The sequence below is a fragment of the Extensimonas perlucida genome (assembly GCF_007655255.1).
Lineage (GTDB): Bacteria > Pseudomonadota > Gammaproteobacteria > Burkholderiales > Burkholderiaceae_C > Extensimonas > Extensimonas perlucida.
Map to the genome: position 1 here is coordinate 1 of NZ_VMYE01000021.1, position 55148 is coordinate 55148.

General features: G+C 63.1%; 53 protein-coding genes, 1 tRNA gene and 1 pseudogene. 19 read left to right on the forward strand and 36 right to left on the reverse strand.

What is annotated here, in order from left to right:
• The first annotated feature begins 181 nt into the window (after positions 1–181).
• The 3 genes from FK527_RS14085 (at position 182) to map (ending at position 2145) form a co-directional block, all read left to right on the forward strand.
• Positions 182–724, forward strand: a complete 543-nt coding sequence (locus tag FK527_RS14085; protein WP_020649376.1) for an AAA family ATPase — start codon at positions 182–184, stop codon at positions 722–724.
• Between the two features lie 444 nt (positions 725–1168).
• Entirely contained in the window at positions 1169–1381 is a 213-nt protein-coding gene (locus FK527_RS14090; RefSeq protein WP_144735131.1) for a ParD-like family protein, read from the forward strand.
• Positions 1378–2145, forward strand: a complete 768-nt coding sequence (gene map, locus FK527_RS14095) for a type I methionyl aminopeptidase (RefSeq protein ID WP_020649374.1) — start codon at positions 1378–1380, stop codon at positions 2143–2145. The genes FK527_RS14090 and map overlap by 4 nt, the downstream gene beginning before the upstream one ends.
• A 46-nt stretch (positions 2146–2191) precedes the next feature.
• Here the strand turns inward: map and FK527_RS14100 are convergent.
• Positions 2192–2451 (reverse strand): annotated as a pseudogene (locus FK527_RS14100) (DUF2958 domain-containing protein); the annotation flags it as partial.
• A gap of 188 nt (positions 2452–2639) precedes the next feature.
• On the opposite strand from FK527_RS14100, the gene FK527_RS14105 reads away from it, so the two are divergent.
• Genes FK527_RS14105 through FK527_RS14125 form a run of 5 tightly spaced genes read left to right on the forward strand, consistent with a single transcriptional unit; the run spans position 2640 to position 7317 of the window.
• Complete coding sequence (locus FK527_RS14105; protein ID WP_144735133.1) at positions 2640–3077, forward strand: TIGR03757 family integrating conjugative element protein; 438 nt, start codon at positions 2640–2642, stop codon at positions 3075–3077.
• Positions 3074–4024 (forward strand): TIGR03756 family integrating conjugative element protein, encoded by a 951-nt coding sequence (locus tag FK527_RS14110; RefSeq protein WP_144735135.1) that lies wholly within the window; start codon positions 3074–3076, stop codon positions 4022–4024. The genes FK527_RS14105 and FK527_RS14110 overlap by 4 nt, the downstream gene beginning before the upstream one ends.
• 11 nt (positions 4025–4035) lie before the next feature.
• A complete protein-coding gene (locus tag FK527_RS14115; RefSeq protein ID WP_144735137.1) occupies positions 4036–5433 on the forward strand; it encodes an integrating conjugative element protein in 1398 nt (465 codons plus the stop codon).
• Positions 5430–5780 (forward strand): hypothetical protein, encoded by a 351-nt coding sequence (locus tag FK527_RS14120; protein WP_009463266.1) that lies wholly within the window; start codon positions 5430–5432, stop codon positions 5778–5780. Before FK527_RS14115 ends, FK527_RS14120 begins: the two co-directional genes overlap by 4 nt.
• Positions 5781–5793: 13 nt before the next feature.
• Positions 5794–7317, forward strand: a complete 1524-nt coding sequence (locus FK527_RS14125; protein ID WP_144735139.1) for a conjugal transfer protein TraG N-terminal domain-containing protein — start codon at positions 5794–5796, stop codon at positions 7315–7317.
• A gap of 14 nt (positions 7318–7331) precedes the next feature.
• Here FK527_RS14125 and FK527_RS14130 read toward each other — a convergent pair whose 3' ends face one another.
• The 3 genes from FK527_RS14130 to FK527_RS14140 are packed head-to-tail and all read right to left on the reverse strand — an operon-like array spanning position 7332 to position 8391.
• Positions 7332–7703, reverse strand: coding sequence for a DUF3742 family protein (locus FK527_RS14130; RefSeq protein WP_024889561.1), 372 nt, complete (start codon positions 7701–7703; stop codon positions 7332–7334).
• 56 nt (positions 7704–7759) lie between these two features.
• Positions 7760–8173, reverse strand: a complete 414-nt coding sequence (locus tag FK527_RS14135; RefSeq protein WP_020649368.1) for a putative toxin-antitoxin system toxin component, PIN family — start codon at positions 8171–8173, stop codon at positions 7760–7762.
• The gene (locus FK527_RS14140; protein ID WP_020649367.1) at positions 8173–8391 is read right to left on the reverse strand and encodes an AbrB/MazE/SpoVT family DNA-binding domain-containing protein; all 219 of its coding nucleotides are present in this window, start codon (positions 8389–8391) and stop codon (positions 8173–8175) included. The genes FK527_RS14135 and FK527_RS14140 overlap by 1 nt, the downstream gene beginning before the upstream one ends.
• A 331-nt stretch (positions 8392–8722) precedes the next feature.
• On the opposite strand from FK527_RS14140, the gene mobH reads away from it, so the two are divergent.
• Complete coding sequence (gene mobH / locus FK527_RS14145; protein ID WP_020649366.1) at positions 8723–10519, forward strand: MobH family relaxase; 1797 nt, start codon at positions 8723–8725, stop codon at positions 10517–10519.
• A gap of 24 nt (positions 10520–10543) precedes the next feature.
• Here mobH and pdxR read toward each other — a convergent pair whose 3' ends face one another.
• A complete protein-coding gene (gene pdxR / locus FK527_RS14150) occupies positions 10544–12067 on the reverse strand; it encodes a MocR-like pyridoxine biosynthesis transcription factor PdxR (RefSeq protein ID WP_026353010.1) in 1524 nt (507 codons plus the stop codon).
• A gap of 102 nt (positions 12068–12169) precedes the next feature.
• Here pdxR and FK527_RS14155 point away from each other — a divergent pair, with 102 nt between their 5' ends.
• The 3 genes from FK527_RS14155 to glyA all read left to right on the forward strand — a co-directional run bounded on the left by FK527_RS14155 (position 12170) and on the right by glyA (position 16023).
• Complete coding sequence (locus FK527_RS14155) at positions 12170–13411, forward strand: benzoate/H(+) symporter BenE family transporter (protein WP_121411148.1); 1242 nt, start codon at positions 12170–12172, stop codon at positions 13409–13411.
• A gap of 65 nt (positions 13412–13476) precedes the next feature.
• On the forward strand, positions 13477–14709 hold the full coding sequence (locus FK527_RS14160; RefSeq protein WP_039748486.1) for an aspartate aminotransferase family protein: 1233 nt from the start codon (positions 13477–13479) through the stop codon (positions 14707–14709).
• 42 nt (positions 14710–14751) lie between these two features.
• Positions 14752–16023, forward strand: a complete 1272-nt coding sequence (gene glyA, locus FK527_RS14165) for a serine hydroxymethyltransferase (RefSeq protein ID WP_144735141.1) — start codon at positions 14752–14754, stop codon at positions 16021–16023.
• 66 nt (positions 16024–16089) lie between these two features.
• On the opposite strand, the gene FK527_RS14170 is transcribed toward glyA, so the two are convergent.
• Positions 16090–16389 (reverse strand): helix-turn-helix domain-containing protein, encoded by a 300-nt coding sequence (locus tag FK527_RS14170; protein ID WP_024889555.1) that lies wholly within the window; start codon positions 16387–16389, stop codon positions 16090–16092.
• A 104-nt stretch (positions 16390–16493) separates the two neighbouring features.
• Between FK527_RS14170 and FK527_RS14175 the strand changes: the two genes are divergently transcribed.
• A complete protein-coding gene (locus tag FK527_RS14175; RefSeq protein ID WP_124175312.1) occupies positions 16494–17117 on the forward strand; it encodes a LysR family substrate-binding domain-containing protein in 624 nt (207 codons plus the stop codon).
• Between the two features lie 27 nt (positions 17118–17144).
• Here the strand turns inward: FK527_RS14175 and FK527_RS14180 are convergent, their stop codons facing one another.
• Both FK527_RS14180 and FK527_RS14185 read right to left on the reverse strand, forming a co-directional pair.
• Positions 17145–19070 (reverse strand): tyrosine-type recombinase/integrase, encoded by a 1926-nt coding sequence (locus FK527_RS14180; protein WP_144735143.1) that lies wholly within the window; start codon positions 19068–19070, stop codon positions 17145–17147.
• A gap of 239 nt (positions 19071–19309) precedes the next feature.
• A tRNA-Gly gene (locus FK527_RS14185) sits at positions 19310–19383 on the reverse strand.
• Positions 19384–19599: 216 nt separating this feature from the next.
• Between FK527_RS14185 and FK527_RS14190 the strand changes: the two genes are divergently transcribed.
• Positions 19600–20361 carry a 3-hydroxyacyl-CoA dehydrogenase gene (locus tag FK527_RS14190; protein WP_144735145.1) on the forward strand — a complete coding sequence of 254 codons (762 nt, stop codon included), beginning with the start codon at positions 19600–19602 and terminating at the stop codon, positions 20359–20361.
• 75 nt (positions 20362–20436) lie between these two features.
• On the opposite strand, the gene moaD is transcribed toward FK527_RS14190, so the two are convergent.
• The 8 genes from moaD to FK527_RS14230 all read right to left on the reverse strand — a co-directional run bounded on the left by moaD (position 20437) and on the right by FK527_RS14230 (position 27617).
• A complete protein-coding gene (gene moaD / locus FK527_RS14195; RefSeq protein ID WP_144735147.1) occupies positions 20437–20736 on the reverse strand; it encodes a molybdopterin converting factor subunit 1 in 300 nt (99 codons plus the stop codon).
• Positions 20733–22064, reverse strand: coding sequence for a molybdopterin molybdotransferase MoeA (locus FK527_RS14200; protein WP_425460450.1), 1332 nt, complete (start codon positions 22062–22064; stop codon positions 20733–20735). The genes moaD and FK527_RS14200 overlap by 4 nt, the downstream gene beginning before the upstream one ends.
• A complete protein-coding gene (mobB, locus tag FK527_RS14205) occupies positions 22061–22624 on the reverse strand; it encodes a molybdopterin-guanine dinucleotide biosynthesis protein B (protein WP_144735149.1) in 564 nt (187 codons plus the stop codon). Before mobB ends, FK527_RS14200 begins: the two co-directional genes overlap by 4 nt.
• A 74-nt stretch (positions 22625–22698) precedes the next feature.
• Positions 22699–24129: a threonine synthase gene (gene thrC, locus FK527_RS14210; protein ID WP_144735151.1), complete on the reverse strand. Its 1431-nt coding sequence runs from the start codon at positions 24127–24129 to the stop codon at positions 22699–22701.
• Positions 24130–24157: 28 nt separating this feature from the next.
• Positions 24158–24583, reverse strand: a complete 426-nt coding sequence (locus FK527_RS14215; protein ID WP_144735153.1) for a PIN domain-containing protein — start codon at positions 24581–24583, stop codon at positions 24158–24160.
• A gap of 12 nt (positions 24584–24595) precedes the next feature.
• The gene (locus tag FK527_RS14220) at positions 24596–24868 is read right to left on the reverse strand and encodes a type II toxin-antitoxin system Phd/YefM family antitoxin (RefSeq protein ID WP_144735155.1); all 273 of its coding nucleotides are present in this window, start codon (positions 24866–24868) and stop codon (positions 24596–24598) included.
• A gap of 82 nt (positions 24869–24950) precedes the next feature.
• Complete coding sequence (locus FK527_RS14225; protein WP_144735157.1) at positions 24951–26309, reverse strand: homoserine dehydrogenase; 1359 nt, start codon at positions 26307–26309, stop codon at positions 24951–24953.
• A gap of 69 nt (positions 26310–26378) precedes the next feature.
• A complete protein-coding gene (locus FK527_RS14230) occupies positions 26379–27617 on the reverse strand; it encodes a pyridoxal phosphate-dependent aminotransferase (protein WP_144735158.1) in 1239 nt (412 codons plus the stop codon).
• 187 nt (positions 27618–27804) lie between these two features.
• On the opposite strand from FK527_RS14230, the gene FK527_RS14235 reads away from it, so the two are divergent.
• A complete protein-coding gene (locus FK527_RS14235; protein WP_144735207.1) occupies positions 27805–28221 on the forward strand; it encodes an Mth938-like domain-containing protein in 417 nt (138 codons plus the stop codon).
• Positions 28222–28567: 346 nt separating this feature from the next.
• Entirely contained in the window at positions 28568–29386 is an 819-nt protein-coding gene (locus tag FK527_RS14240) for a sulfite exporter TauE/SafE family protein (protein WP_144735160.1), read from the forward strand.
• A 210-nt stretch (positions 29387–29596) separates the two neighbouring features.
• Here the strand turns inward: FK527_RS14240 and FK527_RS14245 are convergent, their stop codons facing one another.
• The 4 genes from FK527_RS14245 to hemN form a co-directional block, all read right to left on the reverse strand.
• Entirely contained in the window at positions 29597–31669 is a 2073-nt protein-coding gene (locus FK527_RS14245; protein WP_144735162.1) for a putative bifunctional diguanylate cyclase/phosphodiesterase, read from the reverse strand.
• Positions 31666–32982 (reverse strand): cyclic di-GMP phosphodiesterase, encoded by a 1317-nt coding sequence (locus FK527_RS14250; RefSeq protein WP_246072825.1) that lies wholly within the window; start codon positions 32980–32982, stop codon positions 31666–31668. Before FK527_RS14250 ends, FK527_RS14245 begins: the two co-directional genes overlap by 4 nt.
• Before the next feature lie 323 nt (positions 32983–33305).
• Positions 33306–34049 (reverse strand): sulfite exporter TauE/SafE family protein, encoded by a 744-nt coding sequence (locus tag FK527_RS14255; RefSeq protein WP_144735166.1) that lies wholly within the window; start codon positions 34047–34049, stop codon positions 33306–33308.
• A gap of 32 nt (positions 34050–34081) precedes the next feature.
• Positions 34082–35461 carry an oxygen-independent coproporphyrinogen III oxidase gene (hemN, locus tag FK527_RS14260; RefSeq protein WP_144735209.1) on the reverse strand — a complete coding sequence of 460 codons (1380 nt, stop codon included), beginning with the start codon at positions 35459–35461 and terminating at the stop codon, positions 34082–34084.
• A 133-nt stretch (positions 35462–35594) separates the two neighbouring features.
• Between hemN and fnr the strand changes: the two genes are divergently transcribed.
• On the forward strand, positions 35595–36317 hold the full coding sequence (gene fnr / locus FK527_RS14265) for a fumarate/nitrate reduction transcriptional regulator Fnr (protein ID WP_144735168.1): 723 nt from the start codon (positions 35595–35597) through the stop codon (positions 36315–36317).
• 61 nt (positions 36318–36378) lie between these two features.
• On the opposite strand, the gene FK527_RS14270 is transcribed toward fnr, so the two are convergent.
• The 9 genes from FK527_RS14270 to FK527_RS14310 all read right to left on the reverse strand — a co-directional run bounded on the left by FK527_RS14270 (position 36379) and on the right by FK527_RS14310 (position 44380).
• Positions 36379–36666: a hypothetical protein gene (locus FK527_RS14270; RefSeq protein WP_144735170.1), complete on the reverse strand. Its 288-nt coding sequence runs from the start codon at positions 36664–36666 to the stop codon at positions 36379–36381.
• A gap of 35 nt (positions 36667–36701) precedes the next feature.
• Complete coding sequence (locus tag FK527_RS14275) at positions 36702–36974, reverse strand: FixH family protein (protein ID WP_144735172.1); 273 nt, start codon at positions 36972–36974, stop codon at positions 36702–36704.
• 32 nt (positions 36975–37006) lie between these two features.
• Positions 37007–38452 (reverse strand): cytochrome c oxidase accessory protein CcoG, encoded by a 1446-nt coding sequence (gene ccoG, locus FK527_RS14280; RefSeq protein ID WP_144735174.1) that lies wholly within the window; start codon positions 38450–38452, stop codon positions 37007–37009.
• A 107-nt stretch (positions 38453–38559) separates the two neighbouring features.
• Positions 38560–39477 carry a cytochrome-c oxidase, cbb3-type subunit III gene (gene ccoP, locus FK527_RS14285; protein WP_144735176.1) on the reverse strand — a complete coding sequence of 306 codons (918 nt, stop codon included), beginning with the start codon at positions 39475–39477 and terminating at the stop codon, positions 38560–38562.
• Between the two features lie 24 nt (positions 39478–39501).
• Positions 39502–39639: a cbb3-type cytochrome oxidase subunit 3 gene (locus FK527_RS14290; RefSeq protein WP_144735178.1), complete on the reverse strand. Its 138-nt coding sequence runs from the start codon at positions 39637–39639 to the stop codon at positions 39502–39504.
• 9 nt (positions 39640–39648) lie between these two features.
• Complete coding sequence (gene ccoO / locus FK527_RS14295; RefSeq protein ID WP_144735180.1) at positions 39649–40275, reverse strand: cytochrome-c oxidase, cbb3-type subunit II; 627 nt, start codon at positions 40273–40275, stop codon at positions 39649–39651.
• A 20-nt stretch (positions 40276–40295) separates the two neighbouring features.
• A complete protein-coding gene (gene ccoN, locus FK527_RS14300) occupies positions 40296–41738 on the reverse strand; it encodes a cytochrome-c oxidase, cbb3-type subunit I (protein WP_144735182.1) in 1443 nt (480 codons plus the stop codon).
• Between the two features lie 66 nt (positions 41739–41804).
• The gene (gene ccoS, locus FK527_RS14305) at positions 41805–41942 is read right to left on the reverse strand and encodes a cbb3-type cytochrome oxidase assembly protein CcoS (RefSeq protein WP_144735185.1); all 138 of its coding nucleotides are present in this window, start codon (positions 41940–41942) and stop codon (positions 41805–41807) included.
• Positions 41942–44380 (reverse strand): heavy metal translocating P-type ATPase, encoded by a 2439-nt coding sequence (locus FK527_RS14310; RefSeq protein WP_144735187.1) that lies wholly within the window; start codon positions 44378–44380, stop codon positions 41942–41944. The genes ccoS and FK527_RS14310 overlap by 1 nt, the downstream gene beginning before the upstream one ends.
• Before the next feature lie 108 nt (positions 44381–44488).
• Between FK527_RS14310 and FK527_RS14315 the strand changes: the two genes are divergently transcribed.
• Positions 44489–44932 carry a universal stress protein gene (locus FK527_RS14315; RefSeq protein ID WP_144735189.1) on the forward strand — a complete coding sequence of 148 codons (444 nt, stop codon included), beginning with the start codon at positions 44489–44491 and terminating at the stop codon, positions 44930–44932.
• 103 nt (positions 44933–45035) lie between these two features.
• Here FK527_RS14315 and FK527_RS14320 read toward each other — a convergent pair whose 3' ends face one another.
• From FK527_RS14320 to FK527_RS14345, 6 genes are all read right to left on the reverse strand, one after another.
• Complete coding sequence (locus FK527_RS14320; RefSeq protein ID WP_144735191.1) at positions 45036–46604, reverse strand: malonate--CoA ligase; 1569 nt, start codon at positions 46602–46604, stop codon at positions 45036–45038.
• A 137-nt stretch (positions 46605–46741) separates the two neighbouring features.
• Positions 46742–47734 (reverse strand): Bug family tripartite tricarboxylate transporter substrate binding protein, encoded by a 993-nt coding sequence (locus FK527_RS14325; RefSeq protein ID WP_246072828.1) that lies wholly within the window; start codon positions 47732–47734, stop codon positions 46742–46744.
• Positions 47735–47751: 17 nt separating this feature from the next.
• Positions 47752–49176, reverse strand: a complete 1425-nt coding sequence (locus tag FK527_RS14330; protein ID WP_144735193.1) for a malonyl-CoA decarboxylase — start codon at positions 49174–49176, stop codon at positions 47752–47754.
• A 10-nt stretch (positions 49177–49186) separates the two neighbouring features.
• Positions 49187–50020 carry a prolipoprotein diacylglyceryl transferase gene (gene lgt, locus FK527_RS14335; RefSeq protein ID WP_144735195.1) on the reverse strand — a complete coding sequence of 278 codons (834 nt, stop codon included), beginning with the start codon at positions 50018–50020 and terminating at the stop codon, positions 49187–49189.
• A gap of 56 nt (positions 50021–50076) precedes the next feature.
• Positions 50077–51909, reverse strand: a complete 1833-nt coding sequence (gene ilvD / locus FK527_RS14340; protein WP_144735197.1) for a dihydroxy-acid dehydratase — start codon at positions 51907–51909, stop codon at positions 50077–50079.
• A 94-nt stretch (positions 51910–52003) separates the two neighbouring features.
• The gene (locus FK527_RS14345; RefSeq protein ID WP_144735199.1) at positions 52004–52246 is read right to left on the reverse strand and encodes a TIGR04438 family Trp-rich protein; all 243 of its coding nucleotides are present in this window, start codon (positions 52244–52246) and stop codon (positions 52004–52006) included.
• Between the two features lie 114 nt (positions 52247–52360).
• On the opposite strand from FK527_RS14345, the gene FK527_RS14350 reads away from it, so the two are divergent.
• Entirely contained in the window at positions 52361–52672 is a 312-nt protein-coding gene (locus tag FK527_RS14350) for a c-type cytochrome (RefSeq protein ID WP_144735201.1), read from the forward strand.
• A 273-nt stretch (positions 52673–52945) separates the two neighbouring features.
• Here the strand turns inward: FK527_RS14350 and acs are convergent, their stop codons facing one another.
• On the reverse strand, positions 52946–54940 hold the full coding sequence (acs, locus tag FK527_RS14355; RefSeq protein ID WP_144735203.1) for an acetate--CoA ligase: 1995 nt from the start codon (positions 54938–54940) through the stop codon (positions 52946–52948).
• Positions 54941–55148 lie beyond the last annotated feature (208 nt).

Below are 55148 nucleotides of genomic sequence, written 5' to 3' on the forward strand. Positions count from 1 at the left end.
CTATATGCCCAAGCCCGTCTGAACCCTTCGGGCATTGCGCCCACGACCACAAAAACGTCCACTCCTCGCCATGGCCAGCGTCAGGTCAGGCCCCGGCTCGTCTGGGCACTGGTGTCTTTCACGTTAACCAATGATGACAAGTGAATTGACAAACCGTCTGCTGGTCGAAGCAAACCCTGACATGACGCCGATGCCATCTCAGGTGGTCATTTCGGGGTGCTCCGGCGGCGGCAAGTCGACCTTGCTCGGGGAGCTGCGGCGGCGTGGTCATGCGACCGTCGCCGAACCCGGGCGGAGGATCATCGCCGAGCAGATTCGACAGGGCGGCAACGCCTTGCCATGGACCGACATGGCGGCCTTTCTGCGGGAGGCGCTGCGCGTCGCCGCCATGGATCTCGAAGGCGCGGCACGGGACGCTGGTCCGGTCTTCTTCGACCGAGGGTTGATCGACGCCGCTGCAGCGCTTCAACGACTCTACGGGGTACCGTTGGCGCAAAGTCTGGGCGAATCCCGCCCTTATGGGCGGCTCGTGTTCCTCGCACCGCCCTGGCCGGACATCTATTGCGCAGACGAGGCGCGGCGGCACGGTTTTCCCGAGGCTGAGGCGGAATACGCCCACCTGGATGCAACCTACCGGGCACTCGGCTACGAAGTCAGGTTGCTTCCGCGCGCCAGTGTGGCCGAGCGGGCCGACTTCGTTCTCGAAGCGATTCATCGCTGCTGAAGGCGAGACCAACTTGCGGCGGTTGCCCTGGATGCTGATCCGAACGCGGCCCTGCAGCATGCGTACTCACGTGCACCGTTGTCGATGAGCACGCGACGACACGGGCGCGGGCTACTGTCGTCGACAGGTGATAGGTCGGAGAAAACTGCTGGACATGGCAACGGCCGCCCTGTCTGCCAAACCGCACGCAAGCGGAGCGTAGGGCAGAAACAGGAAGCGGGGCCGAAGGTGCTAGCCGAGCGAAGCGAGGGAACGATGGAAGCCCGACAGGGGCGAAGCCCCGAAGGGGGTTCGATGCAAAGCACGACAGCGCGACCGGTCATCTTCCTTGGCCGGGGAGGCCCAGACATCAATGCCCCCGTCTTTAGTCACGTCATCAGCTCACTTGCACCATTGGCTAGCCAGACTATATGATTCATATATGTTTCATATAGATCAAAGCACATGGGTATCGTGAACATCGACGAGGATCTGCATGACCAACTGCGCAAGGCCAGCGCGGTATCGTGCCGGTCAATCAATGCGCAGGCGGCCTTCTGGATCAGGATCGGCATGCTGTGCGAAATGAACCCGACACTGAGCTTCAACGACATCGTCACCCGTGAGCTGCGGGCCGCAGGCGTTGTGGCGCAACCCATCAAGATGGGGTCGGCATGACCAAGCGCCCAGAAGAAATCGCGCTGATGGCCGAGTCAGGCCAGCTTTTGGCGCAGGTGTTCAGCCATCTTGATCGGCTGAACCTGATCGGCATGTCCACGATGCAGGTCAACGATCTAGTCGATGACTTCATCGTCTATGAACTCAAAGCGCGCCCGGCCAGCAAAGGGCAATACGGGTACGCCTACGCGCTCAACGCCTCCCGCAACCATGTGGTCTGCCACGGCGTTCCTTCCGCCAAGGACATTCTGCAGGACGGGGACATCGTCAATTTCGACATCACGCTGGAGAAGAACGGCTACATCGCCGATTCCAGCAAGACCTATCTGGTCGGCGAGGTGTCACACCAGGCGAAGCGGCTCGTGCAAGTGGCTTATGAAGCGATGTGGAAAGGCATCCAGGCCGTCCGCCCAGGCGCCACGCTCGGCGACGTGGGCCACGCTATCGAGCGGCATGCCCGCAGGAATGGCTATTCGATCGTTAGGGAATACTGTGGCCACGGCATCGGCCGTGAAATGCACGAGGAGCCGCAAGTGCTGCACTGGGGTAAACCGCGAACGGGTCTGGCGCTTCGGGAAGGGATGGTGTTTACCATCGAGCCGATGGTAAACAAGGGGCGGTCCGCCGTCCGAACAGAGGTCGATGGGTGGACGGTCGTCACGCGTGACGGGCAATTGTCGGCTCAGTTCGAGCATACCGTGGCCGTCACTGCGAGCGGTGTGCGCGTCTTGACGCTGCGCCCGGGCGAAAAGGCGTTGCACTGATTCAACGTAGTGGACAGGAACGCCTTGCGACGATCCAATGGCCGCGTCAAACAACGATCCGCCCGGCCAGCCGCTCATCGCGCGCACAGGCGCTCAATCGCTCCTCGGCACGGAACCACGGGTCGCGTTCGATCGGCAGGCCCAGCCGGCCGAGCACCGTCGCCAGTTCGCCCAGACTGACCCAGCCGATTTCCGGCGTCCCAGGCCCAGATCGCAAAGACCAAATGCGTGGTCATTGTCATCGCCGAGATCAATCTCGGTCAGCAGTCAAGCCACGTCGGCGTCCGGTGTGAACAGCTTGGCCACGAGACCGGATTGGCCCATACCCATCCACTGCACACAGTCAGCTTTTGGCAAGCGCGCAGGTCCGATCAGCGAGTCGGGGCGGACAGGGATGGTGAAAACGGGGCAAGGTGGTCTCCGCTTTGTTTGTCGCGTCGAGGCCTGGTTTCGGTTCGACTGTCACCGGATTGGCTTCCCTCCGGTGTTGTCTCATGGACCCTCGCGCTGTTCCTCATGCCGCTCGCGCTCGCTCAGCATGGTTTGCTTCGGGCATTGCCATCCTGGCATTGGCCACCCGCGCCGCCGCGGCGGAAGTATGGGTCGTTACCGACTCGCATCATCCGGTCCATGGCCAGGCTGACCGACACGTCATCCTGGACGCTGCCGCGGTGCTTGAAGCTGACCTGGCCGCCAACCTACCCTCCGATTCAGAGCGCGCCAGCGCCATCGTCCAGCAGCGCCTGAAGCAGGGCGGTACGGACCTGCAGCGCAGGATCGGCACCGCCTACCAGGGCATTGCCGACGCCTGGAGCCTTGGCGTCACCAAGGTTCCGGCCATCTTGGTGGATCGCCGATACGTGGTCTATGGCGAGACGGACGTGGCCCGTGCGGTTGCCCGCATCGACCAATACCGGAGGACGCAGCCATGACGAGGCGTCCGTTCGCGCCATCCCGGCGCCAGCGGTTGGCCGTCGCAGCGCTGCTGCTGGGGTGTTCCGCATCGTCCTTCGCACTGAACACCGCCACCATCGTGGCCTCCACCCTGTCGCCGGATTGCATGGAATACCGCGTCACCGGCATCTGCTACTGGCTCTATTGCACCTGGACGGGATGCACCGTGCGCACCTCGGTCAAGGTGCGCCACTACATCCCGGATGCCGTGGTGTCGAGCTACTCGAACACCGGCGAGAACCCTTGGATCGAGGTGCGGGCGATGAGCCTGCCGAACCCGACCGCGAAGGCCGGCGGCGACGGCACCACCAACGAGGATCACGAGAACAACCTGGCGAAGTTCAAGAACGCCGACGTCATCGGCCATCCCGGTGGCCATGTGTTCAGCCAGTTCGCCAGCGCGTCCGGCTACACCTGCGAGGGCGCAGGCACCGCCTTCATGCCCTATCTGCTGAGCACGCTCGACACGCTGGCATGGCGCTACAACATCCCCGAGGCGCTGTATCCGGAAGCACTGATTCCCGGCCGGCGCGAGATCGGCACGCGCACGGCCATGAATCTCTGGGGCAACGTCTATCCGCGTGGCGGCTTCCTGCACCAGGTGGATGACCACAAGGCCGCAGCCGTGGTCGCCCAGCGCGCGGGTGACATCGTGACGCGCCGCAACCAGATCCACGTCTACCAACCGCTGCTCGCCAGTTCGCGCGATGGCTACTGGCCGGCCGGCGCCCTGATGGAAACCGATGCCGCCACGGGCAAGTGGCAGGAGCTGACCCCCACGCTGTCCAGCAGTTGCGCGGTATTCCCCCACGGCAATGCCAAGGTGCAGGCCCGGCGAGGCGACTACGCCTGGGCATTGTGGCGTCCTTATAGCTGCTGCCAGCGCCGCGGCCAGGTGTTCCTCGGCAGCGTCGATTTCCTGTGAGACCCGATGCCATGACGACTTCATTTCCGAGCGCCCGTCGATTTCTGTACGTCGCATTGGCCGTTGTCGCAGCGTTGTGCTACTCCAGCGCCGGCGCGCAGACCAGCGTCAACGAGTACGGCGTCCAGCATCAAGGCAGCGTGATCGGCGACGACGTGCTCTACAGCATTGGGGGCGGCCGCGCGGTGTCCATGAGCGGTGCGGCCAACATGCACTCCATCGGCGTTGGCGTCGGCTGGAACAGCAACCTGATCTGTGGCGACATGAGCATCACCACCACGCTGCAGAACCAATTGAACGGCATCACCAATGGCTTCCAGGCCATCATGTCCTCGGTGATCCAGAACGCCACCGCTGCCGTGGCGTCGCTGCCCGCCTTGATCATCCAGCGCGCCGATCCAGGGCTGTACAACCTGTTGACCAACGGGGTACTGCAAGCCAGGCTGGATTTCGATCGCAGCAAGCTGACCTGCCGTGCCATCGCCAATCGCATGGCCGACATGGCGGGTGGGCAGCTCGGCTGGGACCAGCTCGCCGAAGGCATGGCGCTGAAGCAGGCCGTCGCGAGCACCGATGCGGTCTCGGCGATCGACGACGCCGAGGCGAACCGTGGCAACAATGGCGTGCCGTGGGTCGGCGGAGACAACGCTGGCGGCGCGGGCCAACGTCCGGTGCGTGTGGTCGGCGACGTGACCCGCGCCGGCTACAACCTGCTCAATGGCCGTGGCGTCGGCGATGCCAGTTCGATTCCGCAAGCCAGTTGCAGCGGCAACCTGGCATGCCAGACCTGGAGTTCGCCCGATGCCGCCGCAGCCTGGGCCATTCGCGTGCTGGGCGAGCAGGAGCAGCGCACCTGCGATGCATGCACCAAGACCGTCACCACGCCGGGCGTTGGCCTGACCCCGCTGATTCAGGAGGAATACGAGGACAAGCTGCAGGCCCTGCAGGAGCTGGTCGCCGGCAGCCGTCCGACCACGGCGCAGAACCTGCAGGCTGCGAGTAGCGCGTCGCTGCCCATCACCCGTGGCGTGATCGAGGCGCTGCGCGACGAGACGGACCAGGACATCCTGGCTCGGCGCCTGGCCTCGGAGGTTGCGCTGTCCAGCGTGCTGGAGAAGGCGCTGCTGCTGCAACGCACGCTGCTGACCGGGCGCAAGGAGCCCAACGTGGCCGCCAACGAACTGGCCCAGAAGGCCGTCACCCACGAAAGCGACATCCTCGATCGTGAGATTCACAACCTGAAGGCAGAGCTGGAACTGCGCCGCGAACTGGCCAGCAACTCGCCGATGGCGATCATCCAGCGCCACAGCACCCGCGCCGCCGGTGCGCGTGGCATCTACGAGGGTGACCCGGTGCGCAATCGGGTCGATGAACTGCAGCGGCCGCCGTCTGGCGGAAGCCATCCATGAATACCGTGGGGCGGTGCCTGCGCTGGCTGTCCAGCCGGCGTGCCATCCTGGTGCTGGTGTGGGCGGTGTCGCTGCTGATCGCCGCGACCGCCGTCAATGTGGTCGGCATCCGCATTGCGGGCGGCATCGAGGGCTGGCAGCGCTGGATGGCGGCGCAATCCGGGGCCTTCCTGGCCTGGCGGCTATTGCTGTACGCCGCCACCGCCTGGGGTTGGCTCTGGATGCGCCGTCGCCTGCGCGCGCGGGAACCGGAGGGCGCCGCCGGGCAGCGGCTGCTGCGCGCGGAGGTTGCGGCCATCGTCGCCGTGATCGTGCTGGAAGCCAGCCTGCTGACGCAGGCACGGTAGCGCGAGGTTCGCCATGACGCTGTACACCACCGACTACCTGGAGTACTACCTGACACTGGTGTCCTGGGTAGTCCACAACGGCATCTGGTCGGTGCTGGTCGCCAGCGGCATGTTCGCCGTCCCGTTCCTGGCGATCGTCATCCAGGAATGGTTGAAGGCCCGCGCGGAAGGCGCGGACGAAGGCAACAAGGGCGTGCTGTCCTCGGCTCGCATCGAGAACCGCGTCTTCGTCGCCATCGTGGTGATCATGTTCGCGGGCATCCCCTTCATCGACGTCGATCTCAACACCATCCGCTACGACCGGTCGCGTTCGACCCAATGTCAGGTAAGCGTCCCGGAGCCGACCGATACCGGCTGGTCGCAATCGTTCAGCACGATCAACAACCAGTCGGCGAAGGTGCCGGTGTGGTGGTTCGCCATGCACGCGATCTCGCGCGCTATCACCGGCGCCTCGGTCGCGGCCATTCCCTGCGGCACCGACCTGCGGCAGATCCGCATGGACATCGACGCGACCCGCATCGACGATCCGGTGCTGGCCCAGGAGGTCAGCGACTTTACCCGCGACTGCTATGGCCCCGCCCGCGCCAAGCTGTTCATGACCCGGCCCAGCCTGAGCGAGGAGCAGATGCACGACGTCACCTGGATCGGCTCCAGCTACTTCGTCGGCACCGCCGGCTTCTACGACAGCTACCGCTCCAGGACACCGCGCGATGCTTGGCCGTTCGACGCCACGCGCGACGCTGGGCTGGCCCAGGTGCCCGGCGGGGGCGGCTACCCGACCTGCCGGCAGTGGTGGTCCGACGGCGGCCATGGCCTGCGGGCACGACTGCTGGCCCAGGTCGATCCCAACCTGCTGACGCGATTGGCGGGCTGGGCAGGCTTCCTGAGCCAGGCCGAGGTCAACGACTCGGTGATCCGCGCTATCGCAAGCCCTCGCCAGCAGAAGCTCAACCAGGGGGCGGTCTACACGGACTACGGTGGCCAGATCGACATGACGCTGCCCAACATCGTCACTCGTGCCGCCAGCGACGTGGGGCTGACCGTCGGATCACTGGGCTATTTCCCGGCGATGGACGTGGTGCGGCAGGCGCTGCCGATGGTGCTGTCCCTGCTCAAGATGGCGCTGGTCATCTGCATCCCGCTGGTGCTGCTGATCGGCACCTATGACCTCAAGACCATGGTCACGGTGAGCGTGGTGCAGTTCGCGCTGTTCTTCACCGAATTCTGGTTTCAGCTCGCCCGCTGGATCGACTCGACGATCCTGGATGCGCTCTACGGCTGGGGGTGGGGCTGGAACCGGCCGCACACGAACTTCGATCCGCTGGTGGGCCTCAACAACACCTTCGGAGACATGCTGTTGAACTTCGTGATGGCCACGATGTTCTTGATCTTGCCCACGTTCTGGGTGGCGGCATTGGCCTGGGCTGGTATCCGTGCAGGCAACGTGCTTCAAGGATTGAGTACTGGCACGCGGGATGCCGGACAAGCCGGTGGCAGGGGCGGCGGCTTGATGATCGGTGCGGCCAAGCAGAAATAGCTCCAACCGCCGGTTCAATCGTCTTCGAATCGTGGATCTGGGTCATCGCTGTAGTTGATGGGGTCGTAGGCAAGGCTTTCGCGATGATCCAGCTCTTCGGCCTTGCGTCCGAGGAAATCATCGTCACCTTGCGGCGCTTGCTCCGCCATCCTGGCTGCCACAGCGAGAGCGACCAGCAACAGCGCCGCCCAGACCGAGACATACAGCAACACGCCGAGGGTCGCCAGCTTGACTCCCCAGATCAGCACCGCTGCACCGCCCGCCGGCAGTCCTTGCGCCATCAGCCATTGATGCACCCGACGCTCCGCGCGCAGGCAACCGCCCCATACACCGCCCAGCCAGCGGCCGAGTCGCGCTGCGGTGGTCATGCGTGCGGTGTGCTTCATGGTTGGCTACCTCATGGTCGTTCCACGGTCGTTGGGCAAGGCCGTGCCGGTTTCCTTCATGCCTGCCGCGCCGCGAATGCTTCGGCGGTCATGATCAAGCCGGGAAAGTCCTCTCGCATGGCGAGAATGTCCGCATCCCCCGTGATCAACGCATCCGCCTTGCCGACATGCGCGAGCACCAGGAACACTTGGTCCTTCTTGTCGCGGCAGACCGGCAGGTCTGGCCATGGCGCAGGCAGTTCCACCACATCGGCGTAGGGCAGAAAGTCCGCCAGCAACTCCTGCTGTTCCGAGGTCGACAGCTTGAACTTGGGATAGGCCAGGACGCGCAGGAGTTCACTGGCCGTCTCCCGGCAGACAAGCGGCTGCAACTGCTGGTGCTGCCAGGCGTGGCGTATCCAGGCCAGGCGTCCGGCACTGAAGATCAGCGCCGACAGCACGATGTTGGTGTCGAGGACGACCCTGCGCATCACTGCCGTGCCCAGGCCACGGCATCCTCAACGTCCTGCTCGGTGATCCCGAGTTGCTCCAGCTTCTCGCGCACGGCCTGGGCCTTCTGGACCCGCACCGGCGTCAGGATGATCCGGCCGCCCTCGACGGTGACGTCGAAGTACTCCGCCGCATCCACGCCGGACACGGCCGCCTTGGGCAGCGTGATCTGATTTTTCGATGTGAGCTTGGCAAGCATGGGAGGCCTCCATAAGTTTCAAAGGAAATCTTACTTCCTTACTTCATTCTCGACAAGCATGCCTTCGGGCGCAGGGGTTTCAGGGCCTGCTGCGCTTTCAGCGCCGGTTGAAACGGACTGATCTGGTGAAAACACAGTGCCTGTTCCGCTCGATCCTGGAGCGCACCGGCTCCGCATTGATTGCGGCACACGAAGCCGACTGCCCCTATATCAAAGGGCTTGTCGAAGGCCAAAGGGCTGGGGATGGAGCAAGGGAATGGCCTCAAGGGGAAAGGCCCTACCCGAAAAGGCCAAAAGGCTCCTCCGGCCAGCCCATCACCAGGATGTCGCCATGCTTTCGCTGTTCCAGCGCAAACGGGTGCCGCTGGCCACCGCCGCCGCGCCACCTCCTGCCGAGCCTGCCAAAGGGCTGACGCCACCGCAGTCGGCCGCAGCGCTGCTGGCGGAGCCGCGCCGGCAGCGGCTGCTGGAACACATCTGGCAGCGCACCTCGCTGTCGCGTCGGCAGTTCCGCTCGCTGTACCTCGCGCCGCTGGAGCGCTACGCCGAGCTGGTCCAGCAGTTCCCGGCCTCGGAGGCGTATCACCATGCATGGCCGGGCGGCATGCTGGACCACGGCCTGGAGATCGTGGCCTACGCGCTCAAACTGAGGCAGTCCCACTTGCTTCCGGCCGGCGCCTCGCCCGAGGCCCAGGCCGCGCAAGCCGAGGCCTGGACCGCCGGGACCGCCTACGCCGCGTTGCTGCACGACATTGGCAAGATCGCGGTCGACCTGCACGTCGAGCAGGCCGATGGCCTGGTCTGGCACCCCTGGCACGGGCCGCTGCGGCAGCCGTACCGCTTTCGTTACCGGACGGATCGCGAGTACCGGCTGCATGGCGCCGCCACGGGACTGCTCTACACCCGTGTGCTCGATGCCGGCATCCTCGACTGGCTGAGCGACTACCAGGACCTGTGGTCGGCGCTGCTGTACGTGCTGGCGGGCCAGTACGAGCATGCCGGCACGCTTGGAGAGCTGGTCGTCAAGGCTGACCAGGCATCGGTGGCCCTGGCGCTCGGCGGTGATCCGGCCAGGGCGATGGCGGCGCCGAAGCATGCGTTGCAGCGCAAGCTGCTGGATGGCCTGCGCTACCTGCTGCGCGAGGAATTCAAGCTGAACCAGCCCGGCGGCCCGTCGGATGGATGGCTGACCCCGGAGGCACTCTGGCTCGTCAGCAAGACGGTCAGCGACAAGCTGCGCGCGCACCTCCTGTCGCAGGGCATCGAAGGCATTCCATCGAACAACACCGCCGTCTTCACGGTGCTCCAGGACCATGGGATCGTGCAGCCCGCCCCGGATGGGAAGGCGATCTGGCGGGCCACCGTCACGAGCGGCACCGGCTGGTCGCACAGCTTTACCTTCCTGCGCCTGTCGCCGGCCTTGATCTGGGAGTCGGGCGAGCGTCCCGCACCGTTCGCGGGCACGGTCACGACGGAAGAGGCCCTCCCTGGCGATGAGGCAGCGCCGGCCTCCGCCGGCATCCCGGCCACCTCACCGTCCCCTGGGGTAGCGGATTGCCAGGCCGGGATCGCGGACCCGGTCTCCGATCTGCTGTCGGTGCTCGATGCGTCCGACGCAGCCACCACCAGTGCATCGTCCGCCAGCGCGGAACCACCATCACCATCCGCCGCCGCACCTGTGGCAGTGGCTCATTTGGCGCCGACCAGTCCTGCCGCCATGCCGGCTCCCGCGAGGGCCACGCCGTCCGGGGAAAACTTCATCGCCTGGCTCAAGCACGGCATCGAGTCGCGCAAGCTCATCATCAACGATGCGAAGGCATTGGTGCATACCGTCGATGGGACGGCGTACCTGGTCAGCCCCGGCGTTTTCCAGCGCTACGTGCAGGAACATCCGGAGATCCAGGTGCTGGCCCGGCAGGACAATCTGCACGACTGGCAATGGGTGCAGAAGCGCTTCGAGAAGCTGGGACTGCACCGCAAACAGGACAGCGGCCTGAACATCTGGACCTGCGAAGTCACCGGGCCGCGCAAGTCGCGGCGGTTGCACGGCTATCTGTTGGCGACGCCTTCGACATTGTTCGCGGAAGTCCCGCCGGACAACCCCTACCTGTCCCTGACGCGGAGCTAGCAGCACGAAAGGCGCCAGCGCGCCTCATGGTGATCGGCGACACAGCGCACGCAGCACGCTTGCCAGCTTCTTGACAGCGATCTCCAGTTCATGGGGTGCATGGGCAGCAAATCCCATGAGGAAACCGGCCCCATCCCTGCCCGATGCATGGCGGCGCGATGCATGCAGCGCGGTCAGCCCCAGCAGGTCGATGCCGACCCGCCGTGCCGATTCCACCGCCTCGCGCTCGGGAATGTCGCGGATGAACACGCAAGGCATCTGCATCCCGCCAGCGGGCACCCTGGGCTCCACGAAGTCGGCCAGGTGCTGGCGCACCAGCTGCGCCAGCACATCGCGGCGTTCCGCATAGACGGCCCGCATGGTTCGCACATGGGCTCCGAAATGCCCACCCTCGATGAAGCGAGCCAGGGTGAGCTGCGGGATCGGTGCGCTGTGCCCATCCAGCAGGGTGCGGGCCACGGTCATGGGCGACACCAGAGCCTCCGGCAGCACCATGTAGCCGATGCGCAGGCCGGGGAACAGCGACTTGGTGAAGGTGCCGATGTAGATCGTGCGGCCGTGGGGGTCGAGCCCCTGTACGCATGCGGTGGGCTTGCCTTCGTAGTGGAATTCGCTGTCGTAGTCGTCCTCGATGATCCAAGCCTGGTGCTGGCGGGCCCATTCGATGACGGCCAAGCGCCGGTCCAACGCCAGCGTAGCCCCGGTTGGGAACTGGTGCGAGGGCGTCAGGAACACCGCCCGGGCGGCATTGCAAGGGGTCTGCGCCTTTGCCAGCAGGTGCGCTATCTGCATGCCTTGGTCATCCATCGGCACGGGCACGCAATCCAACCCGGCGGCGTCAAATGCCTTGCGCGCCCCGTGGTACACGGGGTCTTCGATGAAGATGCGCTCGCCAGCATCGAGCAGCACGGTGGCGCACAGGGTCATGGCCTGTTGGGAACTGGTCAGCACCAGCACGCGCTCGGGTGTGGCCTGCGCGCCTCGTTCGAGGTTGACGTAGGCGGCAATGGCGCGTCGCAACGGCTCCATGCCCTGCGGTGGGCTGTGCAGCAGCGCCAGGGTGCCGTACTCCTTCAACACCTGCCGCTGCAAGCGCTCCCAGGTTGGCAGCGGAAAGCTGCGCGTCTCCGGCACGCCGGGCGCGAAGGGGCGCGACATCAGGAAGTCGCGCACGCCGCCGCCCTGGAGCATGGCATCGCCGCGCCGGCTCAGGCGCAGGGGTGCCTTGCGATCCACGCTCGTGCGCCGTGGTCTGCCGCGCCCGGGCAGCCACCGGGCCTGCTCGGACACGAAGCTGCCACTGCCGACCCGCCGCTCAATGAAACCTTCGGCGTGCAACTGGCCATAGGCCGACTCCACCGTGTCGCGGGACACCCCCAGCGACTTCGCCAACGCGCGCGACGCGGGCAGGGGGCGGCCTACATCGAGCGCGCCATCCAGGATCAACTGGCGAATGGCCCGCTGTACCCGTGCATGCAGGGGCAAGGCGCCGTGCGCGGGGTCGCCGAGCCAGGCTTTGACGGATTCAAGTTGGGCATGTCTGAACAATTGGCAGGTACTTCATCTGAAAATTGGTGGGGAACATCATGCCATTAAAAGTCTATCGTCTCATGGTCTTTTCGTCCCCATGCCAGGAACCCACTTCAGATGATGCCGTCGGACCCTTCAGCTTCGCCCGTTCGTTGGAACGATCTCACCCATCCCGTCATGGCCGGACTGATTTCGGTCATCGTTAACTATGGCGGCACTTTCATCCTGGTGTTCCAGGCAGCCAAGGTCGCGGGCCTGAGCCCGGAGCTGACGGCCTCGTGGGTGTGGTCGATTTCCATTGGCGTGGGCGTGACAGGCATCATTTTGAGCTGGGTATCCCGCGAACCGATCATCACCGCCTGGTCCACGCCGGCAGCGGCGTTTCTGGTCACAGCACTGGCAACCACACCTTATGCCGAGGCCGTCGGGGCATACCTGATCTCGGCTGCCGCCTTTGTGCTGCTGGGCCTGTCGGGTTGGTTCGAGCGCGTTATCCGTTTGATACCGCCAGGCGTGGCTGCCGGGCTGCTGGCCGGCATCCTGCTGCAATTCGGCACTGGCGCCTTCGGCGGCTTGAGCGTCGATCCGCTGCTGGCGGGACTGCTGATCGCCGCCTATCTGGTGTTCAAGCGCTTTTCCGCGCGCTATGCGGTGGTGGGCATCCTGGTGCTGGGATTGGTATTCCTGCTGGCGCAGGGCCGCGTCGATCTGTCGGGACTGAGCCTGAAACTGGCCGCGCCGGTGTTCACCATGCCCGCGTTCTCGCTCAACGCCTTGTTGAGCGTGGCGTTGCCGCTGTTCCTCATTACCCTGACCGGGCAGTACATGCCGGGCATGCTGGTATTGCGCAATGACGGCTTCAAGACCAGCGCCAACCCCATCGTGACCATCACGGGCCTGGGTTCGCTGCTGATGGCGCCGTTCGGTTCGCACGCCTTCAACATCGCGGCGATCACCGCCGCCATCTGCACGGGCCGGGAGGCACACGAAGACCCGTCCAAGCGTTGGATCGCGGGGATGGCCGCTGGGGTGTTCTACGTTCTGATCGGCGTGTTCGGGGTGACGCTGGCCGCGGTCTTCATGGCCTTCCCGGCGACCTTCATCACCACGCTGGCGGGCCTGGCCCTGCTGGGGACGATCGGCGGCAGCCTAGCCACCGCCATGTCCGATGCCAAGACCCGGGAAGCCTCACTGATCACGTTTCTGGCGGCCGCCGCCAACATCACCTTGCTGGGCATTGGCGGGGCGTTCTGGGGGTTGGTGCTAGGGCTGGCGGCGCATGCTGTGCTCAACGGGCGGGTGCTGCTGCGGGTACGTACATCGGTCATTACGCCTACGCCTGCAAACGAGAGGGTGAAGTGATGACCGAGGCTTTCAACACACGGACTGACGGTTACGCCAACCGTGCCGAATTCGAGGAATCTCCCATGCAGACGACCGCCCCTCACCTGATGCGCGCCTACGCCCGCCAACCTGTCTCATTCGTGCGCGGTAACGGCGCGCGGCTCTGGGACGAGCAGGGCGTGGAGTACCTAGATGCCATTGCCGGTGTCGCGGTTACCAGCCTGGGTCATGCCCACCCGGAAATCGCGGCCGTCATCGCCGAACAGGCCGGGGCGCTGCTGCACACTTCCAACGTGTTCCGCATCGACTGGCAGGAGCAGTTGGGGGAACGCCTGTGTGCGCTGACCGGGATGGAAAGCGCCTTCTTCTGCAACTCGGGTGCGGAAGCCAACGAAACCGCCCTCAAGCTGGCCAGGCTGCATGCCCATCGCAGGCAGGTGGCACGACCGCAGATCCTAGTCATGGGCAACGCCTTCCATGGCCGCACGCTGGCCACGCTCGCCGCCACGGACAACGCGGCCAACCAGCAGGGTTTCGGGCCGTTGCTGCCTGGCTTTCTGCGTGCTCCCTACGGAGATATCAGCGCGGTACGCCAGGCGGCAGAACAATCCCCGGACATCGTGGCGGTGTTGATCGAATCTGTACAGGGCGAGGGTGGCATTCGGGTGGCCAGTGCCGAATACTTGCGCGAACTGCGCGCTTTGTGCGACCAGAGGGACTGGTTGCTGATGCTCGACGAGATCCAGGCCGGCATGGGGCGCACCGGCGCGTGGTTCGGATACGCGCACGCGGGCATCTCACCGGATGTGGTGACCCTGGCGAAAGCGCTGGGCAATGGCTTTCCCATCGGCGCGTGCCTGGCGCGCGGTATTGCGGCAGACCTGTTCTCGCCGGGCCAGCACGGCTCGACCTTCGGCGGCAATCCGCTGGCTTGCCGGGTGGCCTGCACCGTCCTCGACATCATGGCCCGTGACAGGATGCCCGAGCGCGCCATGGTGCTGGGCGCTCGCTTGCTGGTGGGCCTGCGCAAGGCGCTGGCAGGTCACCCGCACGTCCTCGCCATTCGCGGCCTGGGACTGATGGTGGGTATCGAACTGGACCGGCCCTGCAAGGAACTAGTTGGGCGCGCGCTGGCTGAGCAGCGCCTGCTCATCACCGTGACCCGAGACACCGTGATCAGGCTATTGCCACCATTCGTTTGCGACGAGCGTCAGATTGACGACATCGTGGTGCGTGTAGCGCGCCTGCTTTCATCGGACCTGGTTGATTGCGAGGTTTGGTCTGTTCCGGCTCAGCCGATGGACATCACCGTATGACGTCCAACCCCAACCGCTATCCGCCCGACCAGGACGCACACCATGTATGACACTTCTGTTGCCCTCGCCGATTTCGACCCGGAACTTGCCCTGGCAGTCCACCACGAAGCGCGCCGTCAGGAGGATCATGTCGAACTGATCGCCTCCGAGAACTACGCGAGCCCTTTGGTGATGGCCATCCAGAATTCGGTGTTCACCAACAAGTACGCCGAGGGTTACCCAGGCAAGCGCTACTACAGCGGCTGCGAGCATGTGGACGTGGCCGAACGCTTAGCCATCGAGCGGCTCAAGGTGCTATTCGACTGTGATTGGGCCAACGTCCAGCCCCATGCCGGCGCCCAGGCCAACGCAGCCGTGTTTCTGGCGCTGGCCAACCCCGGCGATACCGTGATGGGCATGAACTTGGCTCAGGGTGGCCACCTGACCCACGGTAACCCATCCAACTTCTCCGGCCGCCATTACAAGATCGTGCCTTATGGACTCGACCCCCTAACCGGGCTGATTGACTACGACGAGATGGAGCGCATCGCGATGCAGGCACGGCCGAAACTGCTGATCGGCGGCTTCTCCGCCTATTCGCGGCACAAGGACTGGGCACGCATGCGCGCCATCGCCGACAGGGCGGGTGCCATCTTCTGGGTGGACATGGCCCATGTCGCCGGCCTGGTGGCGACAGGCGAGTATCCTGACCCGTTGCCCCACGCTCACGTGGTCACCAGCACCACCCATAAGACCCTGCGCGGCCCGCGTGGCGGTATCATTCTCTCGAAAGTGCAGGACGAGGGCCTTTACAGAAAGCTCGACTCCGCCGTATTCCCCGGCGTCCAGGGCGGGCCGCTGATGCATGTTATCGCCGCCAAGGCGGTGGCGTTCAAGGAGGCGCTGCAACCTGCATTCAAGGCCTACCAGCGCCAGGTGGTGGCGAACGCTCGCGCCATGGCCGCCGTGATCCAGCAGCGCGGCCACAAAATCGTTTCGGGCGGTACCGACAATCACCTGATGCTGATCGACCTGTCCGCCAGGCCCTACACCGGTAAGGATGCGGACGCGGCGCTGGCCGATGCCTGGATCACCACCAACAAGAACAGCGTGCCGGGCGACCCGCGTTCGCCGTTTGTGACCTCTGGCGTGCGCATCGGCACGCCCGCCGTGACCACGCGCGGCTTCGGCGTGGCCGAGTGCGAGCAACTGGCCGGCTGGTTGTGCGACGTGCTGGATGCATTGGAAACCGGTGGTGTTGGATTAATTGCCGTGCGGGATCGAGTAAGACAGCAGGTGGCGGATCTGTGCCGTCGCCATCCCGTCTATCGATAGGTAATCACTGACGGCAATGCGGCGCCTGCGTACTACCTCGTTGTAGGTGAGAGACGCAACGCCGACCTAGACAGCGTCTTCCTGTTTTTCGGACAGTTGCGCCTCGGTCGCAGCCATCAGTGCCGCGGCCGAGCAACCCAGCCCCTTCGCGATCCGCAGGATCAACACCAGCGTGGGCATGTGCTCGCCGCGCTCGATCTTGCCCATGTGCGATCGCGCGATACCCGCCTGTTCCGCCAGCACCTCCTGCGCCAGCGCCTTCGCGGACCGTGCCTCGCGCACGGCAACGCCGAAAGCGCGCGCTGGCTCGCTTTCATAGGTTCTTGTTCCCGCAGGTCTCCCGCGTTGCACTGATCGCTTCTGCATCAACAGAAGCGTCACGTTTCACGCGAATTTAAACCACGTTAAACTTATCTCATTGACCGATGGCACGCGGTTTTTTCCAGTGTCGGCGTTGTGCGGGTGACACGATGATCGCTTCCGATCCTTTGAACATTGCCCTGTCGGACTGCCTGGCCTATCCCAGGTTGTCGGTACCGATGGCGGTACACCGTCGGCGCTATCCGGACAACCCGATTCGTCTTCACGAAGAGCGCTTGGAGGATCAGCATCGAGGACTGCTCGCGGGGGCTTTCGAGGCAGGCCTCTGCCAATCGCCCGCAGCCCCTGAAGGCATCGATGTCCGACCCGTCTGGCGCGATGCGCTGGCATTGGCCGTGTCGGCCCATCACCCCTTGCTGGCCTTTGCGTCAGTGTCCCTGGAGCAGGCGGCCGACCACCATTGGATCGCCCTGGATGGGCGCGACTGTGTCGGCTACTGTGGGCAAATCGACTCACTGCTGACGGTGGCCGGCGTCGTCCCCTCGGCCGTCACGACGGCCACATCGTTCGGGTTGATGATGACCTTGGTGGCCGCCGGCTACGGTGTCTGCCTGGCACCCGCCGCCCGCATCGACGGCCATCGTGCCCTTGGCGTTGTCCAGCGTCCCTTGCAAGAGGGAGCACTGATGCTCACCACGTACTTCCTGAGCCGTCGAAATACGGACAGCACCCGCCTGGAGCCGTTCTTCCAAGCGCTCCAGGCAAGCGCCTGACCGAACTTCGGCGCGACCCTGGCTCGATCAGTCTCTGGGCGTCACTTCGGCGGCATCGGCAGCTACGGCTTCGCGCACCAGCCGCTGCACGCTTTGCCGGACCTGCTCAGGAAACTCGGTCGTCACGACTGGCTCGCTCGCCTGCATGCACTGTGCGGCCACCAGCCGCGCGGCAAGGTGCAGGTTCGTTGGGTTGACGGCTTCGATGGCCGGCCGTGTCCCGAGCGCCTCGTACGAGCGCAGGAGTGCGTGGTAGATGTCCCAGGTGTCGATGCCCCGTGGCAGTTGCTTCAGCACGGACTGGACCAGCCTGCGCTTGAGCGGATCGAGCTGCCAGTCTGGCACTCGCTGCCCGCGATGCCCCATGTGGATCGACAGCAGGTTGCCGGCCTGGATCTCGTAGGTGATCCAGCGGCGCGACTTGCCCGCGAGCCTGGCGTAGTCCGCCACTGAGAGGTTGTGCGGCGCCTCGAAGGTCTCCAGCACTTGCTGGCGTTCGCGCTGCACCTCCGACAGGCGCGGCCGTGCGTACTCGGGCATGCGCACGGCCGACAGCCGCTGCACCGATGCCGGCGCTTCGGGTTGGCCGGGCGCCGGCGCGGTCACGATCAGTTGCGGCGCGGAGAGGTCGACCACCGGCGGCTGCGCGGCCGCCTGGCCGGCGATGGTCGGCAGGCCTTGGAGCGTGATGGTCAGATGCCGGCTGGCAACCTCGACCTGGTTCTGCTCGAACAGGTCCAGGCGATCGGCCCAGTCCTGCATCATGACGCGGCGCTGCTCGACGTATTCGGCATGGTTGTAGGTCGCGCTGATCCTGTCCGGGTCGGCATGCGAGAGCTGGGCGTCCACCCATTTCTTCGGGTACCCGAGTTCGTTCAGCGCCGTCGAGATCGTGGCACGGATGCCGTGGCCGGTCAGCTGGTCCTCGTAGCCCATGCGCTTGAGCGCCCCGTTAAACGTGTTCTCGCTGACGGGATGCTTGAGGCACCAGTCGCCCGGGATCAGGTAGACCTGGGCCGGCTTGAAGTTGTCGAGCAGGTGGCGAACGATCTCCTGCGCCTGCACCGACAGCGGCACGATGTAGGGCGGGATGTCGATGAGACGCTTGCGCTTCTTCCTGGTGAGCAGCTTGCGCTGCTTGAGCCTGGCCACCGGGATGATCCACAGGCCCCGGTCGAGGTCGAACTGATCGGGCGTGGCGAAGCGCAACTCGCCAGTGCGCACACCGGTGAGCATCAACAGCCGCAAGCCCAACTGCGTGTTCAGGCGCCCGCGGTACTTGCGCAGTGTCTGCAGCATGACCGGCAGCTCGTGCATGCGCAGGAACGGGTTGTGTTCGACCGGCGGCAATGGCAGCGCGACCACTTCCAGGTCCCTGGACGGGTTATCGCCCATGTTGGGAATCGCCACCGTGGCGTAGGTGAACAACTGGGTGAACCAGGTCCTCAGCTTCTCGGCCACCGACAGCGAGCCGCGCTTTTCCACCTTGCCGATGATGTCCAGCAGGTGTGCGCGGGTGATCTCGTAGATGGTCAGGTGCCGCAGCGAGGGGAACACGTCTTTCTTGAAGACGCGCCCGATCTGTTCAAGGCTGGTCTGCCGTCCTTCCTCCAGCGAGAGCCGGCGATGGGCCAGCCATTGCTCGTAGACGGCCATGAAGGTGTGCTCGCCGGCCAGGACGATCGCGTGCCGCCTGCGCTTGCGTTCGCTGTGCGGATTGACGCCCTTGGCGAGCAGCGAGCGGGCTTCATCGCGAAGCGCACGGGCGTCCTTCAGCGAGAGCGCTGGATACGTGCCGAAGGACATGCGGTCGCGCTTGCCGCCCCACGAGAAGCGGAAGTGCCACGCCTTTGCACCGGTGGCTGAAACAAAGAGGGAAAGGCCGTCTGTGTCGGCCAGGGTGTACGGTTTGCCGGTCGCCTTGGCCTGGCGAACCGTGAGGTCCGAAAGCATGATCCCAACTCCTTGAAAGCGAGTTGAGTGCCATGTTTCCCATCGGGCCCCGGCTCCCCCAGCAACAATGCGGAACTGGGAAGCTCCGCATTGCGATGTACCACCTAATGTACCGGTTTTGACCGGCTGTCAGTGGATTTCGCTGGACGTCACTGGATCGAAGATTCTTAAAAAATCGAACCGTGACAATGACTTGCAACACTCCATGGACGTCCCTGGAACACCATGGAAAGTTGAAGTGGAGCGGGCGATGGGAATCGAACCCACGTCTTGAGCTTGGGAAGCTCAGGTCCTGCCATTGAACGACGCCCGCTAGAGACACGTCGGAATTTGGAGCGCCCGATAGAAAAAACCTGTCTGGACGCCCGTGTCCGAGAGGGTGCCGATTATAAGCATCCGCGCTGCCAGATCTCGAGTCATGCCAGATCTTGAGGCACAGGCTCGGTTCTGGGCCTGCGGCCATGCCCGATAATCTGCCGCACCCGCACTGCTGCGGCGTTTTTTATCCACTCGACGGAGACTTTTCAACATGGAAATCAAAGGCAAGGTATTCATCGTCACGGGCGGCGCCTCGGGGCTCGGCGAAGGCACGGCGCGACGGCTCGCGGCGCAAGGCGGCAAGGTGGTCATCGCTGACGTGCAGGTGGAAAAAGGCGAGGCCGTGGCCAAGGAAATCGGCGGTGCTTTCGTGAAATGCGACGTGAGCAGCGAGGCCGACGGTCAGGCCGTGGTCGCGAAGGCGGTGTCCATGGGCAAGCTCATGGGGCTGGTCAACTGCGCGGGCATTGGCCCTGCGGAAAAAACCGTGGGCAAGAACGGTGCGCATCCGCTGGCCGCGTTCACCAAGACCATCACGGTGAACCTGATCGGCAGCTTCAACATGATCCGTCTCGCCGCCGAAGCCATGTGCAAAAACGAGCCCGAGGCCGACACTGGCGAGCGCGGCGTGATGATTTCCACCGCAAGCGTGGCGGCTTTCGAAGGGCAGATCGGCCAGGCTGCGTATTCGGCGTCCAAAGGCGGCGTGGTCGGCATGACCCTGCCGATCGCGCGCGACCTGGCGCGCGACGGCATCCGCAACATGACCATCGCCCCCGGGATTTTTGGCACGCCCTTGCTCATGAGTCTGCCGCAGAACGTGCGCGATTCGCTCGCCGCGAGCGTGCCCTTCCCGAGTCGCCTGGGCCACCCCGACGATTACGCCAAGCTGGTGCAGCACATCTTTGAAAACGACATGCTCAACGGCGAAGTGATCCGCATCGACGGCGCGATCCGAATGGCGCCGCGCTGAAGATTCCGTTTTGCTAATCTTTTGATAGCTTCCAGCGCTTGTGACACGAGTGCTGGAGGCTGTTTTTATATGAAATCAGCCGCCCGTGACGGGGGGGAAGAAAGCCACCTCAGCGCCGTCGTGCAGAGCGGCATCTTCGCGCGCAAGCGTCTGGTCGAGCGCCATGCGCACGGCGCGGCTGCGCGCGAGGCTCTCGGCGTAGGCGCCGCCGCGCGCAATCAGCACGTCGCGCAGCGCGCCCAGCGTGGCGGCGTCGGTCTGCAGCGTTTCGCTGCCCTGCCCTAGCGCCTCGCGGATCGAGGCGAAGTAGCGCACGGTGATGCGCTTGGCAGCGCTGGGCAGCGCGCTCGTCGATGGCTGTGCGCCGGTCGTCATGCCATCAGCTCCGCAAACGGCAGGTAGCGCACGACATCGCCGTGCGCAATGGTCTGGCCCGGCGGCACATCGACGATACCGTCGGCCCACACGGTCGAGGTCAGCACGCCCGAGCCCTGGTTGGCAAACAGCTCCAAGCTTCCTTGGTCGTTGCGCCGCACGCGCAAAAATTCGCGCCGTTTGTCCGCTTTGCGCCAGTCGAAATGCGCCGTCGCGCCAATGAAACGCGGCAGCACGTCGGCCACGCCTTGCAGGCGCAGCAAAAACGGCCGCACGAGCAGCAGGAAGGTGACGAGGCTGGACACTGGGTTGCCCGGCAGGCCGATGAAATGCGTGGGGCCGCGCTGGCCGGAGCCACCGTCTGCAGCGCCGCCCGCAGCCCCGCCTGGGGCGGCCGCGTCGATCTGCCCGTAGGCGAACGGCTTGCCCGGCTTGATCGCGATCTGCCACAGGTCGAGCCGCCCGAGTGCCTGTACGGCAGGCTTGACGTGGTCTTCCTCGCCCACCGAGACGCCGCCGCTGGTCAGGATCACATCGTGCTGCGTGCTCGCCGTGCGCAGCGCTGCCACCGTGGCCTCGCGCTCGTCGGGGACTATGCCCAGGTCGGTGACATGGCAGCCCAGGCGCTGCAGCAAGGCGCGCAGAAAGAAACGGTTGCTGTTGTAGATCGCGCCGGGCGGCATGCGCTCGGGCGGCAGCTCGCCCGGCATGACGAGCTCGTCGCCCGTGGAGAACAAAGCCACGCGCGGGCGCTGCACCACCTGCAACTTGTCCATGCCGATGCTCGCCGCGAGGCCCAGCGCCGCGGGCGTGAGGCGCGTGCCGGCGTGCAGCACCACGGCGCCGCGCGCGATGTCTTCGCCCGCGCGGCGTATGGCCTGGCCCGGCTCCGGCACGGTGTGGATGCGCACGCGGCCCAAGGTGGGCACCTGCGCGGAGGCAGGCGCGCCGTCGCCGGACTCGGGCAGCGCCTCGCAATCTTCCTGCATGACCACGGCGTCGGCGCCCGGCGGCACGGGCGCACCCGTGAAGATGCGCGCCGCAGTGCCCGGCTGCAGGGGCTGGCCGCTGCTGCCCGCGGCAATGCGCTGGGCCACGCGCAGCACGGTGCCGGCCGCCGGCACGTCGGCGCAGCGCAGCGCGTAGCCGTCCATGGCGCTGTTGTCCTGCGGTGGCACGTGCAGCGGCGAGACGGCGTCCGCCGCCAGCACGCGGCCGTCGGCGTCCCAGGTGGCTACGCTGTCGCGGCCCGGCAAGGGCGTGGCGCGGGCGAGCAACTCGGCCAGGGCTTCATCGAAAGGTTTCAAGGGCGGGTGTTTCATCGTCATGCCGGGAATTTTCCAGAACTGTGCCGGCTTGGATCGTAATCAAAACGCTCGGCCTGCGCGCGCAGCCACTGCGCGACTTGCTCTGGCGCGGCCAGCGGCAGCACGGGCCGCAGCGTGGGCTCTGGCAGACGCTCGGGCGCATCGGTTGCGATCGCGACGACGAACATGTCGTGCGGATAGAGCACGGCGCGCTCGGCCTCGCCGGGTTGCGCGGGGCGCCACACCTCGATTTTGGGCAGGTCGCTCCACTTGTAGCCTTCGACGAACACCCAGTCCACGCCGTCGTCGAGCTCGGCGAGCAGCTGGTGCACCGTGAGCTGCACGGGCTGCTCGAATTCGCGCAACAGCGCCAGACGCTGATCCGACGCGACCAGCACCTCGACAGCGCCCGCGGCGCGGTGGCGGAAGCTGTCCTTGCCCGGATGGTCGATGTCGAAACGGTGGTGCGCGTGCTTGACCACCGACACGCGCTGGCCCTGCTCGCGCAGCAAGGGGATCAGTTGCTCGATCAGCGTGGTCTTGCCTGCGCCGGAAAACCCGGCAAAGCCTACGACTTTCATACCTGGCGATCCTGGGAAACTATTTTTTCAATAGCTGCTAGCGCTTGCTGCATCAGCGCAAAAGCCGTTTTTCATCATGAATCGCAATGCTGCGCGATGTAGTCCTTGACGCGCTGCACGTCGGCCGGCAGCACCTGCACGCGGCGCGGCAGGTTTTCGATGCCTTCGAAGCGCGCGGGGCGTTCGGGCTCGTGCCCCAGCGCCTCGCGAATGGTGGCGGCGAATTTGATCGGCAACGCGGTTTCGAGCACGATCATGGGCACGCCCGGCTGCACGTATTCGCGCGCCACCCTGACGCCGTCGGCGGTGTGCGGATCGATCGTGATACCAAAGCGCGCATGCACGTCGCAGATCGTCGCCAGGCGGTCTGCGTGCGTGCTCTTGCCGCTCACGAAACCGTAGCGCTCGCGCACTTCGGCAAAGGCCGGATCGGCGCTCAGGTCGAACTGCCCATGCTGCGCGAGCGCGTCCTGGAACAGCGCCTTGACGCGCGCGCCGTCGCGCCCCAGCAGGTCGAAGATGAAGCGCTCGAAGTTGCTCGCCTTGCTGATGTCCATGCTCGGGCTGCTGGTTTCGTGCGTGTCGCGGCTCGCGCGCACGCGGTACACGCCGGTGCGCAAGAACTCGTCGAGCACGTCGTTCTCGTTCGTCGCCACCACCAGCCGGTCTATGGGCAGGCCCATCATGCGCGCCACATGGCCCGCACAGACGTTGCCGAAGTTGCCGCTGGGCACGGCGAAGCTGACTTTTTCGCCCTCGGCCTGCGTGGCCTGGAAGTAGCCCGCGAAGTAATACACCACCTGCGCGAGCAGCCGCGCCCAGTTGATCGAGTTGACGGTGCCTATGCGGTAGCGGCGCTTGAAGTCCAGATCGTTGCTCACGGCCTTGACGATGTCCTGGCAGTCGTCGAACACGCCCTCGATCGCCAGGTTGTGGATGTTGGCGTCCTGCAGGCTGAACATCTGCGCCTGCTGAAACGGGCTCATGCGCCCGTGCGGACTGAGCATGAACACGCGAATGCCGCGCTTGCCGCGCATCGCGTATTCGGCCGCGCTGCCGGTGTCGCCGCTGGTCGCGCCCAAAATGTTGAGCGCCTCGCCACGGCGCGCGAGCTCGTACTCGAACAGGTTCCCCAGCAGCTGCATGGCCATGTCTTTGAAGGCGAGCGTGGGGCCGTTCGAGAGCTCTTCGAGATAAAAGCCATCTTCGAGCTTTTTCAACGGCGTGATCGCGCGCGTGCCAAACACCTCGGGGGTGTAGGTTTTCTCGCACAGGCGGCGCAGATCGGGCGCGGGAATGTCGTCAATGTAGAGCGACAGCAGCTCGAACGCGAGCACCGCATAACCCTGCGTGCGATACACCTCCCGCAGCGCCCGCAAGCGCGCGGCGTCGATCTGCGGGTAGTGCGCGGGCATATACAGCCCACCATCGGGCGCCAGCCCTTCGAGCAGGATGTCGCAAAACTTGCGTGGCGTGTTGTCACCGCGGGTGGAGAGGTAGTGCATGGGGATGGCAATCTCAAAAAAGCAAAAATTAAGGCGCGGCCCACGGGTCGAGCAAGGGCACGCCCATGTCTTCGAAATGGCGCACGTTGCGCGTCACCAGGGTCAGGCCGTGCGCCATGGCGCTTGCGGCGATCAGGATGTCGAGCGTGTCCTGCATGCGCCCCAGCGCGCGCAGCGAGGCTTTGAGTTCGCCAAAGTGGCGCCACACGGATTCGTCCGTCACCAGCACGCGCCCGGCAAACTGCTGCGCCAACGACAGCGTCCAGGCCTGCAATTGGTTGCGTTTGGCGCCCAAGGGCAGACAGGCCAGGCCGTAGTGGATCTCACCCAAGGACACCGCAGCCAGCGCCGCCTGCTGCCCGTGCGCGCGCAGCCAGCGCACCACGCCTTCGTCGGGCTGCAGGCGCGTGGGCTCGGAGAGCACGCAGGTATCGAGCAGCCAGCGGTAGCGCATCGAGACCTGTTCTCACTGCTCGCCAAAAAGCGGCGGCCGCCCAGCCTCTGGGCTGCGCGGCATGGCGGGCAATCCGCCTTCGAGCTTGGGGGCGTTCAGCAGGAACTCGATGAAACCGTCGTCGCTCTCGGCTTCGGTGCCAGCGGCTTCGGTATCGCCGAGCGCGACGACGCGCGCCACCGGCCGGCCATGCCGCGTGATGAGCTGCGGCCCCTCGCGCTGGGCACACTCCACCAGTTCGCTGAAATGGCTCTTGGCTTCTTGCACTTGCCAGACGGCGTTCATGGCAGCCCCTTGTTATGGACAGAATGACCTGAATTGTAGGCAGACGCGCACAGCGCTCGATGACCTGCCAGCAGCACCCGCATCAAGCCAGCTCCTCCTTGCGAATGCGCACGATGGGTGCGAGCACGGTGGGCAACTGTTGCATTTGCGCGAGCGCGGCGTCCATCAGGCCTTCGCGCGTTTCGTGGGTGAGGATGATGAGGTCGGTTTGCGGCACCTCGGGGCTGTCGGCAGGCGCTGCTTCCTGCCCGCTCACCTGGTCCGCCTCGCGCTGCAGCACGGCGTCTATGCTGATGCCGGCTTCGGCCAGCAGGCCCGTAACCTTGGCGAGCACGCCCACCTGGTCGGCCACGCGCAGGCGCAAATAGTAAGCCGTGACCACCTCGCGCATGGGCAGCACGGGCAGGCTGTCCATCGCGGCGTCCAGCGTGTGCGGCTGAAAGGCCAGGTGCGGCACGCGGTGCTCGGGGTCGGCGGTGTGCAGGCGCGCAATATCGACCAGATCGGCAATCACGGCGCTGGCCGTGGGCTCGCTGCCCGCGCCCTTGCCGTAGTAGAGCGTGGTGCCCACGGCGTCGCCCTGCACCATGACGGCGTTCATCGCGCCTTCGACGTTCGCGATCAGGCGCGCGGCGGGCACTAGGCTGGGGTGCACGCGCAGCTCGATCCCTTTGTCCGCGCGCTTGGTGATGCCCAGCAGCTTGATGCGGTAGCCGAGCTGCTCGGCGTACTGGATGTCGGTGGCCGCCAGGCGCGTGATGCCTTCGATGTAGGCCTTGTCGAACTGCACCGGGATGCCGAAGGCGATCGCGCTCATCAAGGTGACCTTGTGCGCGGCGTCCACGCCTTCGATGTCGAAGGTCGGGTCGGCCTCGGCGTAGCCCAGGCGCTGCGCTTCTTTGAGCACTGCGGCGAAGTCCAGCCCCTTGTCGCGCATTTCGCTGAGGATGAAGTTGGTGGTGCCGTTGATGATGCCGGCGATCCACTCGATGCGGTTGGCCGTGAGCCCTTCGCGCAGCGCCTTGATGATGGGAATGCCGCCCGCGACCGCGGCCTCGAAGGCCACCATCACGCCCTGGCGCTGCGCCGCCGCGAAAATCTCGCCGCCGTGCACGGCCAGCAGCGCCTTGTTGGCCGTGACCACGTGCTTGCCCGCGGCAATGGCTTCGAGCACCAGCGTCTTGGCGATGCCGTAGCCGCCGATGAGCTCTACCACGATGTCTATCGCAGGGTTCGCAATCACCTGGCGCGCATCGCTGACCACGGCCACGCCCTCGCCCACGATCTCGGCGGCGCGCGCCACGTCGAGGTCGGCCACCATGGTGATCTCTATGCCGCGCCCGGCGCGGCGGCGGATTTCTTCCTGGTTGCGGCGCAGCACCTTGAACACGCCGCTGCCCACGGTGCCTATGCCCAGCAGACCTACTTGGATGGGTTTCATGAATTTATCCATAAAAAATGCCTCTAGCGCTTGAGGGACAAGCGCAAGCAGCTATCAAAACAAAACGAATCAGAGCATCTTGTCGGTACCGCAGCGCTTGCGGTACTGCGCCAGAAAGCGCGCCACGCGCCCTATGGCCTCGCGCAGGTCGTCCTCGTGCGGCAGGAACACAATGCGAAAGTGGTCGCTCGCGTGCCAATTGAAGCCCGTGCCCTGCACCAGCATCACGCGCGTTTCCTGCAGCAGTTCGAGGAAGAACTGCTGGTCGTCGTCGATCGGGTAGATCAGCGGATCGAGGCGCGGGAACATATACAGCGCCGCCTGCGGCTTGACGCAGCTCACGCCGGGGATGGCGGTGATGAGCTCGTGGGCCAGATCGCGCTGCTTGCGCAGGCGCCCGCCTTCCCTCACCAGGTCGTTGATGCTCTGGTAGCCGCCCAGCGCCGTCTGGATCGCCCACTGCCCCGGCACGTTGGAGCACAGACGCATGTTCGAGAGCATGTTGAGCCCCTCGATGTAGTCGCGCGCGGGCTTTTTGTCACCCGACACCACGAGCCAGCCTGCGCGGTAGCCGCACGAGCGGTAGGCCTTGGAGAGCGAATTGAAGGTCAGCGTGAGCACGTCCTGGCTCAACGAGGCCAGCGGCGTGTGCTGCGCGCCGTCATAAAGCACCTTGTCATAGACCTCGTCGGCAAAGATCACCAGGCCGTGCTGGCGCGCGAGCGTCACGATGCCCTGCAGCAACTCGGGCGAATACAGCGCGCCCGTGGGGTTGTTGGGGTTGATGACCACGATGCCGCGCGTCGCGGGCGTGATCTTGCGGCGGATGTCGTCGAGGTCGGGCATCCAGCCGTTGCCCTCGTCGCACAGATAGTGCACGGGCGTGCCGCCCGAAAGGCTCACGGCCGCCGTCCACAGCGGGTAGTCGGGCGATGGCACGAGCAGCTCGTCGCCGTTGTCGAGCAGCGCGTTGGTCGCCATCACGATGAGCTCGCTCGCGCCGTTGCCGAGGTAAATGTCGTCGAGCGTGACGCCCACGATGCCGAGCTTTTGCGTCTCGTGCATCACGGCCTTGCGCGCCGCAAAAATGCCCTTGCTGTCCGAATAGCCCGCCGAGTTCGGCAGGTTGCGGATCATGTCCTGTTGCACTTCCTCGGGCGCATCGAAACCGAACACCGCAAGATTGCCGATGTTGAGCTTGATGATCTTGTGCCCCTCTTCTTCCATCTGCCGCGCCGCATCCATGATGGGCCCGCGGATGTCGTAGCACACATTGGCAAGCTTGGCGGATTTCTGGATGATTTTCATGAACGAACGGCCTTCAAGGGAAAGCAGCCGGCAAAAGCGCCGAAAACCTATAATTTGACCATAGATCGGCGGCTGGATTGGCGGATTTTTGACGCTTCGCCAATCCCTGCCACTTTCCGCATTTCGCTGCACCGCCCCATATTTTGGCGCCACCCCTCGCGCACCCATGCGCACCCACGAACTGCCCATGAAATTCGCGCCCGAACGCTCCGAAGCGCAGACCATCCGCGGCTACGGCCCCGGCTGGATCGCCGTCGAGGCGGAAAAAATCACCCACAGCGTCATCCTCGCTTCGGACGGTCTGCGCCTGGCCTGGAACTGCGCGCGCTTTGAAGACCTCAGCCCGGCCCACTTTGCCACCCTTGCGGAGCAACTCGCGCCAGCACCTGCAGCGCAGGCCGCCGGGCGCCCCGTCGAAGTGCTGCTGCTGGGCAGCGGCTGTCGCCACCGCTTCGTCCCGGCAGCCTGGCTGCAGCCGCTCGTTGCCATGGGCCTGGCGCTGGAAACCATGGACACGGCCGCCGCCTGCCGCACCTACAACGTGCTCGCCCACGAGGGGCGCCGGGTGGTCGCGGCGCTGGTGCTCGAAGCGCCCGCGGCGTGACGAAAGCCGATCCCCCATGTTTCCTTCACACGAGCCCTGGCCCGTCGCTCGGCGAAAGCTTTGTGCAAGAACACCGCCGGCACAGATATTGCGCCCGCGCTGGGAAGACCTACAATTGCGCCGTCTGCGATGCTGTCGGGCCTTATATTTCCTTGAACCAATGCTCATTGAGCACGGGCTTGGTACATTGCCTGGCTAGCGTGATCGTCTCGCGTCAGATGAACCCAAAGTCAGGTTGCCCTCGCCCCCCTGAACCCCCGGTTCAGGATGCCGGTCCGGTGGCATTTGCAGACACCTTTTCATCGCAGCTGGGATGGCACCGCAAAGCGCTCTCGCCTCCCTATCCATGCATCTTCCCCTCTCGCTGATCCTCGAACTGTGTGCCCTCGGCTTGGTCGCAGGGTTCCTCGCCGGCCTGCTTGGCATAGGCGGCGGCATGCTGCTCGTGCCCATGCTGACCTATCTTCTGGGGCGCCAGCAAGTCAGCCCGGATCTGGCCGTCAAGATGGCCATCGCCACCTCCATGGCGACCATCGTATTCACCTCGCTGTCCAGCGTGCGTGCGCACCAGCGGCACGGCGCCGTGCGCTGGGACATCGTGCTGCGGCTCGCACCCGGCATCGCTTTTGGGGGCCTGCTCGCAAGTCTGGGCGCGTTCAGCCTGCTCAAAGGCACGTGGCTGGCCATTCTTTTCAGCCTGTTCGTGGGTTTCTCCGCAGTGCGCATGTGGGCGGACAGAAAACCTTCGCCAACCCGGCAAATGCCGCATGCGGCCGGGCAACTCGTGGCGGGGGGCGTGATTGGTTTCCTGTCCGGGCTGGTCGGCGCCGGCGGCGGCTTCGTGAGCGTGCCCTTCATGGTCTGGTGCAACGTCGCCATCCACAGCGCCGTGGCCACCAGCGCCGCCCTGGGCTTTCCGATTGCGATCGTGAACGTCCTGGGTTATGTGCTCAGCGGCCTGTCCGTCGCCGGCCGGCCGGCCCTGTCGTTCGGCTATATCTGGCTGCCTGCGCTCGTCTTCGTCGCAGTCTGCAGCGTGCTCACAGCCCCTTTGGGCGCGCGCGCAGCCCACAAACTGCCGGTGACGCAACTCAAACGCATCTTCGCCAGCCTGCTCCTGGGGCTTGCGGCCTACATGCTCTGGAAGGGGCTGGCCGCGGCCTGAAAGCGCGACGAACGATGGCGCAAGCTGCGCCAGCAGCCTGTCGGACTTTGGGCGTCGATAGCGAGAATGGGCCCCAGCGAGGCCAGTTTTTGCCGGATTCGCCGCTCCATAGTGGTGCTATGGGGCAAGAAGACGGTAAAAAATGGGCCGCTGCGGCGCATTCGCAGCCGACGATTCCAAAGCCCGACAGGCTGCCAGGATGCCTGCAAGTCAGCACAGCGGATCGGCAAGCGCATCCTGCGTCGCAACGCCAGAGTGCGCAAGCTTTTGCCAGAACTCCGTCGGCGGTAACGCCGGTGCGCACAGAAAACCCTGGAAATGACCGCAGTGCAAGCGCTGCAATGCGGTACGCTGGGCGGCCGTTTCCACCCCTTCTGCCACCACTTCGATATGCAGGGCCTGCCCCATGCCCACGATGGCCCGCACGATCGCCAGGTCGCCCTCGTCGTCGGGCAGGCCGCGAATAAAGGACTGGTCGATCTTGAGTTTATGGATCGGCAACTTTTTGAGGTAAGCGAGGTTGGAATAGCCCGTGCCGAAGTCGTCGATCGCCAGACTGACGCCCAAACCGGCCAGCTGGCGCAGGCGCTCCTCCATCTCCAGCGCATCCTGCAGCATGATGGACTCGGTGAGCTCGATTTCCAGCAACGAGGGCGGAAGTTGGTGCACGGCGAGCAGGCGTGTGACGCGCTCGACGAAATCGGGCTGGCGAAACTCCAGCGTCGAGACATTGACGGAAATGACGAGCGGATGCCCCGCATGCATCCATTTGGCAGCTTCGCGCACTGCCTGCTCCATGACCCAGGCACCCAGCGCGATGATGAAGCCAGATTCTTCCGCCAAAGGGATGAAAAGACCGGGCGACACCGTCCCGAGCTCAGGGTCCGTCCAGCGCAGCAAGGCCTCGGCCCCCGTGATGCCACCGGTCGCGAGGCTCACCTGAGGCTGGTAATACACGGCAAAACGCTGCGCAGCGAGCGCCTGACGCATCGCGTGCTCCAGTTTCATGCGTGACAGCAGATGCGCGTTCATCTGTGGCTGGTAGAAGCTGTAGTTGCCACGCCCTCGGTCTTTGACGCGGTACATCGCGGTATCAGCCTGCTTGATAAGCTCATCCAGCGTGGCGCCATCCTGTGGGTACAGCGCGATGCCCATGCTGCACATCACCGAAAAACCCATGCCGTCGAGCTCGTAGGGGCGCAGCATGCTTTCCAGGATGCGGCGCACCACGCCTTCTGCCGCGACCGCATCGGCTTCGTGCAGGTAGAGCACGAACTCGTCCCCGCCCAGGCGACACAGCATATCTGTCTGGCGCAGACAAGAAGCCAGGCGCTCGGCCACCAGTTGCAACACCCTGTCACCAAAAGAGTGGCCCAGGGAATCATTCACGATCTTGAAACGGTCCAGATCGAGGAAAACGATGGCAAAGCCCAGCGCCTTTTCAGAGGCTTCCTGGATCGCCGCATCCACCCGCTGCGCAAACTGCCGGTAGTTGGGCAGCCCCGTCAGCGCATCGGTGTAGGCGAGCTCCTGAATGCGCTGCCGGTCAGCCTGTTGCTGCGTGATGTCGCGATATGAATAGACCCAGCCGGCGGGCTCGCCGCGCTGCAGCTGCGGCACCACCAAGCGCTCGACAACGACGCCATGGCGCAAGTGCAAAATGTCGCAGGCCTGTGCCTCTGGCTGTTTTGCCAACTCGGCAAGCCGCCGTTTATAGGCCTTCTTGTCGATGACCTGGGCTGCCATGTGCGCATACACCGCCTGGTCATCGCGCTCCACCAGCAGGCGCTCGGGAATGCCCCAGATTTGTGCCATACGCCGATTGAAAGCGCGTATGCGGCCCTGCAGGTCGCACACCAAAATCCCTTCCGCGGCCGAATCTAGTGTGGCACGCAGTTCGGCCAACAAGGCTTCCAGCTCGCGTTCGGTATTTTCCTGAGCCGTACGGTCAAGCATGCTGAGCACAAAATAGCCGCTGCCGTCGAGGGCCTGCAGCGCTGCCACCCGGCGCGCCACGGCCACCCACGCGCCATCGCCACGCAGCACGTGGGTATAGGAGTCGATTCCCCGTGCGATTTCTTCCGTGGTACCGCCCCAGAATGCCTGATCCTCCAGCGTAACGGCCAGACGCAGAACGGACATTCCCTGCATTGCGTCACATGACAGACCCAGCAAGCGCGCGGCCGCTTCGTTCGACTGCACAATGCACAGGGACTTTGCATCGACGAGCCAGACGGCCTCTTGCAGACTGTCGAGCCAGGATTTTTGCACCTGCAGGGTCATTGCATGGCCTCCTCTTGCCCTGCTACCTCCTCCAGAGCTACCGCACGCTCAAAAAAGTAGCAAATTTTTTTGCGCGGCGACAGGTAATCCAACGCTTCCCGCGGGAGTTGGCTCGGTCTGAGGCTGCGGCGTATGCCCAGCTCAGGTTCCGCCTGCAAGTCCAAAATCAGCGCCTCCTCTTTGGGTACTTGCGGGTCATGCACGATCACTTTGGGGCGCAGAGGCCGGTTCGAATTGACAGACACGACGAGCGCGTAACGGTCATTGGCCAGTTGCACCACCGACCCCGGAGGGTACACCCCCATCATGCGAATGAATGCACCCAGCACCGTCTCGTCAAAGCATGCCTTGCGGCGCGCGAAAATCATTGCCAGCGCTTCGTGCGGGGTCAGGGTATCGGCCTCGCGCACCGGGTTGCAGAGCCGATCATAGTGATTCACCAACGCGAGCATCTGGCTCGCACGCCCGAGATCACTGCCACAGAGCCGCTTGGGAAAGCCGCTGCCATCGGCCATCTCGTGGTGCTGGGCAATCGCAATCACGGCCGCATCGGGAAGCCCCATGCTGCGGGCCAGGGCAGCCGACGCACGCACATGCCCCTCATACTGCGCGCGCTCTGCCGGTGTCATCGTGGGCAGCGGATGCCGGTATTTGGGGGGCAAGGTGATCTTGCCCACATCGTGCAGCAAAGCGGCCATACCCAACTCCTGCAACGCCGTACTCTGCAGCCCCAAGACCCTCCCGAGCAGCAAACTTGCGACCATGACATTGACCGGATGGAGCGCGGCGCGCTCGCCTGCACCCTCAGACAGAAGACGAATGGCCACCTCGTCTTTGGCAAGCAGGCCGGAGACACACTCTGCCACCAGCTTTTGGGTTTGCGCACAGGCCTGCGCAGGGAGCTCCGACACCGTGCGCTCGATCGCGAGATATTCACGGGTCGCTTGCGCAAAGCGCCGGTCACACTCCAGCAGACGACGGTTTTGTTCTGCCAGCAACGACAGGCGCATCGCCTCAGGCGAGGAAGCGTCCTTGCTTGCAGGCTGCGCGGCCACTGCCCCGCCAGACTCCGTAGCCGTGGTAGGCACTTCCTTTTGCCCCGATGTTGCCAATGCGCGCCGGACATCGGCATCACATTTGTCCAGGATGACGCGAACTCTCGTCAGCCCCAGGTCGCGCAAGGTAGAAATCTGCTGCGCCGACGCAATGCGAAAACTGTTCACCGGAAAGGGATGATTCATCCAGCCCACCTCCAACTGGATGAACATGCCGATACAAAGCTGATCGATGTCGATGTAAATGGAAGCAGTCACTTGCAAACAACGGGCCCTACAGTTACGCCTTCTCGCACATTGTTCACAAATTATGGCCTCTGCGCACACAGAAAACGACTTTGACTCTGAAAAATGTAGCGCCATGCAAAAAAACCACGCGCATGTTCTCGCCCCGGATCCCGCCTAGGAGCCTGTCGGGCTTTGGGCGTCGAAAGCGAGAATGCGCCCCAGCGAGGCTGGTTTTTGCCGGATTCGCCGCCCCATAGTGGTGCTATGGGGCAAGAAGCCGGTAAAAAATGGGCCGCTGCGGCGCATTCGCAGCCGACAACTCCAAAATCTGACAGGCTCCCAGACCCAGAACCTCAGGCGCACCACAGTGAGGACTTGGCGATGACGTCCATCCACAACGCCCAGCCGGCCATGGCACAGAGCAATACCCCGGCGAGCCGCGTCCCCCAGTCGGCCCGCGCGGCATTGAGGCGCATGCGCAACTGCCCCCAGATCCAGGGGCCGGCAAGCAGCCAGATGCCGCTGCCAATACCGAACAGCGCCATCGCCCATGCGCCTTGCCACACCCCGCCACTCAAAGCCGCCACCAGCAAAGCGGAATACAACAAGCTGCAAGGCATCAGCGCCCATAAAACTCCCACGAGCCCCAAGCCGGAGGGTGCCGCAGTCCATGATTGCATGCGGCGCCATACCGCACGCCCGGCGCTCTCCACCAAGGCGGGCTGGCGTGCTTGCAGCACCATCGCCAACCCCCATGCCAGAACGGCCACATGCATCAAAGTCCATACAGGCCGCAAGGCAGCCGTTTGCTGTGTCATCCAAGCCAAGCCATCCATGGCCAATGCGGCCAAGGCACCTGCCAATGCGTAGCCTGTCAAGCGCCCGACATGAAAAGCCGCGAGCCGCTGAACCCCGCCGACATTGGCACGCAGCCCCCCCACTCTTCCTGTACCTTGCGCTACCGCGTCGCTGCTCACAACGGCTGCCGCCGAAGACCCGCCCACCAGTGCTGCACAGGGCGCCGCACACATGGCAAGGCAATGCGGCCCCCCGACCAAGCCCATGAACAACGCTGTTAATGAAAAAGTGAGCAGCATGCGCAAATTACGCGGCCATCAAGGCCGATTTTTCAAATGATGCGCGAAAAACGCGCCCTGTTGCGATCGGCCTGCAGATAGCGATCGAACACCATCGCAATGCCGCGCACGAAAAACCACCCCATGGCAGTCACCTGAATGCCTTCGGGCCCCAGCACAACCAAGCCATGCGCGGCCAGACCCTCCAACTGTTCCAACTCCGCTGCGAAATATTTGCGAAAGTCGATCAGCCAAGCCTGCTCCACGGGTTCGAACAAAAGCTCGCCCTGGCACATCAGCGCCATGATGACCGCGCGGCGTATGAGGTCATCGCGCGACAAAGCCAGGCCGCGCACCACGGGCAGGCGACCCCGATCCAAAAAGTCGTAATACTCTTCCAAGGTCTTGGCGTTCTGGCTGTAGGTGGCGCCAATCCGGCCAATACCGGAAACGCCGAGGCCGATCAGGTCGCAATCTGGCTGGGTACTGTAGCCCTGAAAATTGCGATGCAGGCGCCCTTGCCGCTTGGCGACGGCCAACGCGTCCGTGGGCAAAGCGAAATGGTCCATGCCCACGTACACATAGCCCGCCCCCATCAAGGCGTCCAGCGAACGCGACAGCATCGAAAGCTTGGCCTCGGCCCCTGGCAGCTCCTCAGCGTGGATGCGCCGCTGCGGCTTGAATCGGTCCGGCAGGTGCGCATAGGCATAAAGCGCAATGCGGTCGGGACGCAGCTGCTCGACGAGCGCCAGGGTTTTATCAAAAGACTCCGGCGTCTGCCGTGGCAAGCCATAGATCAAGTCCACATTGACGGACTCGAACCCCAAGGTTCGCGCAGTCTCCACGAGCGCGAACACCTGCTCGGCTGGCTGGATGCGATGCACGGCCTTTTGCACCTTGGGGTCAAAGTCCTGCACGCCGAAGCTCAACCGGTTGAAGCCAAGTTCTGCCAGCAGCGCCAAACGCCCCGCATCCACCGTGCGCGGATCGATCTCTATGGAATATTCCCCCCCCGGAGTCAAGGCAAAACTGCGCTGAAGCATGGCCATTAGTCTGCGCAAGCCGTCATCAGAGAGAAAGGTTGGCGTGCCACCGCCCAAATGCAACTGGCTGACCGGCTGGCCAGTGCCAAGCTGCGCCACATGCAAGTCCACCTCTTTCCCCAGATAGTCCAGGTAAAGCTCGGCACGTTCATGATGCTTGGTGATGATCTTGTTGCAAGCGCAGTAGTAGCACAGCGACTCACAAAATGGGATGTGCACATAGATCGATAGTGGCAGAGCCGTCGCGCCGCCTAGGCGGCGCTGGGTAAGCGCAAGCACGTACTCCCTGTCGCGAAAAGCTTCGACGAAGCGATCAGCGGTAGGATACGAGGTGTAGCGGGGCCCCGGTACGTCGAACCGGCGCAGGAGCTCAGGCGAGACAACGGTCATATCAATCAATCCTTGCGAATTTTGCAACTGTGCCTTAGGCTTGCAAGCAACTTATTGACCTGAGTCAAGCTACCAACCATGTCGGCAAGCGCCGCTACTCGCGCGCAACCACCGCAGCCTTACCTCGAAAGCCATGAATCCTCAAACCATCAAAGTTGCCTGCTCCAACTGCAATTTGCGTGAGCTGTGCATGCCCGTGGGACTGAACGACGAACAACTGCAACGCATAGACGAGGTCGTCGCCGTGCGGCGCAAGGTCAAACGCGGCGGCACCCTGTTTCGCAATGGGGAAGCGTTCACTTCCCTGTACGCGATTCGCACCGGCTTTTTCAAGACCTGCATCACCACGGAAGACGGTCGTGATCAAGTGACTGGCTTTCAGATGGCAGGGGAAATCATTGGCCTTGACGGCATCGTCAACGACCACCACAGCTGTGATGCCGTAGCACTGGAAGACGCCGAGGTTTGCGTCATGCCGTTCGACCGCCTGGAAGAACTATCCCGAGAAGTCACGGCATTGCAGCACCATGTGCACAAGATTATGAGCCGGGAAATCGTGCGCGAACACGGCGTCATGCTGCTGCTGGGCAGCATGCGCGCCGAGGAGCGCCTCGCCGCCTTTTTACTCAATTTGGTGCAGCGCCTGCATGCACGCGGCTTCTCGCAATCGGAGCTGATTCTCCGCATGACACGCGAAGAGATTGGCAGTTATCTCGGCCTCAAGCTGGAAACCGTGAGTCGCACTTTCTCAAAGTTTGTTGAAGAAGGCATTATCGAAGTCAAACAGCGCCATGTACGCATACTTGATGTGGAAGCTCTTCACAGCATCGTGAACAATCAACAGAACTACCACTAACGGCCAAGCCCACGCCCCAACCATTTTCAATATGGCCAGCATCCACTGGCCAGTGACTGATTCAACACGTAGTCTTGCGACAGTCGTCCGGCCTGTCTGACGCTGGAACAGGACAACGGTTCAGCTCAAAAGGCGACATCGCCAAGAGTGTAGTCAATGCACTCGAGGCCATGTTGACGATCCAGAAGACGAAAAACACAATGGTGTAAATCGCTTCGCGTGACATTGCCAGAGGGTGACCAAACCAATGCAAGTCCTGTGGATCGACCAAAGCAAATACCAGCATCTCTAAAATACCCGCCATCAAAAAGGCGGGCCAGGCAATCCACATCCATCTCTGCGATCCCATATATCGTCTCCTATTCATGCCTCGATGAAATTATTTCAATGCGGCTGATCTTTGACAGGCGTAATAACATGGTTACGGGCTTTGAGAGCTGGCGCAAGGCTTTTTTCTGGTTGCGCCAGGGTCTTATTGATTTCAAGCCCGTGCTGATAGTAATCCTCATCAATCACCGGATCCGGCATTCGAATCGCAACCCACAGCGTCACAAACCCCGCAATGATTACGATAGCAGGACCAGCGATCAAGAGCCACACATAGCCAATTTTCCACCAAGGCTGCATATCGGAAGGGTGGCGATCAGTTGTTGGCATAAAAATCCTAGAAATGGTGCTACACAAGCCCGTCAACGGGGCACGAGAAAAATAGACTTTTCTTCAATCCTGGCTTTGTCATCCAGTGACTCGATGACAAACCAGATAGGATGCGAACCAGGACTTGCTGCTCCATAAGGAATCTGCACCCGAACGGCTACCCAACGCGCCTCCGCGGGCCCTACATCGTACTCCGCATCCGATGCCATTTCAATGCCATCCAGTCCTTTGACGGAAATACGATAATGATGCGGGCGCTCCGTAGCGTTCATGATCTGCAAACGATAAACGTTTTCCAACCTGCCGCCAGCCACTATGCGCGACAACGCTGCGCGATCACGCACAACATCGACCTTCATCGGACTGCGCATCGTCAGACTCACCAGCATTGCCACGCAAAGCAACAGCAACAGAGTGGTGTATATCAAAATACGCGGCCTCAATATCCTCCGCAGCATCTGCGCACGCGTCCAATGGCCGCGCAAACCGTTTTGCGTGACGTAGCGTATCAAACCTTTAGGGTAATGCATCTTCTCCATGACGGAGTCGCATGCATCAACGCATAACCCGCAGCCTATGCACTCATACTGCAAGCCGTTGCGTATGTCGATACCCGTGGGACACACTTGCACGCAAAGCGTGCAATCTATGCAATCCCCCAAACCTTTGGCCTTGTGATCAACATTTTTGTTACGCGGCCCGCGCGGCTCCCCACGCTCGGCGTCATAGCTGACAATCAGGGTGTCTTTGTCGAACATGGCACTCTGAAAGCGCGCATAAGGGCACATATATTTGCACACCTGCTCGCGCATGAAACCGGCATTACCATAGGTGGCGAAACCATAAAACAAAACCCAAAAAATCTGCCACCCACCTTGCAAGGCCAGCAACTCACCACCCAATTGGCGAATCGGCACAAAATAACCGACAAAAGTAAACCCCGTCCACAGAGCAACAGCAATCCACAAAAATTGTTTAAGAAATTTCTTGCGAACTTTCTCGAAATTCCAAGGCCCGGCATCGAGGCGCAAACGCGCCGTTCGATCGCCCTCCACCTTGTGCTCTATCCACATAAAAATTTCGGTATAAACCGTTTGTGGACAGGCAAAACCGCACCACAAGCGCCCCGCCACTGCAGTAAACAGAAAGAGCGAAAGCGCCGAAATTATGAGCAGCCCCGTGAGATAGATGAAATCCTGCGGATACAGTACCAGACCAAAAATATAAAAACGCCGCGCTCCCAAATCAAATAACACCAGCTGGCGCTCTCCCCATTGCAGCCAAGGCAATCCATAAAACACCAGCTGAGTCAGAAATACCATCACCCAGCGCCAGCGCGCAAAAAAACCGCTGATGGATCGGGGGTAAATTTTTTTGTGGGCTTCGTAGAAAGAAACGAGCCCCTCGGACTCCGAAGACTCAACGGGGGCAGCGGTGATAGGTATGACCTTGCGGGGAGGCTGGTCGGCGGAACTCATGATTCAGAGGCATCCATAAAAAACAAATCACCAAAACGTTTTGCCGGACGGAAGACGTCATTGAGCACAATGCGTCTTTCCATTCCGGCTACTCTTCAAGTCGTGGTCTATTTCGCGGCGACGTTGGAATTATTGGACAACCCCCACACATAAGCGGCGAGGACGTGAATTTGATCCTCGGTGAGCTTGTCTTTCTGCTCCGGCATCTGATTGGTTTTGCCATTGTTGATCATGGCGATGATCGCATCCTCGCCGTAGCCATGCAACCAAATATCGTCTGTCAGATTGGGCGCCCCGAGATCCTGGTTGCCCTTCCCGTCCATTCCATGGCAGGCGGCGCAGGCCGCAAACTTGGGCTTCCCAAGTGCGGCACGCACGGAGTCATGCGGGCTGTTCGAGAGACTGAGCACATAGTGAGCGACGTTGCGCACGTCATCGACCGTGCCGACCGCCGCGGCCATGGGCGGCATCATGCCAATGCGTCCGTTGGTAATGGTCTCCTGGATTTTGGCCGGTGTACCGCCGTGCAACCAGTCGTTGTCTGTCAGGTTGGGAAAGCTCTTGCTGCCGCGCGCATCCGAGCCGTGACATTGCGCACAGTTGTTCATGAACAACCGATCACCAATGGCCATTGCCTGCGGGTCCTTGGCGAGGTCTTCTGCTCTCATCGCGCGAAAACGTGCATACAAAGGCTCCAGTTCGGCCTTGGCCTTGGCCATTTCAGCTTCGTACTGGCCCTGCTCGGACCAGCCGAGTTTGCCACCAAATTTCCCCAATCCAGGATAGGCTGCCAAATAGCCGATACCAAAGATGAGGGTGATTACGAACAACCACACCCACCAGCGCGGCAAAGGATTGTTCATTTCGGCGAGATTTTCATCCCACACGTGACCAGTTGTATTGTCGCTGTGGGCTGCGACCTTTTTGCGCGCAGTCGTCCACAGCAACAGAAAACACGCGACGATGCCAATAATAGTTATCCAAGTCACAAAATGTGACCAAAAATCGCTGGTGAAATCGCTCATGGGATTCTCTCGATGTGATTTATGTTATTCCTGCTCGAAGGGCAGATGTGCAGCCTCTTCAAACGCAGACCGATTACGCCCCCAATAGGTCCACACGCAGATTCCGATGAAGCAGGCCATGGAAAGAACGGTGGTAACGATGCGGGCAGTCGTGATATCCATAACCCCTCCTTATTTGATAGCCCGTCCCATACCCTGCAGATAGGCGATCAAGGCATCGAGTTCGGTCTTGCCCTTGACCTCTTCAGCAGCAGCGTTGATTTGCGCATCTGTATAAGGCACACCGACCGTACGCAGCGCTTTCATTCTGGGAGCCATGGTGCTCGCATCGACCATGTTTTTCGCAAGCCACGGATAGGCCGGCATATTGGACTCTGGCACCACGTCACGCGGGTTCTCGAGGTGGATACGATGCCATTCATCGCTGTATTTGCCACCGACGCGCGCCAGATCAGGGCCGGTGCGCTTGCTTCCCCATTGGAAGGGATGGTCATACACAAATTCACCAGCCACCGAATAATGCCCATAGCGCAAGGTTTCGGCACGGAAAGGGCGGATCATCTGCGAATGGCAGTTGTAGCAGCCCTCGCGCTGATAAATGTCGCGCCCCGCCAACTGCAACGCTGTATAGGGCTCTACCCCCTTGACGGGCTCGGTGGTGGATTTTTGAAAAAACAATGGCACGATCTCCACAAGACCGCCGACGGCAACCACCAGCAAAATCAAAACGATCATCAAAAAATTGCTGGTCTCGACTTTTTCGTGCGAGAAGCCCGATGATGAATTGGCATTGGACATATTCAATTCCCTCTGTGTTTTCAAGCGTGGGCAGGATTGACGGCAGGGATCGCCACTTTGACGGAACGGCCGGAGCCAGCGGTCTTCCAGACATTCCAGAGCATCAGCACCATGCCGCCCAGATACAACAGCCCCCCCGAAAGTCGAATCACATAGAAGGGGAACGTAGCCTTCACGCTTTCGACGAAAGTGTAGGTCAGCGTCCCATCGGGGTTGATGGCGCGCCACATCAGGCCTTGCATCACACCGGCAATCCACATTGAGGCGATATACAGCACGATACCGATGGTGGACATCCAGAAGTGGACCTCGATCGCCTTGACGGAATACATTTTTTCTTTGCCAAACAAGCGCGGAACCAGGTAATACAGCGTGCCGATGGAAATCAAGCCCACCCAACCCAGCGCGCCCGAGTGCACATGACCCACAGTCCAATCGGTGTAATGGCTCAGGGCATTGACCGTCTTGATCGACATCATGGGCCCTTCGAAGGTGGACATGCCGTAGAAAGACAACGAAACGATCAAGAAGCGCAGGATGGGGTCGTCACGTAGTTTGTGCCAGGCACCCGACAAGGTCATGATGCCGTTGATCATGCCACCCCAGCTTGGCGCCAGCAGGATCAGCGAAAACACCATGCCAAGGGATTGCGTCCAATCAGGCAAGGCGGTGTAGTGCAAATGGTGTGGACCTGCCCACATGTAAGTGAAAATCAGCGCCCAGAAGTGGACGATGGACAATCGATAGCTGTAAACAGGGCGCCCAGCCTGCTTGGGAATGAAGTAATACATCATCCCCAAGAAGCCCGCCGTAAGAAAAAAGCCCACCGCGTTGTGCCCGTACCACCATTGCACCATGGCATCTTGCACGCCAGCATAGGCCGAGTAGCTCTTCATCCAGCCGGCAGGGATTTCAGCGCTGTTCACCACATGCAACAGGGCAATGGCAATGATGAAGGCACCATAAAACCAGTTTGCGACGTAGATATGCTTGACTTTACGCATACCTATCGTGCCAAAAAACACGACCGCGTAAGCCACCCACACGAGCGTGATGAGAATGTCTATGGGCCATTCCAACTCAGCATACTCTTTGCTGGTGGTGTAGCCCAGCGGCAAACTGATGGCCGCCGCCAAAATCACCAACTGCCAGCCCCAGAACGTGAACGAAGCCAGCGGCCCGGCGAACAAGCGTGTCTGACAAGTGCGCTGCACGACGTAGTAGCTGGAAGCGAAGAGCGCGCAGCCACCAAACGCAAAAATCACCGCGTTGGTATGGAGCGGACGCAATCGCCCATAGCTCAGCCATGGTATGCCAAAGTTGAGCTCAGGCCATGTCAACTGGGCCGCGATGATCACGCCCACCAACATGCCTACCACCCCCCAGACTGCCGCCATGATCGCGAACTGGCGCACTACCGTATCGTTGTAGTGCGCAACATCTTTCTTGACTGAAGAATCCATCTGACACCTCGTTTTTTGTTGCAATGTGAGTTTCGATGAGACAAGGCCCGGCATCGTTGATGCAAGTCAACCATCTTTGAGAATACGCTCACCCTCCTGTTCGACGCTGTCGAACTGACCACTGTAGATCGCCCACCACAGCCCGGCCAGTATCAGCAGCACCAGCACAACCGACAGCGGGATCAGCAAATAGAGAATGTCCATCAGAAAGGCTCCGGCAAAGGGCAAGAAGGCGAAGACACGCCCCCTTTGTTGTCTTCTGGCAACGAAGCAGGCATCTCACCGCGCCAGCGCGCCAACCTTGCCGCGTTGAGGACGACGAGCAGAGAACTCGATGCCATGCCCAGGCCCGCAAGCCACGGCGGCATCCAGCCCGCAATGGCCAGCGGCACGGCCAGCGCGTTGTAGGCCGCAGCCCACCACAGATTTTGACGCACGACCTGCATGGTCTGCCGCGCCAAGGTCACGGCCTGCGGAATCAAGGTGAGTCTGCCGCTCAGCACCACGAAATCGGCACGCGACTGTGCCAGCGGTGCGGCCGAACCGAAGGCAAAAGACACGTTGGCCCCCGCGAGCACAGGCCCGTCATTGATGCCGTCGCCTACCATGCCGACACGGCGCCCCTGTTTCTGCAGCGTCTGCAAAGCTAAGAGCTTGTCCTGCGGTGTGCATTCGCCCCGCGCCAGGTCGATGCCGGCCTGTGCCGCCACTCTTTGCACCGCGGCCTGCCTGTCCCCTGACAAAATTTGCGCTGCCACGCTGAGTTGGCGCAAAGACGCGACTGCGGCAGGCACTTCAGGGCGCATGGCTTCCGCCAAGTCGAAATGGGCAAGCTCGCGCCCGGGCCCATGCACACCATCTTCCGCCAGAAATACCTGCGAGGCAGCCTCATCCGCGGCCGATGCCTGTAAGGCCACATCGGTGTGCCGTGCCGAGCCCAACCGCACAGAGCGGGCCGGGACGAGGCCGAGCGCATCTTCCACCGTCGCGCGCAGCCCCAGGCCCGCCTCTTCGTGCAGATCGCGCACACGCCAACGCTCGACCAAGTCCGGGCGTGCTGCGGATGCGAGCGCTCGCGACACCGGGTGCAAGGAATGGCGTGCCAGCGCGGCGGCCAAGGCAAGCACCTGCGCTGCGTCCATGCCTGTGTCTGGCGCAACATGCACGGTGCGCAACTGCATGCCTTCACGCGTGAGGGTGCCGGTTTTGTCGAAAACCACGGTATCCACCTCTGCCAGGGCTTCGAGCGCTTGCAGGTTGCGCACCAGGACGCCTTGGCGCGCAAGCGTGCCCGCAGCCGTCAACATGGCGACGGGTGTGGCGAGCGAAAGCGCGCAGGGGCAGGTCACCACCAAGACCGCCACGGCCACCATGAGTGCGCGCTCGGGGTCCTGGCCCCACCACCACAACGCAGCCGCCGCAGCAGCCAGCAGCACGCCGACCAGAAAAGGCCGCGCAATGCGGTCGGCCAATTGCGCAAGGCGGGGTTTTTGCAAGGAGGCGCTCTCCATCAGCGCGACGATCTCGGCAAAGCGCGTCTGCTCGCCCGTGCGCTCGACGCGCGCCTCGACGGGGGCGAGCAGGTTGTAGCTGCCCGTGATCACCTGGCTCCCTTGTGCACGCACGACGGGCGTGGATTCGCCCGTGAGCAAGGATTCATCGACCTGCGTGCTGCCACGCACGATGGTTCCATCCGCCGGGAAGGCCTCGCCTGGCAGTACGCGAATGGTGTCGCCCACGGCGAGCCGCCGAGTGGCGACGCGCGCAAATCTGCCATCGGGCCCAAGGCGCTCTATGCTGTCTGGCAGGCGGTTCATCACCGCCTCGAGCGCGCCCGCGGTGCGGTCGCGCAAGCGCAGCTCCAGCCAGCGTCCGGTGAGCAAAAAGAATACGAACATGGTCAGCGAGTCGAAATAGACTTCATGACCAAATAGCCCTTCAGGGTCGAAAGTACCAGCGGTACTCACTATGAAAGTGATGGCAATACCAAGCGCCACGGGCAAGTCCATGCTCACGCGCCGCGAGCGAATGTCGCGCCAGGCACTCGCAAAGAAGGGGCCGCAGGCGAACAGCATCACGGGCAGGGACAACACCCATGAGGCCCAGCGCAGCAATTGCTCCATTTCAGCCGAAAGGTCGCCGGGTTGTGCCACGTAGGCGGGCCAAGCGTACATCATGACCTGCATCATGCAAAAACCGGCGACGGCCCAGCGCCACAAAGCCCGCCGGCTCTCCTGCAAGCGCCGCTCGCGCGTGAAGGCATCAAGCGCGGGCAAGGCGGTATAGCCGGCTTTTTGCACGGCCGCCAGCCACCCAGAGGGCAACACACGGCGTGCATCCCAGACGATGCGCGCGCGCTGGGTCGCGGCGCTGACTTCGGCCTGTTCCACCCCCGGCACGGTGCGCAAGGCGTCTTCTATGGTCAAGGCGCAGGCGGCGCAATGCATGCCGCCGAGCACCACGTAAGACTCCCAGCGCGCGGCCTCGGCCGGGGGCGCGGTTTGCTCACCCCTTGCCAAGCCACAGGGCCGGCCGAATGCCGACCACTCCTGCGGATCGTCCAGCAAAACCCTGGCTCCCGCATCCTGCGGTCGCGCCTGATCTGGCAGCTTATCGGCACCCGTGGATAGACTGGTGGACATGTCGCTAGCCTAAATGCATCCCATGATAGGCATATTGACATGAATCAAGACAAAAATCAAGACACCGCCTACGCTGGCGTCGTTGATGTCATTTTGAGGAGTGAGACGATGTACCAACGCATTCTGGCGGCCACGGATGGCTCGCCGCTGTCGGAAAAAGCCGTGGAGGCAGCCCTTTCCCTGGCAGCCCTCTCGAAAGCCACGCTGATCGTGCTGAAGGTGGTGCCGCGTTATCCGGTCAGCTATTTCGAAGGCGGTTTGCCCGTCGATGCCGGCGACGTCAAGCGCATCGAAAAGCAATGGGGCGACGCGGCCAAGGCCTTGCTCGAAGAAATCAAGGCCAAGGGCGATGCGGTTGGCGTGACGGTCAAGCCCGTCGTCGTCAAGTCGGACTTGGTGGCCGAGGCCATCATTTCGGCGGCCAAAAAGCACAAATGCGATCTGATCGTCATGGCCTCGCACGGGCGCAAGGGCTTGAAGCGCCTGCTGCTGGGCAGCGAGACCCAGCATGTATTGACACATTCGCATGTTCCGGTGCTCGTGCTGCGCTGAACCCGGAACCAAGCGATTTATCGCAAAAATGGCCTCATGTGCCCATGTAACAAGCGTGAGCAGCTACAAATGTAGAAGCATTTAACCACCAGGGCGCATGCGCTTACGCGCTGAGCGCATCCTGGTGCTCGGCGCGCAGCAGGTTTTTTTGCACCTTGCCCATGGTGTTGCGCGGTAGCTCCGGCACGATGACGCAGCGTTTGGGGATTTTGTAGTTCGCAAGCTGCATCTTGAGTTGCGCAAGGATCGCCTCGGGGTCAAGCCGGGCGCCAGGATTGGCAACGACCACAGCCACGCCCACCTCGCCAAAGTCCGGGTGCGGCACGCCCACCACGGCGCTCTCGGCGACGCCGGGCATGTCGTTGATCGCCGCCTCGATCTCGGCCGGATAGACGTTGTAGCCGCCGCTGATGATCAAGTCTTTACTACGCCCCACGATGCTCACGTAGCCGCGTTCATCAATCTTGCCCACGTCGCCGGTCTTGAACCAGCCATCGGCGGTGAATTCCTCGGCGGTTTTCTCGGGCATGCGCCAGTAGCCTTTGAACACGTTCGGCCCGCGCACCTGGATGTTGCCGATTTCGCCCTCGGCGATGGGGGAGTTGGCATCATCGACCACGCGCAGCTCCACGCCCGGCAAGGGAAAGCCCACGGTGCCACCGCGGCGCTCGCTCTGCCCGCCGTAGCGCGCGTCGGCGCTGTAGGGGTTGGACGTGAGCATGATGGTCTCGCTCATGCCGTAACGCTCCAAAATCGTGTGGCCCGTGCGCTCCTGCCAGGCGCGGAAGGTCTCGACCAGCAAGGGCGCCGAGCCCGAGATGAACAGGCGCATGTGGCGCGCGGCCTCGTGGTTCAACGCCGGCTCGGCCAGCATGCGCACGTAGAGCGTGGGCACGCCCATGAACACCGTGGCGCGCGGCATGACGGCGATCACGGCTTTTGGGTCGAACTTGGGCAGCCAGATCATCTTGCTGCCGCCGAGCAACGCCGCATGGATCGCAACGAACAAGCCATGCACGTGAAAAATCGGCAGTGCGTGGATGAGCACGTCGTCGCTGCGCCAGCCCCAATAGTCTTTGAGCACCAGCGCGTTCGAGAGCAGATTGCCGTGCGTGAGCATCGCGCCCTTGCTGCGCCCCGTGGTGCCACTGGTGTAGAGAATGGCGGCCAGATCGTCGGCCGTTTTGCGGGCCGGCACGTGCGCACTATCGTGTTGCGCAGCGCGCTCGAGCAAGCTGCCACTGCGATCATCACCGAGCGTGAACACATGCTGCGTGCCCGCGGCGTAGGCGAGTTGCGACACCCAATCGAAATTCCCGGGCGTGCACACGACCACGGCAGGCTCGGCATTGCCGATGAAGTAGCTGATCTCGGCGCGCTGGTAGGCGGTGTTGAGCGGCAAGAACACATAGCCCGCGCGCAGCGTGGCCAGGTACAGCAGCATGGCCTCGACCGATTTTTCGACCTGCACGGCGATGCGGCTGCCCTCCGGCAAACCTAAGGATGCGAGCAGGTTGGCGATGCGCGCGCTGCCCTGGTCCAGGTCGCGCCAGCTATAGCGCAGTGCGCTGCCATCGGGCGCGGTCGCCTCGACGGCAGTCTGCGCCAGGTCTGCAGGGAAGGCCGCGCGCAAGGCGCTGAACAGATTTTGTGAATCGGACAGGGATGTCATAACAATGCGAAGCAAAAAACCTGGAGTGAAACGCCTTTCCGGGCACAGTCGATGGCATTCAAATGCTCTTATTAAAAGAGCACATTACGCCCGTCGGAAGAGGATGAGATGCATATTTAGTATCAAAAAATGCAAACTCATTCGATCTTGACCCCGGAAGCCTTGACCACCCCCGCCCAACGTTTGACTTCCGTGCCCGCCATGGCAGCGAATTGCTGTTGCGAGAGGCTGCCGTATTCAGCGCCGTTGCCGGCCCAGACAGCCTTGAGTTCATCGGCCTTGCCCACCTCATGGACAACCTCGATGATGCGCGCCTGGATGTTCGAGGGCGTGCCCTTGGGGGCCCACAGGCCATACCAGGTCGAAACGGTGTAATCCGGCAGCCCTACTTCCTTGGCGCAGGGCACCTCTGGAAAGGCCGGGTTGCGCTTGTGCCCCGACACCATGAGGGCCTTGATCCGCCCCGCCTTGATGTGTGCAGCCGAAGATCCGAGACCGTCAAACATCATGTCAACATTGCCTGCCATCAAGTCCTGCAGCGCGGGCCCGGCGCCACGATAGGGAATGTGGGTAATAAAGGTTCCTGTCTGCTGCTTGAACAATTCACCCGCAAGATGGTGCGAGGTACCCAAGCCTGCGGAACCGTAATTGAGCTTGCCCGGATTGCGTTTGACGTAGTCGAGGAATTGCTTGAAATTGGCCACAGGCACGGTTTTGGGATTGACCACCACGACTTGCGGCACGCTGGCGAGCAAAGCGAGAGGGATGAAGTCTTTTTCGATGTCGTAATCGAGCTTGGGATAGATCGAGGGCGCAATCACATGGTGGACACCACCCATGAACAAGGTATAGCCGTCTGCCGGCGCTTTGGCCGCGACGCCAGCTCCAAGCGTACCGCCAGCCCCGCCGCGATTGTCTATAACCAAAGTCTTACCAGTCGCCTTGGCAAACTGCGCGGAAAAAGGCCGAGCAAATGCGTCCGTGCCCCCGCCAGCGGGAAAAGGCACTATCAAAGTAACGGGTTTGACGGGCCAAGCCGTCTCTGCCCAGGCTGCACTCGCCATCCAGGACAGACTCACGGCCGCAGCGCCTCGCAACACCCCACGACGCTGTAATTTTTGATCGTTCACGGTTTATCTCCTTTGCATTAAGGTTTCATCCAGTCGCGCCACAGGCGCTCCACTTCGCGGGAGGCGGCCACACGGCCTTGCGCGAGCAATGCGCGATGGCGGTCTATGCGCTGCAAGTCGTACCAGTAATTGACCATCAGACCATACGATTGCTTCCAGCCCTTCGCCGAAGGATCGCCGCCCCAGTTGATGCGCTCCACGCGCGCACCGTTGCCGAGGTGAAAGCGCGCTACGGGATCGGCCGGCTTGCCTCCGGGCAATGCGCACGCCAAATAGTAAGCCGTACAAGCAAGCAGCCACTGCCGCCATCGCGAGTTAGCCTCCGCCTCGCGCGTACGCTCCCAAACTGAGAGCACAGTATCGGCCTGCAACGCCGTCTCGCCAAGCGCAGCCTGCAATTCGGCGCGATGTTTTGCATCGAGTCGCTCGAGCAAGTTCGGCACATTTTTGCTCAGCCAGCCGCGCAACCCCGGAATCGGGGATAGTGTGGCGAACGCGCGCAGGCGGGGCAGCTCCGTGCGCAGCGTCTCGACCACGCGTTTGATGAGCGAGTCGCCAAAGCCCACGCCACGCAAGCCGATCTGCGTGTTGCTGATCGAATAAAAAATGGCCGTCGTCGCGCGGGACGGATCACCCTCGGGGGCGGACTCGTCGACCAGCGGCGCGATGCTGTCGGCCATCTCGTCGAGCAACGCCACTTCGACGAAGATCAAGGGCTCACCGGGCAGGCGCGGGTGGAAAAACGCATAGCAGCGGCGGTCTTCGCCCAGCCTGCGCTTCAAGTCGGCCCAACCGCGTATGGCGTGCACGGCCTCGTACTGAATGAGCTTTTCAAGCAAAGAGGCCGGATCATCCCAGGTGATGCGGCGCAACTCGAGAAACGCCACGTCGAACCAGGTCGAAAAAAGCTGCTCCAGCTCGGCATCGAGCGGCAACAGGCGCGGATCTTTTTTGACGTGGGCGAGCAGTTCGGCACGCAGGTCGAGCAAAAAGCGCAAGCCTTGCGCAAATGCGGCAAAGCGCTGCAGCAGCCGCGCGCGCGGCGATTCGAACGCGCGGCGCAATTCGACCTCGGCCAAGGCAGCCTGCGTGGCATCAGCTGCAGCCTCGTACTGCCGCTGCGCTGACGGCAGGCGTGCCACATCGGGCGTGAACTGCTCACACATCAGCAGCCACAGGTCGCGCCGCTGCTCGGGCGTGGCTTGTGTATACCAGGCGGCCACGGCCTGCGCACGGTGTCCACCCTCGACATCGCTCGCCTGCGGTGCGGCGACGGCCTGCAAGTCCGAGAGCAGGCGGCGCAAGGCGCGCGGCGACAGAGCTTCATCCGCGCGCCGCAAGGTCGCACGCAGACGTTCGCCCGTAGAGCGCGGCAGGTTCACCCGCGACGGTGCCTCACCCGGCGCAGCATCCGTAACCTTGGTGTCATCCGCGGTGGCCATCGCCTCCTCTTCAAGTACGGCGCGCACGTAGCGTCGACATTGGCCGGCGCCGCGCCCACAGCCACAGCGCCACGCCCGCCACGATCATCGGCAGGCAAAGCCACTGCCCCATGCTCAGGCCCAGCGAGAGCAGGCCCAGGAAGGCATCGGGCTCGCGGAAATACTCGGCCACGAAGCGCAACACCCCATAACCCACGAGGAACGCCGCCGCCACTTCCCCTTCGCGGCGCGGGCGGCGCGCATACAGCCACAGCAGCACGAACAGCAGCAGCCCTTCGAGCAGAAACTGGTAAACCTGCGAGGGATGGCGCGGCAACATGGAGCCGCTTTGCGGAAACACCATCGCCCAGGGCAACTCGGGGCTCGCAAAGCGCCCCCAGAGTTCGCCATTGATGAAGTTGCCCACACGCCCCGCGGCCAGGCCCGTGGGCACACACGGCGCGACGAAGTCGGCCACCTGCAGCCAGGGGCGCCGGCGCGAACGCGCAAACCAGGTCATTGCGGCAATGGCACCAAGCAAGCCGCCATGAAAACTCATGCCGCCCTGCCAGACCGCAAAGATTTCGAGCGGATGCGCAAAGTAGTAGCCGGGCTTGTAAAACAGGCAGTAGCCCAGGCGCCCGCCGAGCACCACGCCTACGACGCCGAGAAACAGAATGTCCTCCACGTCCTTGCTCGTCCAGGCCCCAGGGCCGGTGATGGAGGCAAACGGCTCGTGGCGCAGCCGCAGGCGCCCGAGCAGCAGGAAAAGGCCGAAAGCGACCAGATAGGTCACGCCATACCAATGGATGGCCAGCGGCCCCACTTGCAGGGCAATCGGATCGATGTGGGGGTAAATCAGCATGCGTGGACGCTAGTCACTGTGGCGGAATCGCGTAGGAAGAAGATGCTGGGCTGTGCTCAATCGAGCAGCGAAAGATCGCGCACCGCGCCCTTGTCGGCGGACATGACCAGCTTGGCATAGGCCTTGAGGGCCGCCGACACCTGGCGCTTGCGCAGCTGTGCAGGCTTCCAGCCTTTGGCGTCCTGCTCGGCGCGGCGCCGTGCAAGCTCCTCGTCGGACACCAGCACGTCGATGCGACGGTTCGGGATGTCGATGCGGATGCGGTCGCCGTTTTGCACCAAGCCGATGGCGCCGCCGGCAGCCGCCTCGGGCGAAACATGGCCAATCGACAAGCCCGAAGTACCGCCCGAAAAGCGCCCATCGGTGAGCAGCGCACAGGCCTTGCCCAAGCCCTTGGACTTGATGTAGGAGGTCGGGTAGAGCATCTCCTGCATGCCGGGGCCGCCCTTGGGGCCCTCGTAGCGCACGATGACCACGTCGCCGGCCTGCACCTGGCCTTCGAGAATGTGCGCCACAGCTTCGTCCTGCGATTCGGTGACATGCGCCGGGCCTTCGAACACGAACAGCGCATCATCGACCCCGGCCGTTTTGACCACGCAACCGTCCTGCGCGATGTTGCCTACGAGCACGGCCAAGCCGCCCTCCTGCGAAAACGCATGGCCCACGGAGCGGATGCAGCCTTCAGCGCGGTCGGCATCAAGACTTGGCCAGCGCATGTTCTGGCTGAAGGCCACCTGCGTGGGAATGCCTGCGGGGCCAGCCTTGAAAAAATGCCGCACCTCGTCCGAGGGGTTGCGCATGATGTCCCATTGCTCCAGGGCTTCCCCCAAGGTCTTGGTGTGGATGGTGGGCACGTCGGTGTGCAACTTTCCCGCACGGTCAAGCTCGCCGAGGATGGCCATGATGCCGCCCGCGCGGTGCACGTCTTCGACGTGGTACTTGGGCGTGTTGGGCGCGACCTTGCACAGTTGCGGCACCACGCGCGAGAGACGGTCTATGTCTCGCATGGTGAAAGGAATCTGCGCCTCCTGGGCAATCGCGAGCAGGTGCAGGATGGTGTTGGTCGAGCCGCCCATGGCGATGTCCAGCGCCATCGCGTTCTCGAACGCCTTCAAGCCCACGGCGCGCGGCAGCACTGAGGCGTCGCCTTGCTCGTAATAGCGCCGCGCGAGCTCCACGATCAGGCGGCCGCAGCGCTTGAAGAGCTGCTCGCGGTCGGCGTGCGTGGCCACGAGCGTGCCGTTGCCGGGCAGCGCCAGGCCCAGCGCCTCGGTCAGGCAGTTCATGGAGTTGGCCGTGAACATGCCCGAGCACGAGCCGCAGGTCGGGCAGGCGGAGCGCTCGACCTCGGCCACATCGGCATCCGACACCTTGCTGTCGGCGGCCATGACCATGGCATCGATCAGGTCGATCTTGTGCACGCCCAGGCGCGTCTTGCCTGCCTCCATGGGGCCGCCCGAGACGAACACCACCGGAATGTTCAGGCGCATCGCGGCCATGAGCATGCCGGGGGTGATCTTATCGCAGTTCGAGATGCACACCAGCGCGTCGGCACAGTGCGCGTTCACCATGTATTCGACCGAATCGGCGATCAGGTCGCGACTGGGCAGCGAATACAGCATGCCGTCGTGCCCCATGGCGATGCCGTCATCGACGGCGATGGTGTTGAACTCCTTGGCCACGCCGCCCGCAGCCTCGATCTCGCGCGCCACCAGTTGCCCCAAGTCTTTGAGGTGCACATGGCCCGGCACGAACTGGGTGAACGAATTGGCAATGGCGATGATGGGCTTGTCGAAGTCGCCGTCCTGCATGCCGGTGGCGCGCCACAAGGCACGCGCCCCCGCCATGTTGCGGCCGGACGTGGAGGTTTTGGAGCGGTATGCGGGCATGGAGTCTCTTCGCAGCAGGGGTTGATAAAGCGCTCGGATTATCACCCAGCACCCCACCCTCGCAGCGCCGCATGCACCGGCAAGGCCTGCACCGTCAGCGCGGCTTGCGCGGACGCAACCCCAAGGACTCTTTTTGCCGCTCTATACGCTCTTGCTTGCGCTTTTCGATTTTTTCCGCGGCCTTGCGCTTGGTGTAGCCCGACGCGTCGGCCCAGGTCCACCACAGCGCCGCCAAGCCGAAGGGCACCAGCGTCCACCACCAGGGCCAATCTGCCACAGGACCGACGGCCAAATACTTCAACAGCACCAAAACGATGCCCAGCAGCAACAAATACATAAAACACCCTCCAAAGTCTGTGATGGCGGAACTGAATGGATTTATCCAGGTCAACCTCGCTGGCTACAATTCCGTTCAGACTGTACCCTAGCAACATCCCTCAAGGAAACCACCATGAAGCGCACCCTGCTCGCCCTCGCCGTCACCGTTTCTGCCGCCGTGCCGGCCTTTGCCGCCGACGAACTGGCGCTGGCGCAATCGAAAAACTGCATGTCCTGCCACGCCGTGGACAAAAAATTGGTAGGCCCGGCCTACAAGGACGTGGCGGCCAAATATGCCGGCCAGAAAGACGCTGTCGCCAAGCTCACCACCAAGGTCATGAAGGGTGGCTCGGGTGTCTGGGGCCCGGTGCCCATGCCGGCCAACCCGCAGGTCAACGAAGCCGAAGCCAAGAAGCTGGTCACCTGGATACTGGCAACCAAATAATCTCGCTGCGCTTCGGCACAGAGCCAGCAGGCTTTGTGCATAAAAAATCCCGCGCCATCCGGTAAGGACGGCGCGGGATTTTTTTATGCGACCTTCAACCCAGATTGTCCATTAGGACGTGGGATGATGGCGAGGCGGCTGGCGCGGCAGTTTGGTCGCTGGTGAGAAGTCCATGGCAGGTGCCATGGACGCCGAAGCAGCGGCCAAAATGACCGTCAGCCGTCCGCCAGCGCCCGCGTAGGTGCGCAGCACCGCCTAATGGACAATCTGGGTTCAATTACTCTGCGACAACTGCTCAAGGATCGCGGGGTTTTCGAGCGTGCTCGTGTCCTGCGTGATCGCCTCGCCACGTGCAATGCTGCGCAGCAGGCGGCGCATGATCTTGCCGCTGCGCGTCTTGGGCAGGTTTTCGCCGAAGCGGATGTCCTTGGGCTTGGCGATGGGGCCGATCTCCTTGGCCACCCAATTGCGCAACTCGTTGGCGATTTGGTGCGCCTCTTCGCCCTTGGGCAGCGGGCGCTTGAGCACCACGAAGGCGCAGATCGCCTCGCCCGTCACGTCGTCGGGCCGCCCCACGACGGCAGCCTCGGCCACGAGATCGGTCTTGGCGACCAGTGCCGATTCGATCTCCATCGTGCCCATGCGGTGGCCCGAGACGTTGAGCACGTCGTCGATGCGGCCCGTGATGCGGAAATAGCCGCGGTCGGCGCTGCGCACGGCGCCGTCGCCGGCGAGGTAGTAGCCCTTGAGCTCTTCAGGGAAGTAGCTCTTCTTGAAGCGCTCCGGATCGCCCCAGATGGTGCGGATCATGCTGGGCCACGGGCGTTTGATGACCAAAATGCCGCCCACGCCGTTGGGGATGTCGTTCCCCACTTCATCGACGATAGCGGCCATGATGCCCGGCAGCGGCAGCGTGCAGCTACCAGGTACGAGCGGTGTGGCGCCAGGCAAAGGCGTGATCACATGGCCGCCGGTTTCCGTTTGCCAGAAGGTGTCCACGATGGGGCAGCGCTCACCGCCCACGTTTTTGTAGTACCACATCCAGGCTTCGGGGTTGATGGGCTCTCCCACGCTGCCCAAAATGCGCAGGCTCGAAAGATCGAAGCGCGCCGGGTGCACGGCGGCATCGGTGTCGGCTGCCTTGATGAGCGAGCGGATCGCCGTCGGCGCGGTGTAGAAAATGCTGCAGCGGTGGCGCTCGATCATTTGCCAAAAGCGCGCCGCGTTCGGGTAGGTGGGCACGCCTTCGAAGACGATTTGCGTCGCCCCCGCAGCGAGCGGCCCGTAGGCCACGTAGGTGTGGCCTGTGATCCAGCCTATGTCCGCCGTGCACCAGAAGACGTCCTCGGGGCGCAGGTCGAAAGTCCACTCCATCGTCACCTTGGCCCACAGCAGGTAGCCGCCCGTGCTGTGTTGCACGCCCTTGGGTTTGCCGGTCGAGCCGCTGGTGTAGAGCACGAACAGCGGGTGCTCGGCCCCTACGCTGACGGGCGGGCAGTCGCTGCTCTGGCCAGCCAGCGCTTCATCGAAAGTCTTGTCGCGCCCCGCCACCATGGCGCAGGGCGCGGCGGTGCGCTGATAGACGAGCACATTGCGCACGCACTCGCAACCGCCCATGGCCAGGGCCTCGTCGATGATGGACTTGAGCGGCAGCTCCTTGCCGCCGCGCAGCTGGTAGTTGGCCGTGATCACGGCCACGGCGCCCGCGTCGATGATGCGCTCGTGCACCGCCTTGGCGCTGAAGCCGCCGAACACCACGCTGTGCGTCGCGCCTATGCGCGCGCAGGCCTGCATCGCCACCACGCCTTCGATGCTCATGGGCATGTAAATCAGCACGCGGTCGCCCTTGCTCACGCCCATCGCCTTGAGCGCGTTGGCAAACTGAGCGACGCGCGCGAGCAGTTCCTTGTAGGTGACGCGCGTCACGCTGCCGTCGTCGGCCTCGAAAATCAGCGCCGTTTTGTTTTCGGTTGGCGTGCCCATGTGCTTGTCGAGGCAATTGGCCGAGGCGTTGAGCTCGCCATCGGCAAACCATTGGTAAAACGGCGCGTTCGTGGCATCAAGCGTGCGCGTGAAGGGCCGCGTCCACTGCAAATGCTCGCGCGCGAGCCGCGCCCAAAAGCCTTCGTAGTCCTTTTCGGCCTCGGCGCACAGCGCGTGGTAAGCCTCCATGCCGGCGATACGCGCCGTGCGTGCAAGCGCTTCGGACGGGGGGAAGACGCGGTTTTCGATCAGCGTGGATTCGATGGTGGAAGAAGGGGTACTCATGGACTTCGTCTCCTGCATGGGTTGGATGAATCGGCGCAAATTTCCGCTGTGGCACTTACACACGACTGACGGAAAGGAATCTTAACGTGAAAGACACCAGTGCCCAGACGAGCCGGGGCCTGACCTGACGCTGGCCATGGCGAGGAGTGGACGTTTTTGTGGTCGTGGGCGCAATGCCCGAAGGGTTCAGACGGGCTTGGGCATATAG

What these genes read in the sequence shown, in the direction of transcription:
- hemN (WP_144735209.1), bottom strand. Translation starts at nt 35,461, where the DNA reads ATGACCGTTGTCTCGCCTGAGCTCCTGCGCCGGTTCGACGTACCGGGG.
- fnr (WP_144735168.1), top strand. Translation starts at nt 35,595, where the DNA reads ATGAATCCTCAAACCATCAAAGTTGCCTGCTCCAACTGCAATTTGCGT.
- FK527_RS14105 (WP_144735133.1), top strand. Translation starts at nt 2,640, where the DNA reads ATGGACCCTCGCGCTGTTCCTCATGCCGCTCGCGCTCGCTCAGCATGG.
- FK527_RS14245 (WP_144735162.1), bottom strand. Translation starts at nt 31,669, where the DNA reads ATGACCCTGCAGGTGCAAAAATCCTGGCTCGACAGTCTGCAAGAGGCC.
- FK527_RS14240 (WP_144735160.1), top strand. Translation starts at nt 28,568, where the DNA reads ATGCATCTTCCCCTCTCGCTGATCCTCGAACTGTGTGCCCTCGGCTTG.
- FK527_RS14175 (WP_124175312.1), top strand. Translation starts at nt 16,494, where the DNA reads ATGATCGCTTCCGATCCTTTGAACATTGCCCTGTCGGACTGCCTGGCC.
- ccoG (WP_144735174.1), bottom strand. Translation starts at nt 38,452, where the DNA reads ATGAGTTCCGCCGACCAGCCTCCCCGCAAGGTCATACCTATCACCGCT.
- map (WP_020649374.1), top strand. Translation starts at nt 1,378, where the DNA reads ATGACCAAGCGCCCAGAAGAAATCGCGCTGATGGCCGAGTCAGGCCAG.
- FK527_RS14125 (WP_144735139.1), top strand. Translation starts at nt 5,794, where the DNA reads ATGACGCTGTACACCACCGACTACCTGGAGTACTACCTGACACTGGTG.
- FK527_RS14310 (WP_144735187.1), bottom strand. Translation starts at nt 44,380, where the DNA reads ATGTCCACCAGTCTATCCACGGGTGCCGATAAGCTGCCAGATCAGGCG.
- ccoO (WP_144735180.1), bottom strand. Translation starts at nt 40,275, where the DNA reads ATGTCCAATGCCAATTCATCATCGGGCTTCTCGCACGAAAAAGTCGAG.
- FK527_RS14290 (WP_144735178.1), bottom strand. Translation starts at nt 39,639, where the DNA reads ATGGATATCACGACTGCCCGCATCGTTACCACCGTTCTTTCCATGGCC.
- FK527_RS14110 (WP_144735135.1), top strand. Translation starts at nt 3,074, where the DNA reads ATGACGAGGCGTCCGTTCGCGCCATCCCGGCGCCAGCGGTTGGCCGTC.
- acs (WP_144735203.1), bottom strand. Translation starts at nt 54,940, where the DNA reads ATGAGTACCCCTTCTTCCACCATCGAATCCACGCTGATCGAAAACCGC.
- FK527_RS14090 (WP_144735131.1), top strand. Translation starts at nt 1,169, where the DNA reads ATGGGTATCGTGAACATCGACGAGGATCTGCATGACCAACTGCGCAAG.
- FK527_RS14345 (WP_144735199.1), bottom strand. Translation starts at nt 52,246, where the DNA reads ATGTATTTGTTGCTGCTGGGCATCGTTTTGGTGCTGTTGAAGTATTTG.
- FK527_RS14115 (WP_144735137.1), top strand. Translation starts at nt 4,036, where the DNA reads ATGACGACTTCATTTCCGAGCGCCCGTCGATTTCTGTACGTCGCATTG.
- FK527_RS14200 (WP_425460450.1), bottom strand. Translation starts at nt 22,064, where the DNA reads ATGACGATGAAACACCCGCCCTTGAAACCTTTCGATGAAGCCCTGGCC.
- FK527_RS14140 (WP_020649367.1), bottom strand. Translation starts at nt 8,391, where the DNA reads ATGCTTGCCAAGCTCACATCGAAAAATCAGATCACGCTGCCCAAGGCG.
- FK527_RS14120 (WP_009463266.1), top strand. Translation starts at nt 5,430, where the DNA reads ATGAATACCGTGGGGCGGTGCCTGCGCTGGCTGTCCAGCCGGCGTGCC.
- FK527_RS14230 (WP_144735158.1), bottom strand. Translation starts at nt 27,617, where the DNA reads ATGAAAATCATCCAGAAATCCGCCAAGCTTGCCAATGTGTGCTACGAC.
- FK527_RS14330 (WP_144735193.1), bottom strand. Translation starts at nt 49,176, where the DNA reads ATGGCCACCGCGGATGACACCAAGGTTACGGATGCTGCGCCGGGTGAG.
- FK527_RS14155 (WP_121411148.1), top strand. Translation starts at nt 12,170, where the DNA reads ATGCCGTCGGACCCTTCAGCTTCGCCCGTTCGTTGGAACGATCTCACC.
- FK527_RS14320 (WP_144735191.1), bottom strand. Translation starts at nt 46,604, where the DNA reads ATGACATCCCTGTCCGATTCACAAAATCTGTTCAGCGCCTTGCGCGCG.
- FK527_RS14275 (WP_144735172.1), bottom strand. Translation starts at nt 36,974, where the DNA reads ATGCCAACAACTGATCGCCACCCTTCCGATATGCAGCCTTGGTGGAAA.
- glyA (WP_144735141.1), top strand. Translation starts at nt 14,752, where the DNA reads ATGTATGACACTTCTGTTGCCCTCGCCGATTTCGACCCGGAACTTGCC.
- thrC (WP_144735151.1), bottom strand. Translation starts at nt 24,129, where the DNA reads ATGCACTACCTCTCCACCCGCGGTGACAACACGCCACGCAAGTTTTGC.
- FK527_RS14190 (WP_144735145.1), top strand. Translation starts at nt 19,600, where the DNA reads ATGGAAATCAAAGGCAAGGTATTCATCGTCACGGGCGGCGCCTCGGGG.
- FK527_RS14315 (WP_144735189.1), top strand. Translation starts at nt 44,489, where the DNA reads ATGTACCAACGCATTCTGGCGGCCACGGATGGCTCGCCGCTGTCGGAA.
- FK527_RS14270 (WP_144735170.1), bottom strand. Translation starts at nt 36,666, where the DNA reads ATGGGATCGCAGAGATGGATGTGGATTGCCTGGCCCGCCTTTTTGATG.
- mobB (WP_144735149.1), bottom strand. Translation starts at nt 22,624, where the DNA reads ATGAAAGTCGTAGGCTTTGCCGGGTTTTCCGGCGCAGGCAAGACCACG.
- FK527_RS14225 (WP_144735157.1), bottom strand. Translation starts at nt 26,309, where the DNA reads ATGAAACCCATCCAAGTAGGTCTGCTGGGCATAGGCACCGTGGGCAGC.
- FK527_RS14180 (WP_144735143.1), bottom strand. Translation starts at nt 19,070, where the DNA reads ATGCTTTCGGACCTCACGGTTCGCCAGGCCAAGGCGACCGGCAAACCG.
- FK527_RS14220 (WP_144735155.1), bottom strand. Translation starts at nt 24,868, where the DNA reads ATGAACGCCGTCTGGCAAGTGCAAGAAGCCAAGAGCCATTTCAGCGAA.
- FK527_RS14350 (WP_144735201.1), top strand. Translation starts at nt 52,361, where the DNA reads ATGAAGCGCACCCTGCTCGCCCTCGCCGTCACCGTTTCTGCCGCCGTG.
- FK527_RS14085 (WP_020649376.1), top strand. Translation starts at nt 182, where the DNA reads ATGACGCCGATGCCATCTCAGGTGGTCATTTCGGGGTGCTCCGGCGGC.
- FK527_RS14130 (WP_024889561.1), bottom strand. Translation starts at nt 7,703, where the DNA reads ATGAAGCACACCGCACGCATGACCACCGCAGCGCGACTCGGCCGCTGG.
- FK527_RS14170 (WP_024889555.1), bottom strand. Translation starts at nt 16,389, where the DNA reads ATGCAGAAGCGATCAGTGCAACGCGGGAGACCTGCGGGAACAAGAACC.
- mobH (WP_020649366.1), top strand. Translation starts at nt 8,723, where the DNA reads ATGCTTTCGCTGTTCCAGCGCAAACGGGTGCCGCTGGCCACCGCCGCC.
- ilvD (WP_144735197.1), bottom strand. Translation starts at nt 51,909, where the DNA reads ATGCCCGCATACCGCTCCAAAACCTCCACGTCCGGCCGCAACATGGCG.
- ccoN (WP_144735182.1), bottom strand. Translation starts at nt 41,738, where the DNA reads ATGGATTCTTCAGTCAAGAAAGATGTTGCGCACTACAACGATACGGTA.
- lgt (WP_144735195.1), bottom strand. Translation starts at nt 50,020, where the DNA reads ATGCTGATTTACCCCCACATCGATCCGATTGCCCTGCAAGTGGGGCCG.
- moaD (WP_144735147.1), bottom strand. Translation starts at nt 20,736, where the DNA reads ATGACGACCGGCGCACAGCCATCGACGAGCGCGCTGCCCAGCGCTGCC.
- FK527_RS14235 (WP_144735207.1), top strand. Translation starts at nt 27,805, where the DNA reads ATGAAATTCGCGCCCGAACGCTCCGAAGCGCAGACCATCCGCGGCTAC.
- FK527_RS14135 (WP_020649368.1), bottom strand. Translation starts at nt 8,173, where the DNA reads ATGCGCAGGGTCGTCCTCGACACCAACATCGTGCTGTCGGCGCTGATC.
- FK527_RS14255 (WP_144735166.1), bottom strand. Translation starts at nt 34,049, where the DNA reads ATGCTGCTCACTTTTTCATTAACAGCGTTGTTCATGGGCTTGGTCGGG.
- ccoP (WP_144735176.1), bottom strand. Translation starts at nt 39,477, where the DNA reads ATGAGCGATTTCACCAGCGATTTTTGGTCACATTTTGTGACTTGGATA.
- FK527_RS14215 (WP_144735153.1), bottom strand. Translation starts at nt 24,583, where the DNA reads ATGCGCTACCGCTGGCTGCTCGATACCTGCGTGCTCTCCGAGCCCACG.
- FK527_RS14160 (WP_039748486.1), top strand. Translation starts at nt 13,477, where the DNA reads ATGCAGACGACCGCCCCTCACCTGATGCGCGCCTACGCCCGCCAACCT.
- ccoS (WP_144735185.1), bottom strand. Translation starts at nt 41,942, where the DNA reads ATGGACATTCTCTATTTGCTGATCCCGCTGTCGGTTGTGCTGGTGCTG.